The sequence below is a fragment of the Exiguobacterium artemiae 255-15 genome, from assembly GCF_000019905.1.
Lineage (GTDB): Bacteria > Bacillota > Bacilli > Exiguobacteriales > Exiguobacteriaceae > Exiguobacterium_A > Exiguobacterium_A artemiae.
In genome coordinates this window covers 2,553,609-2,611,279 of sequence record NC_010556.1, presented here as the reverse complement: position 1 = coordinate 2,611,279, position 57,671 = coordinate 2,553,609, and the positions used below count along the sequence as shown (strand labels likewise).

Here is a 57,671-nt window from a genome sequence, read left to right as displayed (position 1 = left end):
CTAAATTTCAAAAAAAAATCTACGATATATCTAAATACTTGGCATGGGATACCTTTGAAAAAAATCGGAAATACAGTAAGTGGAAGAAATGATTTTGATTTTTCTAAAATAAATTACTTTTCTTATTCAAGTGAATATGAAGAAAAAATTTATCTGAATGCGTTTAATTTAGATAAACACAGTTTAATAAAAACTGGGCTGCCTAGAAATGATATTTTATTTAAAATACAATTGCATTCTAGCGTAAAAGAGAATACAAGAAAAAATTTAAACTTAGATAGCTCTAAAAAAATAATACTATATGCGCCTACATGGAGGGATAGCGACGATAAAGGGAAACAATATTCTCTAAAACCGCCTATCGATTTCAAAAAATGGGAAGAAGAGATTGGCGATGAATATATTGTTTTACTAAGAACTCATTCGTATACAAATAAATTATTAGGAGTAAATTTTAATAAATTTATAATAGATGTGTCTGACTATCCTAATATAAACGAACTGATGATTTTATCTGACATATTAATATCTGATTATTCTGCGACGATTTTTGACTATTCTATTTTAGAAAAACCGATTTTTTGTTTCGGTTACGATTACAAAGAGTATTTAGAAAGTAGAGGATTTTATATAAATTTAAATGAAGAGTTACCAAATGGAGTGATATCAGAGGAAATAAACTTACTTAGTCAAATTAAAAATATGAACGTTCAAATTCAATCAGAAAAGACTAAAGAGTTTAAGAATAAGTATATTGATTACAACCTCAATGCTACTTTAGAATGTGTGAACACAATTTTTGGAGGTAAAAAAGTTGAAAAAAACAATCTTAATTAACTCTGGGCGTACTAGTCCATTTTTAAATACTAGAAAAGACTTAATTAATAATATTGATAAAGAAAAATACAATGTTATAGTAACAGGATCTGAATACGGTTATGAAAAAGAATTAGAAAAGATGAATGTAAGATTTATAAAAACAAATGTTTTTAGAACTAGTTTAAATCCATTTAAAGACATATTATTATTGCTATCTTATTACAATATAATCAAAAAAAATAATGTTGATATTGTTCATAGTTATACTATCAAACCTAATATATTTGGTACTTTGGCAGCAAAATTAGCTGGGGTTTCAAACATATACCCTACATTAAATGGAATAGGTTACGTTTTTACAGAAAACACGTTCAAAGCTAGAAAATTGAGATACTTGATTAAATTTTTATATAAAAGAGTTTTTAAATCAAGTAAAAAAGTAATATTTCAAAATATTGATGATGCAAATGAATTTATTAATTTAAAAATAATTCCTAGTGAGAAAGCAATAGTAGTGAATGGATCTGGTATAAACTTGGAAAAATTTCCGTATAAAGAAAACTCTTTAGTACCTTCATTTATTTTAGTTACTAGATTGCTTAAATCTAAAGGCGTAATGGAATTTTTGAAAGCTGCAGAGATTATAAAACACAAATATCCTGAGATTAAATTTTCACTTGTAGGACCACTTGATCCAAATCCTAATGGAATAAAAATAAATGATATTAATAGTTATGTCGAGAAAGGTATAGTAGATTATTTAGGTAAACGAAATGATATTAGTAATGTTTTACATAAACATTCAGTATTCGTTCTTCCTTCTTTCTATAGAGAAGGTGTGCCTCATTCGATTTTAGAAGCAATGTCAAGTGGTAAAGTAATAATTACTACTGACTCGCCTGGATGTAGAGAAACCGTTATAGATGGAAAGAATGGGTTTTTAATTCCAGTCAAAGATGAGAATAAATTAGCAGAGAAAATGGAATGGTTGATTAACAATAATTCTATATTACCTAAAATGGGTTTAGAAAGTTATAAATATGCAAAAAATAAATTTGAAGTAAATACTGTCAACGAAAGTATATATAATACTATGGAGTTATAATAATGAATAATAAAGTTAGAGTTTTACACGTTCTTGGTAGTACGAATTTAGGTGGGGCACAATCTTTCGTAATGAATTTATATAGAAAAATTGATACTACAAAAATTCAATTTGATTTTGTGATTCATACAAATGATGCTTGTTTTTATGATCAAGAAATACTGTCACGTGGTGGAAAAATTTTTAGGTGTCCAAACTATAAAGGAAATAATCATTTTGAATATCTAAGTTGGTGGAAAAAATTCCTTCGTGATAATAGTGAGAATTACGAATTTTTACATAGTCATATTAGAAGTACAGCCTGGATATATATGATGTTATGTAGAAAATACAAATTAAATACTATAGCGCATAGCCATAGTATTTCATCAGGTAAGGGTTTTAAATCTTTTGTAAAAAATTCTATGCAGCTTCCTATTAGATATATATCAAATTATCAATTCGCATGTTCAGAAAAAGCCGGGACATGGTTATTTGGACGTAGTATTATTTATAAAAAAACCTTCAAAATAGTTAAAAATTCAATAGAATTAGAGAAATATTATTTTGACTATTCCAAGAGAACCCTCTTAAAAGAGGAAATGGATTTAAAAGGAAAAAAAATTATAGGTCATATTGGAAGAATGACAACTGCTAAAAATCATTTGAAAATATTAGGTGTATTCCAAGAATTTAAAAAGAATAATTCTAATACAATACTACTTTTAATTGGAGATGGTGAGTTAAAAGAAAAAATAGTAGAAGAAGCTAATAAAATGAATATTTTAAATGATATATATTTTTTAGGTGCAGTTCATAACGTTGAAGATTATTTACAAGTAATGGATGTGTTTTTATTTCCTTCGTTATGGGAAGGATTAGGTATTTCTTTAATCGAAGCACAAGCAGCTGGATTAGAATGTGTTATATCAGATAGCATTCCTGAAGATGTTATATTATCTGATTTAATAACAATTGTACCTTTAAAAGAAAGTCACAGTTATTGGGCTAAAATTATACAAAATAAAATTACAAATACATCACATAGACAGAGTGACATAAATAATATTGCTGAACAGGGATATGATATAAATCAACTTGTTAGTTGGTTTGAAGAATTTTATCGGCAGAAGAGGAGTAGTGTTCATTGAAAATACTTTATTGTGGAGTAGATCAATATTTAGGCGGAATTGAGGCATTTGTGTTAAACACTTACGGTGAGATTCATAGTGATGAGATTCAAATAGATTTTTTAAAAATTACTGATAAAATTTATTTTGAAGAAGTGTTTATAGAAAAAAACAGTAAAATTCACAAAATAACTTCTAGAAGAAAAAATCCATTGAAGTTTGTATTTGAGCTTTATAGATTACTTAAGAATGAGAATTATGATGTTATTCATCACCATCTAAATTCTTGTAGTAGTATAGAACCTATAATATTAGGTAGGTTGTTAGGGATTAAAACTATTGCACATAGTCACAATGAGTTTAAGGGAAACAAAAGACTGACAAATATTATGCATTATTTAAACTCGAAAATATTAACATTTTTTTCAAACGAAAATTTGGCTTGCTCAAAAATCGCGGGAATATCAATGTTTGGAAATGAAAAATTCGAATTAATTAAAAATGGTATTGATAGTAGTAAGTATATTTTTAATGACATAGTAAGAAAAAGTTATCGTTCTAAAATGGATTTAGAAAATAATTATGTAATCGGACATATCGGGAATTTTAAATATCAAAAAAATCATGATTTTTTAATAGATATTTTTAATGATGTAAATAAAAAAAATAAAAACTCTAAATTACTTTTAATAGGGGATGGAGAGTTAAAAAAAGATGTAATAGATAAAGTAAAAAATTATGGCCTAGGTGATAATGTTGTATTTACAGGTGTTAGAGAAGATGTTTCGAATTTATTACAAGCAATTGATATATTTGTTTTCCCTTCAAGATATGAGGGATTAGGTATTGTAGTTATTGAAGCGCAGGCAGCTGGCTTAAAAAGTATAGTATCTGAAAATATTCCTAAAGAAGCATTTATTTCTGATTTAGTGGAATCAATATCACTCTCTACCGAAAAAAAAATATGGGTCGAAAAAGTTTTAAAACATTCAAATAATTATCAAAGAAAAGATATGAGTCAAGAAATCCAAAAAAATGGATATGATAAAAGAAATTCGAGTAAACGTTTAAGGGAAATATATTTAAATATCCATAATTAATTTTTAGGAGGAAAAATGAAATTAAATATAAATTTAAATAAAAAAAATGATGAGAAAAGTAAATCTTTACTGCTTTCAAATATTTTGATTTTTATAAGTATAGCAGTATCACTATATATATTAATTGATAAGAGAAGACCTGTTCAATATGAATATTTGCCTTTGTTACCGTTGTTTTTTGGGACATTTAGCATCTTTTTTATAAACAATATAAAAAAGTATTTTAATAATACTACATTTACATTAGTGTACTTTTCTTATTCAATAAGATGCGTGATTTTACCTTTGATATTGTGCTTAAATGGCTATAATCTTCTTCTAGGAGAATATAAAACAATTGTTGATTATTCAATATTATATAAAAATATGAACTTTTCAATAATACTTTCCATATATGAATTAATGATTGTATTTTTAGTTATGAGAGTAATGTTTTTTTTAGAAAAATTCACCTCAAATCATATTGTTATTAAAGATAAAGTTAAGTTAGAAAATGTAAATAATATGTTTGGGAAAAAAGCAAAGTATTTTATCAGTATTTCAACTTTTATTATTTTACTAAGTGTATTGTTCTCACCACAATTATTAGATTATTTTTCGTTTTTTATAGAAACTTCTGAAATTCAAAACTATACAAAAAGAATAGAACTGTTAAATTTGAGAAATCAAGTTCCACCTTTAATTTATTGGACATTTGTAACTTTTGTAAGGATACTACAAGTTTTTTTACCTATAATACTTATTTATAAAATATATGTTAAGTATGAGGAAAAAAATCAATTATTAGGATTGATTTTTTCAATATTTGTAATAACAATCGTATTTACGATTATGACTCCAGAAAAAATAAACTCTGTTGTTCTTGCACTAATATTACTTATAATTACCTCTAACATGTATGAAAAATACAAAAAATATATATTTATTTTGCTGATTTTGTTAATATCCTTTTCTATACTTGGATTATTCTATAAATCTGGATTGTATAAAGATCAACCTGATGTAAATTCTCTCTTTTCTTCAACAGTAAATGCATACTTTAGTGGAATTATTAACATTTCCGCAGCAGTAAGTATGGTTAAACCAATCAATTTAAGTATTGTTGTATCAGATTTTATTAACTCAATACCTTTTATGTCGTATTTCTTCAAGAATTATGAAACAACACCTCAAGTGTACAATGAATTTATTAAGGGATCTTATACACAAGTAACTAAAATAATTCCAATGATTGGACAAGGAAATTTTTATTTTGGATTTATTTTTTCTCCAATTTTTTCATTAGTAAGCATATTATTAGCATTTTTTTACGAAAAAAAGGTTAAACAAACTAAAAATTTTATTGAAAAGTATATTTATCTATATGCTTGTATTTCATTTGCAATCTCACCCATTATGTATAATCTCAATATAGCTATTAGTAATTTCTTTTTCATATTGATATATACATATTTAATAAGTTCAAATGATAAATATCCTCAAAATATGAAAGAAAAAAGAGTGTGATCTTTGTGAGTAGAACAAGCAAATCTTTAAAAAATATAAAATATGCAATCGTTGGTCAATGTTTAGCATTGTTAATAACTTTCTTTTCAAGAACACTTTTTGTAAAAATTCTAGGGAGCGAATATTTAGGATTAAATAGCCTTTTTACAAATCTATTAACAATGCTTTCTTTTGCAGAATTAGGAATAGGTGCTGCAATTACTTATAGTCTATATAAACCTTTGTCTTCAAATAATGTAGAACAAATAAAGTCATTAATGAATTTTTATAAGAGAGTTTACAACGTTATTGGAATAGCGATATTAAGTATTAGTTTAATAATAAGTCCATTTATTTCTATATTTCTTGAAAATTCAAAGGAAGTAGACAACCTATATTTAATTTACTTTTTGTTTGTTTTAAACTCTGTTTTCTCATATTTTTTTAGCTATAAAAGATCGTTAATAATAGCAGATCAAAATAGATATATAGCTACTCTATACAGGTACACTTTATTTTTCTTGTGCAACTTATTACAAATTATCTTTTTAATATACACTCAAAACTATATTTTATACTTGTTAATTCAAGTTTTTATGACTATAGTTGAGAATGTTTTGATTTCTAGAAAAGCAAACAAAATGTATCCATTTTTAAAAGAAAATAATATTGAAAAATTAGATAAAAACGTCTTAAAAGATATAATCAAAAATACAAAAGCAATGTTTGGACACAAAATTGGAGGAATAATTGTAAATAGTACAGATAATTTATTAATTTCAAAAATATCTGGATTATCTGTTGTAGGTATTTATTCTAACTATTTATTAATAGTAGGATCCTTAAATACAATTTACGGAATATTATTTCAATCAATTATTTCGAGTGTAGGGAATTTAGGTGTATCAAGTTCAGACTCGAAAAAAAAAGAAATATTTAATTCTGTAAATATGGCCTGTTTTTTTATTTATGGTATTAGTTCTGTGATACTTTTAAATTTTTTAAATCAATTTATTACTATTTGGATAGGAAATAAATTTGTTTTTTCAAATTCAATATTATACGTGATACTTTTAAATTTCTACATTAATGGTATGAGGAAAAGTGTTTTAACTTTTAGAGATGCATTAGGATTATTTTGGTACGATCGTTATAAACCAATATTTGAAGTAAGCATAAATATTATTTGTTCCTTATACCTTGGCTATAAATTTGGTATCATGGGAGTTCTGTATGGAACTACCATCAGTACTGTTTTAACTTGTTTATGGATTGAACCTTATATTTTGTATAAATATGGCTTTAAAAGTAGTATAAAAAGTTATATTAAATCATATGTATACCAAATATTAATTTTAGTTTTTTGTTCATTACTAACAATTTGTTTAATAAATTTGTTTCAGCCAACAAATATTTATTGGGATGCAATAAGAAATTTAGCTATTTCATTAATAGTATTTTTAGTAGTTTTTGTATCGGTATACTATAAAAATAGAGATTTTATATACTTATTGAATATACTTATTGGAAAAGTGAGGAGAAAAATTCAATGATAAATAATAAAATTTTAATTACAGGTGCTTTAGGTTTTATCGGATTTCACTTATCTAATAAACTATTGAGTATGGGGATTGAAGTTATAGGTTTAGATAACGAAAATAATTATTATGATGTTAATTTAAAAAAAAACCGTTTTGAAAAAATAAAATCAGATTATAAGGATAGTTTCTATTTTTACAAAATAGATATAACTGATAGAGAGAAATTAAATACACTTTTTGAAAAACATAATATCGAAATTGTAATCAATTTAGCAGCACAGGCAGGGGTACGCTATTCAATTGAAAATCCATACGCCTATTTAGATTCAAACTTAACTGGTTTTTTAAATATATTAGAAGCATGTCGGAATTATCCTGTAAAGCATCTTCTTTATGCATCATCTAGTTCTGTTTATGGTGGAAACAAAGTGGCACCATTCTCAACAAATCATAATGTAGATCATCCTGTCAGTCTTTATGCGGCAACGAAAAAATCGAACGAATTAATGGCTCATACATATAGCCACTTATATGATATTCCTACAACGGGATTACGTTTTTTCACTGTATATGGTCCATGGGGTCGTCCTGATATGGCCTACTTCTCGTTCACGAAGGATATCGTCGAAGGAAATCCGATTAAAGTATTTAATCATGGGAAAATGGAGCGTGATTTTACTTATATCGATGATATCGTTGAAGGAATCGTCAAATTGATTCCGCGTGCGCCCCAAAAAAATCCGGATTGGGATGAAAGTAAAGATGAACTTGGCGCAAGCTTTGCTCCATATCGTGTTTATAACATCGGAAATAACCAACCGGTCCAACTTATGAAATTTATCAATGTATTGGAAGAGAAAATTGGTAAAGAAGCAAATAAGAAATACATGGAAATGCAACCAGGTGATGTTCTTCGTACTTATGCAGATGTATCAGAGTTAGAACGGGATATAGATTTTAAACCAAGTACAAGTATTGAAGAAGGCCTTGGAAAATTCGTTGACTGGTACAAAGAGTACTACAACGTCAAATTATAAGAAAGGAGAGATTTAACATGAAAATAACAGTAGCAGGAACGGGATACGTTGGTCTTTCTATGGCGGTTTTGCTCGCACAACATAATGAAGTCACATCGATTGATATCATTAAAGAACGTGTCGAGCTCGTCAATGATCGGAAATCACCAATCGTTGATGCTGAGATTGAAAACTTTTTACAAAACAAAGAATTGAACTTGCATGCGACAACTGACAATTTTGAAGCATACAAAGATGCTGAATTCGTCATTATTGCTACTCCGACGGATTATGATCCAACACGGAACTACTTTAATACTCGTACTGTTGAAAGCGTCATTGCGACAGTTCTTGCTATCAATCCGGATGCGACGATGGTCATTAAATCGACGGTACCGGTTGGCTACACACAAGAGTTAAAAGAGAAGTTCGATACACCAAACATTATCTTCTCACCGGAGTTCTTGCGTGAAGGTCAGGCATTACATGACAACCTCTATCCATCACGTATCGTCGTCGGTGAACAGTCGGAACGCGCGCAACAATTCGCTGATCTTTTACTTGAAGGTGCCATTAAGAAAGACGTGCCGATTCTTTTGACAGATTCAACCGAAGCTGAAGCAATCAAGTTATTCTCCAATACGTATCTTGCGATGCGTGTCGCATTCTTTAATGAGCTCGATACGTATGCGGAAGTCCGTAATCTTGATACAAAACAAATCATTGAAGGTGTCGGGCTTGATAGCCGAATCGGTAACCACTACAACAATCCATCGTTTGGATACGGAGGTTACTGCTTACCGAAAGATACGAAGCAGCTGCTTGCGAACTATGATGAAGTACCAAATAACATCATCGGGGCAATTGTTGAAGCGAACCGGACACGCAAAGACTACATTGCCGATACGATCATCAAACAGAATCCGAAAGTCGTTGGGGTGTATCGTTTAACGATGAAAACAGATTCGGATAACTTCCGGGCCTCTTCGATTCAAGGAATTATGAAGAGAATCAAGGCGAAGGGAATTGAAGTAACAGTTTTTGAACCGGTCTTGACGGAAGATACATTCTATAACTCACGCGTCATTCGTGATCTTGAAGCGTTTAAGCAAGAGTCGGATATTATTCTTTCGAACCGGATGCATTCTGAGTTGAGTGATGTTGAGGATAAAGTTTATACGCGTGATCTGTACAGTCGCGACTAAAATATGTCCCCTTTTAGGGGATTTTTTGTTTCAGTAGGGAATAGATAAAGGTACGATATCTTACACGAATAGGATGGAAATGAACTATGGAAGATTACTATAAAAAAACAAAGGAAGTCATCGCAAATGAAGCCGGCAAAGCTTTAATGAAACAAAGCGGTGATGACTCATCAGAACACTATATTGAAGCATTAAAGCTTGTATCATTGTTGACTGACAAATTTTATAAGCATAATCTGTCTTCTCCTAAATATCAAAACAACCTATCGAATGCAGTGAACAGACTTTGTCATAACAAATTCAAAGAGTTTTTAGAGTTTTACAACGATCAGTTGTTTACCAGTGACCAACTGGGGCGTGGGGAAGATGCTAAATACTTAAAGGAACATATGACAAAAGCAATTAAACTTGTGGATACGTTATAAATAATAATTAGTGTATTCTAGGGCTATAAACCGTTCCGCATAAAATACACAGGAAAAATCAAAAACTCTTAATGGCTTGAAACTTAAATTCTAATGGGTTCAAACCATTTAATTGTTCTTGTGGACAGTTCTTCTTTATAGAATTGAGTGTATTGTTGAATCATATTACTGACTTCGCCGAGCTCCTAGAACTTATGTAAATCATAACTTCCACACCTCAACTCTATATCGATTTCTGATTCAGTTGAGACTGCAATAAGCTTTGTTAACTTGCAAACGATGAATGTGGTAGTCGACTGAACAAGTGTTGGGTCAGAGTTAAGAAATAACGCTTGAATGACGACACAACGGGAATCCTTCTACTACTACAACTACTGAAGGAGGACTTCCCATGACACACTACGACTATTTGGAACATTATCTTCTTACGCACGTCTCGTACAGCAAGCAAACGATTAAAGCTTATCGCAGTGATTTACGGCAGATGAAGACGAATCGTGTTGAGTGGTCGGTCAAGTCCCTTCAATTGTATTTTGATCAGTTGATTCAACAGTATAAACCAGCTACGGCGATGCGGCGGTACCATGCGTTGATGGCACTCGGACACGAACTGGTCCGAGCGAAACGCCTCAAGAATAACCCGATGAGACAAGTTCGTCCGATTGTTCACCAATACGTTCACCAACGCGAATACTATCCACTTGAAGAAGCAATTCAAACGATTCGCCAAATCAATCATTCAACGTATCGTCTCTTCTTTGAGTTAATCAGTCAAACGGGCCTCCGCTTCATGGAGGCCCGTTTGTTGTCGATCGAAGACATTCAGTTTGGGACGTTGACGTTACTTGTACGACATGGGAAAGGACGGCGCTTACGGACAGTTCCGCTTGGAGAAGGACTAGTAAGTAAGCTTCAAACGTTTTTAGCGGGACGGACGACGGGACTCATCTTTCAATCTGTCCGAGGCAAAGCCATCAATGAACAGTCGGCTCGTGATACGTTACGTAAACAGTCGCTTGCTACGTGCGGGCGACCGTTGCATCCGCATGATTTGCGTGTTGCGTTTGCGACTCATCTCTATCAGGTGGAAGATTGCAAGTTGGTTGAGATTCAGCGCTTGCTCGGTCACGGCAGCACCCGTACGACAGAAGGGTATATTCTCAGCCGGGAAACGAGACTTCAACAGATTCTGAATACGTTATCGGCGTCAGCCGGTTGATTGAAGAACGAGCGACTTCCGACGACGGTAGGATATACTGTTGTGTCGTCTTGGCGTCACTGTGTCCAAGGAGACGCATGACGGTCAGCAAATCCGCTCGATGTTCCCGGTAAATCGTCGTCGCGAACGTTACCCGTAAATCGTGCGGTCGGAGTGTTCGTTTTAAGAGCTGCTCGCTTGCAAGTCGGAGTTGTCTCCGGGTCTGATTTGGATCAAGTAAACCTCCGGCTGTATTTTGAAATAAGGGACCATTTGGTTGAAGATCGAGATAGCGTATTAGGACAGTGACCAACTCGTCATGGAGCGGAACGTAACGTGTTTTCTGTCCCTTGCCATGACGGACGAACAGTTGCCGCTCCGTCAGGTCAATATCAGTCCGACATAATTGTCGGGCTTCGTTGAATCGAAGGCCCGTATGTAAGAGCAGGAAGTAGAACGTGTACATCGTCTCGTCTTGCAGCGTCTCAATGACACTTCGCGCTTCGGTGTAACTAAAGGCAGTCCGGTGTTTCGGTAACGGACGCGTCGGTTTCTTAATTCGGGATAAGGGGTTCGAGGGAATGGATTTTTCAGCGACTAACGCGTCGAACAATGTCGCGAGCGCATGAATCCGTCGGGAAACGGTCGTCGGGGCATAGGTCTGTTTTAACAATGTGATGTAGCGATGCATGGAAGGGATGTCGATTGTTTCAGCGTGGGTACAGAAATGGCGGGCGTCGACGCGGTAAGCTTTTCTTGTCAGTGGACTGTAACTTGGAGACTGTTCGATGATTGCAAGTAACCGTTCCAAGTAAAACGTCATCATAGGAGGATGTCCTGGACTTTTCGTTTGAGTTCCGACTTAAGCGATCGGAGTCGGGCCGGGGAGTAGCCGAGGGTGTCTTCGTTGCCATGAAGGAGAGCTTGCAGGATAGTGAATTCCTTCCGGGATAGTTCCTGTTTCAGTTGATCGAGTAAGTAGGTGAACGAGACTTGCTGCTGACGGGGGAGTTCCGGTAACGTCTCGACGGCGACTTCACCGGCGAGTGTCCGGTTGCGGGTTGCTAAGTAATCAAGCATCGCGCCTTTCGCCCGGATCCGGGCGAAGGTAACGGTCATGACTTTGCCTTCTTCGATTGATTTCCAAAGACGAAGCAGGGCAGCCTGGCGGCATTCATCCTGTTCATTCGGATGAATCGAGAGGCGGGTGAGCAGAGAATTGACGAGGGGCATCCATTGTTTTAACGCTTCATTCATTATAAGAGAATCCAATCTGAGATATGCATATCTATGTATTCCGCGGTAGTTTCAGTATAAGTAGAGTTATCCTCTCTTTTCAAATCGTCTTTTTTGAATCATGCCAACGGTTTTCTAAACTTTCCGATTGCCAACTGTCGTCATTTCTTCGACTGAACACGAAAAATCAATTAAAAAACCACCTGTTTCCGTCACTCACTTCAGGATAACTCTACTTATCCTATGAAGTGTTCGGAAAAAAAGTGAATTCCGGATTGTTGGACTTATGCGGCAATTCGAAATGAAAAAACGGTCATGAACGAGGTGTCCATGACCGTGTGTGATGTATGAAAAAAGATTAACGGGTACTCAGAATCCGGTACATCTCGAGTTCGGTAAATCCTTTGGCTTTAGGCTGTCGCAGGGCAGCAAACCGTTTTGCGATATCAGGAGACGATGTATACCGGGCTTCATACTGGTATAAGCCGTTGGCCAGTTCGGTTGCCCGTTTGATACTGATCGGAATACTGTCATGCCCGTCCTCAAGCAAAATGACCAGCTTGACGGTCCCGTCGACCGGAAGGCGGATCGAGCTGTAGAAACCAAGCCCCTGAAACTTTTGATGCAGTATGAGAATTGGTGATGTCCCGACGTCGACCCGCTGACCCCGGACATGGGTAATCGTGATGGCTGCGTTGATGTAGGAAGATACACGATTAGGTTTATCGTTCAATTCCTCGACCGGATCAATCCGTCCGTTTTCAATCAGCGTCGTCATGTCATCTGCCGGAACCGGACGACTGAACAGGAAACCCTGAACGATCTTACAGTCCAGCTCCCGGATCATGAACAGTTCATCGAGAGTTTCAATGCCCTCGATGACGACACTCATCTCGAATTCCTGGGCAAGCAACAGGATGCTCCGGACAATCGCCTGGGACTTCTTATTTTGATGGATATTCGTCGCGAACTTCCGGTCGATTTTAATCGTCTGGACGTTGTACGTCTGCAGGTAGGCGAGCGACGAGTAGCCGACCCCGAAATCATCGAAGGCGACAGCAACGCCGATGCGATTTAACGACGTAAACACTTCAGCCATGAAATCCTCGTCCTCGAGAATCGTCGTCTCTGAAATCTCCAGCTCCAGTTTGTAGGGCGGGACATGATGCCGCTGAATCGCATCCGTAAACACGTTCATATATTCTTTTCTCATGAAATACTTCGGCGGAACGTTTAACGAGACAGGAATCGCGTAATCGATCGACTTGAGATAGCGGGAAACTTCATCAATCAGCCAGTCCGTCAACGGAATGTACAGACAGTTTTCTTCGGCTAGAGGAATGAATTCGCCCGGAGAAATTTCACCCCACGTCGGATGGGTCCAGCGCATCAAGGCTTCCGCACCGACCACTTGTCCGGTCCAGCTGTCGACTTTCGGTTGATAGACGAGATAAAACTCGTTGTTCTCAATCCCTTTGCTCATGTCCTGTAACAGTTCGAACTGCCGGACGGCTTCGATGTCCATGTTGGAAGCATACAGTTCCACGTGGCTGCCTTCCCGTTTTTGGGCACGGAATTTTGCCGTTCCCGAATGACGAATCAAATCGGACGATGTCGCCGCATCCTCCGGATACCGGCTGACCCCGATCGAGACACGCGGCTGGAAGACGTAGTCCTGGAGTTCGATGGGTGACTTCGACAGTTGCAGGAGACGCTGTGAAAAGTTCTGAACCTGCTCCTCCGTCATCCGTTCAGGGAAAATCACTAAAAAATCATCGCCAAACAATGCTCCGAGATAAGCTTCCTTCGGCAACAGCCGCAATATGGTATCCGTGGCGATGGCCCGCCATGCATCCCCCATCTTAAACCCGAACGTCTGATTGATGTCATTAATCCGGTTCAGACAGATGGACAACAGGGTAAACGGTTGATTTTGACGAATCAATAGCTCGACGGTCTCGGTAATCGCTTCCCGGTTCGGCATATTCGTCACCTGATCCATCATTGAAAGCTTAAAAATCTCTTCCTGCCGATTTTTGATCTCGGTTACATCTTTGATGATTGATTGATAGCCGGTCACTTGTCCGTCCGTGTCAAATAACGGATAACACGTATCTTTGATCCATTTGAGACCTTTTTTCGTGTGGATCCGGTAAAACGTGACGATGCTTTTTCCTTGTTTGACTTCTTCCATCATGTGTAAAAAGTTTGTTCCATCTTCCGGTGTGACGAGTTGTTTCCAGTAGGTCGGGTTTTGGTGAATCTGTTCCTCGGGGACATTAAAAATCTTTGAGAAGTTTGGGGTCAAAATCTGATACCGGTCTTTTTTTAAACTGTATTCGATGAGTGCCGTATCGACGACGACACACAATGTTTCGAGTTTGTCTTTTTCACGTTTTAAGTCTTGTTCCATCTTGTCTTGTTCACTTAAATCAAACATGACCCAGGTGATGATATTTTGGTCCGCTGATTTTCCGACTTGGACTAAAATGCGTAACCAGCCTTTCGTAGTATGGCGCGCCTGGACAATACTTTTATATTCAAAAAAGGACGGGTCCTGGTAAAGACGGTCGACGTTTTGAGAAAATACCGGACGATCCTCTTCATGAATCAGATTTCTGAACTCGACCCGTCCCATTTGTTGGACGGTTTTTTTAGGGAGACCAAACAATTTAGGGACCTGTTCGGAATAAAAAAATTTAGCGGTATCAATCCGGTATTCGACTAAAGCCAGTCCCGGGATCTGTTCCGTCAAAAGTTGATTGACCTTTAACCGGTTGTACTCACGGGCTAATTCTTTCTGCTCTGTCAAATCCTTGACGATACCGTACAGACCAGTCAGTAATGCTCCGGAGTATAAAGGGACGTTCGTGATCGAGAAGTGGTACCGCTTGTTATCGTTGCGAATCGATTCGATTTCATAATGGACGTTTTCTCCCTTCAAAGCCCGTTCCTGATACCGGAGCATTTCGTGGTATTCATGGGCAGGCAGCCATTTTTTAGGTTCCGTCAAAAATGATGCCGATCCTTTAAATAATAATTCGAATTTGTCATTGGTCTTGACGATGTTTTTCGTTAAATCCATGACATATAAAGCATCCGGGTAGTCATTAATGGAAATCGGATCTGCCTCGCGTGCATAGACTTCTGAAACGTCGCGAGTGATGCTGGTTTTGATTTTAGGAAGCAGTTTCCAACTGTCGAATAACTTCATGACGACCCCGTCCCTTCTCATTTTCAATGATCAAAACATTATTTCAGCATTTAAGAATTTATATTGAAAAATTAAATACTGTAAAGAAAAACTTTTCATATATACTAAATTATAGGTACAGAAGACCTTTTTTAGCAACAGCTTAAGTCTATTTACCTATAAATAGAGTTATCAAAAAAATAATATTTTATTTTTTTGTTATATTAAGCCAATTATTCTTAGTGTCATCAGCAAATGAAATGAAAAAGAATTTTGATAGCAGGAATAATGGTTTTCACTCCATGTTACGCTCGAATGAAGGGAATACTTTTGCGTTTTTTTATTGGGGTATAAAGAATGACTTTTGTTTAAGAGTAGAGGCGGAAAAGCAGAACAAACGATTTGTCTGCGGGAACAAAACACGAAACTTGAAGTGGTCAGTATCATCTTTGACAAACTGTTGTTTGAGAGAGACTTCCTTCTGCAATGGCTAAGATATTTTGGAATCCATGTCGGAGCAGCAGGGAAGTCAGCACGTATTCCGAACGCGACCGTGCCTACTTGTTTTTTGATCATATCGTGACACGGTACATCAAAGGACAAGGGACATTGACGACGATAGGACGATTTGTAACGTGACGTATATGCCGATGCTTGATCCGACTGTGCGTGAGTAGACATGATGATACCCTTCACTGTTTGACGAAGAAAAAAGAACCTTCTAAGGTACTTGCAGATAGCATGTTGAAAGGTCCTTTTTTGAGGCTGGACTGGTATTAACAAGTCAATAACGATCATCTGTGATCAGTCTCAGTTTAAGGAGGACTGAGAACATGGTTTAACGATTCGGTTGATGCTCGACATGTTCGATGCGGACATACTCAATGTTGAGCAACTGTTCGAACGGATTAAAACGAAACAAACCATGATTTCAACACGATACAAGTCCAATAAAAGAGAAAATATTTCCTTATATTTCAAAATAGATAGTCTTACTCTTTGTTTTTTCTATAACATGTAGGTTAGCCGATTTATTAATGAGAGGATGAAGAAGATGAAAAAAATGATAGCAGGGGTTATTTTAATTTCGATTCTATACCCTAATTTATCAGTGTCAGCAAGCGTCAGCTTACCGACAGTTGCTCAAATTAATGATGATGTAATTGGACAAAACTCTACAATTCGCGGCAATACATTGTATTATGCCGATCATGCAGGAACAAATTTAGTTGATTTAGAGACTGGAACACGTTTAAGAACAGAAGATACAGGTGACACATTACTTGATGTCAGTACAGATGAATCCTGGATGATTGCAAAAGAATTTTGGCACACCTATTTTACGATTTATGATGAATTTGGCGAAGAAGTCAGAACAGTCGATAACCTTAGATATCAGAATCAGGTCTATCGATTTAACAGTGGAATTAAAGCTAAGTTTTTACCCAATTCCTCTAAACTCGTTATTGCGTCAGATGATCATATTTTCGTATACGACATCAAAACTGAAAAAGTATTGTCCGCTCGAGGTATCAGTACTGATGGTACGTTGAAAGTCTCGAACGATTATATCATGATTGGAGATGACTCCTCGATTCATGTCATGAATCATGCGCTAGAAATGGTCACTGAAATTTTACCGCAGGAAAGAATTATCTCGTATGATGTGACACGATTTAATACTTTAATCCTTAATACCTATGACGGACGTATTTATCAGTACAAGAGCCCGTTTACTAAGTCCGTTCTATCATCACTAAAAACGTATGATGAAATCGATTTGGATGACAGCGGGGTGTTTCTCGGTACTTCAAAAGGAATCTTATACGATATGCAAACAGCTAAACGAATTTATACAAATATAGAAGAATCACGTATCGTATTTAATGAAAACTCGTCCAAAATAGTGACATTGGGAGATTCTGTGCGTGTCTATGATGCAAAAAATTTAAAAAAGCGAATCGTGAGCGCAAAAATCAGTACAGATTTTAATTCGTTAATTGTTCGAAACGAAACGATACCGACATTTGTTGCCATATCAAAAGATGGAACGAAAACTAAATTGACGAATCAAGCCGTTTGGCGGTCTGATAATCCACAAGTTGCTTATTTTTCGAAAGGTAAGTTAATTGGGAAGTCTCCTGGAAAAGTGACGATTAAAGGATCTTATGAAGGACATACTGCTACGCTTTCGCTGACAGTACGCAAAGAATCCAAAACAGCGAATTTAAAATGGCTGATGAGTCAAAAAAGTATATTGAATCAAAAAGGAACGTTCGTGAATGCTTCACATCAACTTTACGATTCTTATTCTAAAGTAAAAGGAACGAATGGAAAGATATATTATCAAGAAAAAGTTTACACTAACGGTATTTTTAAAGGAAACGTACTTTATGGGACGTATCGTAACAAAAAAACCATTGACGAAATTTTATTACCTTTAAGTGGCGAAAAACGAACTGATATTAGTGAAAAACAAATAATTGATGTGTTCGGAAAACCAAAGAAAACCTATAAATATGATCCGGCAGTGTCTTCAAAAGTGACACGAGGAACTAGTATCCTCGATCAACACCAAATTAAAAAAATTAGTTTATACATGGTAAAAAAGAATAATGCTCTTGAAGTCATCTATGATGAAAAAGGCTATGCGCGATACCTTCACCTTTTTGAATCAACTCCCGGAGACTGAATCATTAAAAAAATAGACTGAATCGTCCTTTTAAGAAAGGGAGAATTCAGTCTGTTTTTTTATATATAGTTCATTATATGTATAGAAAGAACAATTATTTGATCAATTCTACAGTTTTATTTTAAATATAAGTAAATAGATTTTTTTTATTACAAATTTAAGTTAAAATATATCTTTTTTGTGTTAATATCTTCTATGGATAAATTTAACTTAGTGTAGTTTGATTGTTCGTGTGAGATAAAAGGAGGTTTATGAAATGTCATGTGTGAATTGTGCGAATTCCGCGAAGCGTGGATTGAAATTTTGTCCGAGCTGTGGCGATGCTCTTGCGGGCCGCGAAGAAGAAAATAACCATATTGAAAAAGAAAGAGACGAAAAACCTATTCAATCTAAGAAAATGAATAAAAAAACAAAAGCTCTTCTGTCAGCCCTTGTACTTCTGTTAATAGCTGGTGGGGCTTACTATGGTTTATCGACACAATGGTTTACCGTTGAGGCGACTACAAATGAAGTACGTGATGCCATTCGCTCGGGTGATGCGAAGTTATTGGCTGAACATACGGAGTTTAATGGGAAGCAAATCGATCAATCAATGGCTCAGCGTTTTCTGGATGCCTTGAAGGAGACACCTGAACAAAAGAAATCATTTATGGAATATTTATTAATGGCGGGCACATCTCTTCAAGCTGAGAACGAAAGCGATGTTCCAGCACAAATTGTAGCGGACGGACGTCAGTTTGGAATCTTCAAGGACTATCGTCTGCAGCTAGAGGGAGTGCGAACGGAAGTCATCAGTAACTTTGAAGGAACAAAAGTGACGCTTGTTAATCCGGTTGGGACAGAAAGTAGTAAGGCGTCAGCAGATGGTATTCAAATGGATGGCATATACCCGGGACTGACGGATGCCAAAATTGCCTATGATGGGGAGTATGGAAAAGAGTCAAGTGAAGTTACTATCAATCCGTTAACCTTAGATGCTTCGAATCGAAAATATGAAATCACCTTAAAAGGGAATGCCGTCTCCTTAGATCAAACTTATCCAGACGCGTTTCTGATTGTCGATGGAAAAGTAACATCGAAGACGATTTCGGAACTTGATTCATACGGACCGATTCCGAAGAACGGTATTACTTTAGCTATTGAAAATCAATTTGCCTGGGGAGATGAGACTTCAGAAGAGGTACTCGTCAAACCGGATACGAAAAAAATTGATTTTGTATTTCAACCATCGGAAGCCACCCTTGATCAAATCGAGCAAGTCGTGGAAGAACATGCTTCCGATTGGGTCGATGCAGCGAACTATCAGGATACGAGTTACTTCACACTCGTCGATGATGCTTCGTATATAGCGAAGCAACAAAAAAATTACGATGACTGGAGTAGAAAAGATTTGGAATGGGATGGCGAGTTCATGAGTGCCTCGATTGATCGTTCTTCTGCAAAGTTTGTTGAATATGGTGATACGGTCGGAATCGAATTAATGGCAACGACCTATATCCGTGGCGAACTTTATTCGTATGATAGTGAATCCCCTGGGAAATCAACATCAAAATCACTCTTCCGGTACCTTTTCACGTATGGAAGCACTCCGGATTCTGATAGTTATGAAGAGAGTTTTAGAATTCAGCAAGCTACGAACATTAAGTAAAATCAGGGAGGAAACACAGATGATGGATTGGAAAATGATAAAATCACGTTTTCAAGAAATGACACCAAAAGAACTGCATGAAAATGCCGAACAAGCTCGACGCGAAAAAGGACGTCTTTTGTACGAAATCGGGGAGCGGCATTATATGAAGCTTCGAAGTGAAGGGCGTCGTGATGAAATTAAAGACATTTTGGCGCAGGAAGTGCTTGTATTTGGTGCATTATCACGAATTGAAGAAATGGAAGTTGAGGCAGCGCAAAAGCAATGTAAATCATGTCGAACTGCACTAGAACCGGGTGCGAAATTTTGCGGTAAGTGCGGTACAGCCGTTCCTAGAGAAACCGATCAGATGAAGGTGGAATGTTCTACTTGTCATACACCGCAACGTAACGATCAACAATACTGTACATGCTGTGGATCCGAAATGGGGCAACACGTATGAAGTACTGCTCGACCTGTGGAAAAGCTCATGCTCAACATGCTCAGTATTGTAGTGTAGACGGGACAGTACTCGATAAACAGCTAAGGCCGATTCGCTTTGAACAAGCAGCTCACTTTTGTGTTGGATGCGGACATCAGATGGATAGTCGTTCTTCTTATTGTCCGAGTTGTGGTCATTCACGACTTGTGGCAGCAACGTCAGAAGGTTCAATCGTAGATCGTTTACCGGGCATGGATGACATTCGTAAAAAATGGAAGACACAAAATTGGGGTACGAACTCAACATGGAAAGAGAGGGGAAGAACATTTTTGTCACGCTTTGATCTGTCGACTTCGAATCCAAGTCTAGTAGTCGGAAGCGTAGCCGCCCTGATTTGCTTCGCAGCAATAATCGTTTTACTGTTCATTATTCTGGGTCTTGTTAGTGGAGAAGCCTCCCTTGATTCATTAAAGGCCGCTCAACAGAATATCGGAAGTGATTATAGTGCAGTTGGTCTCTTTTTCTTCTTGTTATTTGTATCGCTGGCAGGTCTTCAACTGACATCAAGTGAAGACTTAAAATCGTGGTTGATCACGGAAGTATCGCGCGGAGATGCCGAATACTTATCGGAAATCCAGAAAGCAGTCAATCAGTTGGATTTTCATATTTTCTCCGGTCATCTTCTTCTTTCGTTACCCGGTCTATTCTTACTAGTTGGTAGTGCTTGGTTACTGGAACGAGGTGGAGTCGTTGGGGGGAAGGCAGTCTCATGGAACGAACGAATTGAACGAACCTTCATTTTTTCGCTGACATTATCTCTGATTGCTTTATTAGTCGGACTATTTGCGACAGACTTTGGTATTTTTGATCTTCATCTATTAAAAGGCATCTTACGGACTTTCTTCATCTCGTTTTCTGGAGTCCTATTGTTCCTCTTTATTGGACAAAAAGAATTACGCGGATCTTGGCAGGTCGGTCGGGTTGCTGCGATGACTCTGATGAGTATTTATTTAGTAGGTGTCCTTATGACATCAATCGGACAGCTCTATTATCTAAACGAACTAGATGAACTAGATGATGCAGCAGTTGGAGAGGCGACAAGTCTCGTGCTCTTAAGTGGTGCTTCACCAATCTATGTAATGTCACAAGCGGGTCAAGTTGATTTTAAAATGACGGTCTTAACAGAAGAATACCGTCTTGGCGCCGCTTTATACGGAGAAGATCGGTTAAACGACTTACAAAAACCCGTCACAGAAGCAGAAGAAGCATCGGGTCTTGGTCGGATTCAAGACATTGTAGGCAATCAAATTGAGAATGGAAATGATCCAACGCTCGATCCAAAAGTCACACGTTTTGATGAAACAGTCGATATTGGTCTTGTATCTCGTATGATTCAAATAGCAGATAGTTCATCTCCTTTTGAAGAAGAACAGCTTCTTCGAACAAGCGTTGCACCATACGGACTAATTTTCCTTCTGCTTATGTTTGCCATCCATATAGGGATAGGTTTCCGCTGGATACGAACACTACATGCTACGGTCGTCTACGGAAGTGTCTTCCTAGTTGGAGGTCTCATATTGGCATATTTCACACAGACTCGACTTGAAGTTCAGTGGGATGGAGATCTCATGGCTGGTGTCGTTATTTCAAGCCTGACACTTTGGAATGCTTTCATGCTCTTCCTCTTCCCATTCTTCGGTGGTCTAGCAGGATATGGACTACGACGTTTGAAAGGTACGAAAGCGTAATACACAAAAACGCTTGTCTCCATATGAAGACAAGCGTTTTATCATAAAGACTGATTTTTTGATTTTTCAAAGTCGACAGTAGAGTCTTTTTCAATACCGGAATCTCGGAAGGTTAAATGACCATCCTCATCAAAAGTGATTTCAAGTGATGATTCATAAAAATAAACCATTAAACTGTTTTCCGAATCAAAGCGACCTGTATATTCAAAGTCATCGAGAGGTTCACCTTCATAGTCAAGTACATCATGAATGGTTAATGTTGCTTTTCGATTAGGATACGTACTGACATCGATTGTCGCATTTGAGTAATCCTGCTCATACTCCCCTTGGTCACTCGTCGTGTAAGTATAGGTACCTTGAAAATCTTTAAATTCACGTTCGATTTTCAGTAAAGTTCGATGATATGTTGAAGCTTGATTCGCAAGTGATCGATCACCGAATGTTTGGTTCATGACACGTTCAGCAAACTTAACAGCATTTGTAGTCTGATTCATATAAATAGCGGCTTCAAGATCGTGAAATGCCTCTTGTTGCTGACTCAGAGCAATCAGATGTTTGTCGGTCGCACCTTCTAATTTTGCTTTTTCAAACCATTGCTTCTCTTGTTCGAGCTCACCTTCTAGTGTGCTTTGTGCACTTTGTTTCATGTACAAGTTAGCAGACTCATTTGTACAACCACTTAATAAAACGGCGAAGACAATCGTAAGACTTGTTCGTAACATCATGATTTGATCTCCTTCTTAAATGAGCGTTTAACTGAAGTGATTGTGTATGCTCCATCTTCGAAACTTAATTCATAGTTCGTAATCGTCTTATATAGCTGTTGGTCTTCATCTTCAAAACCTTTACGTGAATAGATTTCGGTTGTTTGAACATCGAATTGATTTTTTTTTATTAATTCGATTGAATCGAACGTCATATCTTGTAATGTCACATAACTATACGGATCATCTTCAGAAAAAGCTAAACGATTTCCAAAAGAATTAAGCTCATCATCTGTCAAATCCTTTTCACCGTAGAAAAGATCGGAATAAGGACTATAATCTTCGATGTTCGAATCGTAGTAGCTCCAGTCCCCATCTTTTTTATCAATAGAAGGAAGACGTTGGGCATAGGTGCTTAGGAAACGATAAAGCGAATCCGGTGAAGCGGAGTCAAATACGAGATAGTCTTCTAGTTCCTCATCTGCTAATTGACTACGCTGCGTGCCTGAGAACCCTTGAGGTAATACCTCATCGCGGTCAGCTTCGGAGCGAGTCAACTCGCTTGTCTGAAACAAAGGTTGTGAGGACTGATAGCTTGTATAGGCAAAAACGCCTCCTCCAACTAAAAGTAGGAATACAAGTAAAAACAACACCCAAGATTTTTTAGAAAAACGTGACCTTTTTCTAGCATTCTTTTGTCCACAAACAGGACAGAAAATCATTTGGTCATTCATAGGGGTGTGACAATTTAAACAATGTGCCATCTATGTGTGCACTCCTTTCTTACCATGGTTATTATAATGTAAAATAAAGATAAAAATAACAAAATTTTCATAAAAGGAGAAATGATTATGGATCCATACGAACGATTAGGCATATCAAGAACATCGAGTATGAAAGAGTTAGACAAAGCTTATGAAGAAAAGTTAATAGCACACCCTGAAGAATCAGAAGAACGTACAGAAATCGAACGGGCATACGTCGTTATCAAGTATGAAAAAAAACAAAAGCAAAAACGTAATAAAAGAGGTGTCGGTATTATAAGTCTCCTTTTAGTAGCAGGAATTGGTGGAAGTGCCTATTATTACTGGGGCATGGAAGAAGATGTTGTTGCTAAAAAGTCAAACGAACCCAAGTCGAATGCCACATTTGTCATAGGGGAAGAAGAAGCGAAAGAGGAAGACAAAAAAGAATCGACTTCCAAAGAAAAAGGTAAAACGAAAGAAGATACAAATTTAGAGGAATCGTATGAACAAATCAGTGATATTTCCGAGATTTTCTTTCGGGAGTTGGAAGATGCATTGACTGACCGAACGGTTAAAGGTCTTTCTGTAAGTACGAGTACGTACAATCAAGGTTTCCAAAGCAGCTTAAATGATTTAATCAACGGTGGATATGTCTTCGATGGTGAGTTGACGACGAATGCTATTCCTCAAAGCGATATCGTCATTAAAGGTGATCAAGCGACGGCGAAAGTGACAGTTGATTACTCTTCCCGTTCTTATCAGCCTTATTTTCATGAACGACCAGATTCGAGTACGATCGTCTGGCAACTAGACTTGATAAAGTCAGGACAGGATTGGTTAGTGACGAATCGGACTTCGCTTTCTGATTCAGCAAAAGGTCGCGGTATGGAAGTTAGACAATCTGTGAAGGACGACATCATCAGTACCATCAATGATCATGCCAGTGAATGGAAAAGTGCATATGAGAGCATGGATACGTCTTATTTTACGTTGTACACAGAACCTGACTATTTGGCAAGACAACAAAGTTACTATAACTCTTTAGAAAAGAGAGGCGTTTATTGGGAAGGATATTTTGACAGTATTGAATATTCACCGTCGTCCATTAAGATCAGTGAAAATGCGACCGATTTATCTGCTACGATTGAAGCGATTTCTTATTATGTAGGCGATTATTACGATGAAAACGATTCGCTCGTTGAAGAAGATCCCGGCGATAACGTACCGTTTCGCTATCATCTCAAATATGACCTGGATCAAGAACAATGGTTTATCAAGAGTACCGAACAATTAAGTTCATTTAGCGTCAATGATGCAGAACGCTATTAACCAATCGAGGAGGAAATTGAAATGAAAAAAACAGTATTATTTACAGCGGTAGGGCTATTAATCAGTCTCTTGCCTATCCAGATGGATTCGGCAGCGGCACTCAGTAAATCAGAAAACAAGATTGTGGATAAACAACTCGCTTCATTAAAGAAAAGTAAACTCTCAGGCGGATATAAGCCGATTGATGTACGGTCGGTGTATTTACTCGGAGGAAAGTATCCAGAAACGTTTGTTTTATACGAACGCTTTAATTCAAAAACGTATATGAATGATGTCATCGGAAAAGCTCAGAAATACGATGCGAAAAAGAAAAAATGGTCTACGGTCTATACATACACGGATCGAGAGACGGATTATTATGCAGTACGTGCTAAAGGAAAGATGATAGATACGAAAAAAGAACAGTTGGTGATTGGACCAAGTGGCGGAAATGCTGGCTATGTCACACCTATTCTGATTGGATCGACAGATGGAAAAAAGATCAAAAAAATCTTTGAAGCAAAAAAAACTTACACATTCGGAAAAGCGGTCATTCGTGATCAAAAGCTGTATCTGGGATCAATGACGATTGTACATGATGTCTATTCGTACAAAGGGACAAAGTTAACGCGTCGAGCAGGTAATGGTGCGGATGATCGGAAAGTTGCAGGGAAGGTATCAAAGTATATGACGCTTGACGGGTATGCGGGCTATACATATTTAACGAGTCCTCACAACATCAGTTTAAAGAAAGGACAATCGGTTGCGGTGGTTCGTGAATATAAAGATGATACGACTCCATACGTTTATCGCGCGCTTTCATCAGGTGAAGGTCGTCTCAAAATGGAAGGCTATCATTTCAAGGCAGTCAAGACTGGTGTCGAGCGGTGGACGTTCGAGCCGGATGCTTATGGAGAAGCAGATAAAGTGAAGTTTACGGTTCGTTAAGGCACTAAAAAATAAATACGGCATGTAATGGCTCCGAAAAAATTTCGGAGTCATTTTGTCGTGTCCAAAAAAAGAGTAGGCTCAGTATAAATACTAAAGAATCAATTGATATAAGAAATCAAAACAATATACATACAAAAAAATCAATAAATTAGAATTAAATGTAATATTAGATTTTTATTTTAGGTGCGTCGAGAAAGACGTCCAAAAGGAGATCGTCATGTCGAAATTGTCGTGGAAACATGTATTGGCTACAGGAATTATTGCATCACTTATCCTCCCTTCTTCTTCGGCTTTAAATTTTCTGACGGTTCAAGCAGCAACCGTTCAAGGACAAGGGGAAATCACACCGATCAACGGACTGTTTTTATCAAAATTAGGCGATTCATCTCCCACTTCTAAACGAAGTGAAAGTGGGAGATGAATCGCCAGCCTGCCTTTCGGGTATATTCCCTTTAAAGGAGGTGAAAAATGGTGTTGAAGCACAAGGCCTACAAATTCAGAATCTACCCCACGAAAGAGCAGGAAATCCTGATCGCCAAGACGATTGGATGTTCGCGTTTCGTCTTCAACCACTTCCTGGCGAAGTGGAATGAAAGGTACAAGGCCACTGGACTTTCCTACGGCTCTTGTTCCAAAGAAATTCCTTCGTTGAAGCAGGAGTTCGACTGGTTGAAGGAAGTCGATAGTACATCTGTTCAGATCAGCGTTAAACATCTTGCCGATGCGTTTGATCGCTTCTTCAAGAAGCAGAACGAACGCCCTCGTTTCAAGTCCAAGTGCAATCCCGTCCAATCGTACAAGACCAATATCCAAGGCAAAAATCAACTTCCTGAAGTCTCGATTGGATGCAACAAGCTCAAACTTCCGAAGCTGAAATGGGTTCGTTTCGCCCATTCGAAACAGGTTACAGGCCGTATCTTGAACGCAACCATCCGACGAAACGCTTCAGGAAAATACTTCGTCTCCCTGCTCGTCGAGCAGGCGATCCACGAACTGCCAAAGACCGGTTCATCCGTTGGTGTCGATGTCGGGTTGAAGAACTTCGCCATCCTGTCGGACGGCACGGTATACCAAAACGACCGTTACTTCCGTTCGCTCGAGAAAAAGCTGGCGCTTGAACAACGCAAGTTATCACGTCGTCGGATCATCGCCTTGAACAGAAAAGTGAAACTTTCCGAGGCGAGGAACTATCAGAAGCAGAAGCGAAAGGTCGCCCGTATCCATGAAAAGATTGCCAACAAGCGCACTGACTTCCTGCACAAGGTATCGACCGAGATCGTCCAAAACCACGACGTCATCGGCATCGAGACCTTGCAAGTGAAGAACATGCAGAAGAATCGTAAGTTGAGCAAGGCTATCTCCGACGTCAGTTGGTCGGAGTTCTTCCGCATGCTTGAATACAAGGCGGACTGGTATGGGAAAACCGTCGTCAAGGTCGGAAAGACCTTCGCATCGAGTCAACTGTGCTCGAGTTGCGGTCATCAACACAAAGACGTGAAACACCTTGGCTTGCGTGAATGGACATGTCCGAGTTGCGGGATCCATCACGACCGGGATGTGAACGCAGGACTGAATCTCAAACGAGAAGCTGAACGTACCTTAGCTTCTTCAACCGTCGGGACGACGGGGTTAGCCTGATCAGGTTTCGACCGTTAGGTCGGATAACTCAGGAATCCTTCACCTCTAAGCGAAGCGTAGGTGGAGGTAGTTCAATGAAAGATACGGTTCTTGAAAATCAAACGATCAAAGAAAATCTGTATATCGGACCGGATGCCCACGTCATCTTAAAAAATGTACGCACGACGGGTAATGTCTATGTGTACGGGACATTGGAAAGTAAAGGAAACGTCATGGTAGAGAACATGATTCGTGCCAAACGAGTCGTTCGTGAAGCGACTACCGTTCAACGCGAGCAAGGAACGGCTTACTTCGTGAAGGGGGACCAAGTCGAGGTCGATATCGAAACAACGACCATCATTCCGCGTATGCCACTACAGATTTACGGTAAACCGCTTATTCCAGTCGATGGGAAAGTCTCTTTTACGGGAGCGACCTTGCCGGTCCTTCAAGCAACGATTGACGGTAAACCATTAGCTTTGCAACCGGACGGGACTTTCTCTGTCCAGAATTATGATATCGTCGGAAAAAAAGGAATCGAAATCATATTGACGGATATTTTCGGGCAACAGTCACGGCAATGGCTCGGTATCATGGATCAGTCGAATCCAGAAGTCGAGGCGTCCATGCCAACGGGGTTATACTCCGGAGAGGAGGAAGTGAAGCTTGAGGCGACGAAGGAAGCCACGATCTATTACACGATGGACGGCTCTGAACCGACGGAAGATAGCTCAAAGTATTACGAACGTTATCCGATTTTATTGGACCGGACGACACAACTTCGTTATATGGCAGTCGATGCATTTGGTCTTCGCTCAGACATCTATGAACAGCAGTACTATTATTACAATGTCGACCCGGTTTCGATAGTGGATCAAAAGATAACGGGCAGTGGTCAGCCGGGCATGAAGTTGAAGTTCTATAATGATCAACTATTGCTTGGGACGGCCACTGTGTCGGATAATGGGACGTTTGAACTGCCGATTTCAGAACAAGCAACGGGAACGACGTTAAGAATCGAAGCAACGTATGAAAACTGGCAAGCTGCTTCGAAACAGCTTGAAGTGCAGGACAAGACAGCCGTTCGTCTCGATGTGCCGGCGACGATCGATGATGATGTCTTGCGGTTGGAAGGAACGACCGAGCCGTTCGCACGAGTCGAGATTATGAACAGACGAAATGATGTCTACGGCGAGGTAAGTCTTGGATCAGATGAAGCCGATGCGGACGGTCATTTTTCAATTGCATTTGAATATCCTGACGACAGTAAAGCTATTCGTGTTCAAGCTTTTGGAGACTACCGAAGAACAAGTGCTGTTAAAATCGTCCATCTGCACGATGTGACAGCACCAATCATGGATTACGTCGGGAAGTTACCGGATACTCAAACCATGTTACCGGTCGGTGGCGAAGGGAACGATACGATCATTGAAGTCTACCGGGGACAAGAACGGATTGCGATGCGTCATACAGGATCGTCGCGTTACAGTGATATGTATTACATCGATCTTCCGAAGCAATCTGCCGGAACGAAATTGATGGTGTATTTGAAAGACACATTCGGCAACCGAAGTCCGGGTCGCGAAGTAATCGTCGAAAAAGCGAAGCCGTTTTTCAAGTTTAATGTGGACCACATGACGAACGAAGCGACAAAGATTACCGGGCAGACGGAGCCCTTCATGCAAGTCACTGCGCGCATCGGGAAAAAGAATGTACAAACGATGTCTGACGCAAAAGGGATGTTTGTGTTATCGCCTGTCGCCTTACGCGGACAACAGTATATTACATTTGAAGTGAAGGATCTAAAAGGCAACCTGCATGTTACTGAGGAAAAAAGAATTGAAGATGTCATCGCTCCAAAAATCGAGGGAGCTACCGGATTGACGATTCCGGCCAGTCAATCGTTTGATGTATACAAAGGGATTCGTGTGATCGACGAGACGGATGGCGATGTGAAAGAATTACTGAGCGTGACCGGAAATCTTGATCTTAACCGACCGGGGCGCTACAGTCTGATTTATACTGCATACGATTTATCGCGTAATAAAAGCGAAGTCAAACGGATCATCACGATCAAAGATATGACACGCCCGATTATTGATGGCGCGGACGATCTGATCTTAGCGGTGAACGAACGATTCCGTCCGAAACGGAACGTGACCGCTTCCGACAACGTCGATGGAGATGTGACAGAACAGCTGAAGATTTCCGGAACGGTTTCTACCGATAAAGTCGGTGTCTATCCTGTTACGTACAGTGTCCAGGATGCGGCTGGCAATAAACGGACACTCGTCCGAAAAGTCACGGTCAAGGATACGACAGCTCCGGTCCTGAAGGGAGCGGCCTCGAAAACGATTAAGCGAAACAGTTGGTTTAACCCAAGTGCCGGTGTAACAGCATCAGATGAAATGGACGGCGTGCTAACGAATCAAATTAAAATAACGGGACGAGTCGATACGAAGCGGGAAGGTATCTATCCGTTGACGTACCGCGTAAATGATCGTTCGGGAAATGAAACGGTCGTCCAGATTAAGATTACCGTGAAGTAAGTGATTGTATAGTACAAGACATCTAAAAATATAAAATTAAAAAAGAATTCTATTCCTAAAAAAAGGGGATAGAGTTCTTTTTTGAGTGATTCATGTGCAGGGAGTAATTAAAATAGTTGGAAAATTTTCGTGAAAGCGATACCATGATAAGCTAAGAAACAAGAACAAGTAGAGAGAAGGATACTTATGCATATTTTAGTGGTTGATGATGAAGAGAGCATTCGTCATCTCGTTCGATTACAGCTGGAAATCGAACACTATCAAGTCGAGACAGCAAAAAGTGGAGAAGAAGCATTAAAGCTGCATGCAACGCAATCATTTGATCTAATCATTCTTGATTTAATGCTGCCCGATACGACCGGATTTGATTTGATTCCACAGTTACGGTCATCGCAACCTGATTTACCGATTTTAATGCTGACTGCACGTGACCAAATGAATGATAAAATCATCGGTCTGCAACTCGGAGCCGATGATTACATGACGAAGCCGTTTAACGGTACGGAACTTGTACTACGTGTAAAAAATTTGCTAAAACGTGTTGTTCAAATGACTCCAAAACCATTTACCGTAGACGATTCTTTTTTGACGATTGATTCGGCAGAGCGGACGATTTTGTTGGACGGAGAGCCGCTTCCGTTGACGTATCGCGAATATGCCTTGTTAGCACTATTTTTGCAACATCCGAAGCGTGTTTTTGAACGGGAAGAATTGCTTGAGCAAGTATGGGGCTTTGATTTTTCAGGGCAAACCCGGGCTGTTGATATTATGGTTCAACGTCTGCGAAAAAAGCTGGGACCTCAAGGGGAGCGACTTAAGACCATTTACGGAGCCGGTTATAAGTGGGTCGACGCATGAAACTTCAACAGGTTATCATCGAAAATTTTGTTCTTTTACTGGTTTCAGCCTTACTGACTTTATTTTTGATTATCTATGCATTTGTTCAATCAAATCTGTACGATAATGCGGTCGAGTCCGCGCAAAAATTGAGTCGGGAAGCACAACTATATACGATGAGTTATCTTGAAAACGAACAGGCGGATTCTTTGGCGGAGAGTGCGATACCGGTTGCCTCTTACCTTGCAAGCCGCTTTGATGTCCGTATTCAGTTATTTGGATCAAAATCCGAATTACTTGCGGATTCCGAACGCGATCAATTGCCACTTCTTGCGAGCGATATCGACCAGGCTCTGAAAGGGACACAAAGTTATCTGTTCTTAAAAGAAAACGAAGCACCTGTCTTATTTTTTTCGAGCCCGATTTACGATGAAACAGATATCGTTGGATCCATTCGTTTTTTAGTGGATTTGAAACCAGAAGCTGATTTATTAAGAAAACTTACTTACGTGTTCAGTGGTGTATTCCTTATTTTACTCGGTCTTGCCGTCGTTACAGCACGTCGGATGTCACGTACAATTATAGAACCAATCGATGATTTACGAAGTGTTTCGCATGCTTTGACGAAAGGTTACTATGCAAATAAATTGCCGGAATACCCTTATGAAGAGTTAAATCGTCTTGCAGCAGATTTTGCTTCACTGGCTGATGCGGTTCAGCATAATATTCGGCAACTTGAGCATGAACGTTCAGAACAACAGCTTTTCATTGATCAGGTTACACATGAACTTCGGACTCCGATGACGGCGATCATGGGGTATGTCGATTTAATTCCGAAGCTTGAGGCGGAAGAAGCTGCCAGGTGTTATCAGTACATTGAAACTGAGAGCCGGCGTTTATTGCGACTAGTCTCAGATAATTTAGAGAACGCTAAACAAAAAAGAATGAATGGACAAATTGCATCGACGATGTTTGATATTGAGGCGCTCATTCAAGACAGTTTATTCATCATGAAACTTCGAATGGACCAACATGGCATCAAAGTACTGTTGAATTTGTCACAATTATTCGTACTGGGACAACCGGATCAGACCAAACAAGTAGTATTGAACGTACTTGAGAATGCAGTCAAATACAGCGACGCGATGGTTTTGAATATATCAAGCTTTGTTATAGATGAGTCACTGCATCTAAGGATTGAAGATGATGGTATCGGAATTGATCCTCATGTTCTAAGAGAGTTTTCCTTAGGAGTTGACTCTCTAAAATCAGCGGGAGGAAACGGTCTTGGTCTATTACTTTGCCGCCAATTGATGAACGAGCAGGGAGGTCGGTTCTTAGTGGATAGTGACGAGAATGGTACTAAAGTGGAGATGATTTTTCGTCTTGCCGATCAAACAAAAAAATATTGAAAACGCTTTCTAAAAGATACATTTACGAAACAATTGAGTCTGATTTGCGAAACAATTGACCTGTAATCTAAGAACCAAGCAAGGAGATGAACCATGAAGATCTCGACAATCGTTTACCTTATTTTGATGGGCATCCTGTTTGTCCTCGGTCTTCTTTTACTTCAACAAAATGTTTTTGGTCGACTGCACGTCATCAAAGACAATCCGGATATCCTGAATCAATCAGACAATTCGGTTCCGACCGAGTTGACGATTCGTCACCGCGCATGGGGCGAACAGACAATTGAGGACGGAAACGAAATCCAACGTATCACTAGCCTGTTGAAGCAAATGAAGACGGCGACAAATGAAGACTGTCCAGCTGGGATGACGACGTTTACCGGAACGCTTCGTTTCTTGAATGGAACGTCATGGTCGTTTTCACTAGGGGAAGGGATGATTTTAAATGGACGCTGTATTGCGGCACAACCTCTTAGTCAGACGACAATGCTCAAAGCCCGTCTTTTAAATGCGTATCATAATCCGCAACAGCTTTCACAACAATTTAATCAAGCCGAAGAAGTGATTCTTTTCGATGCGGGACGGTCGAGGAAAATCGATTCTAGTCTTCGGAAAGCACTTGAGGAAAAAATTAAGAGAGCAGAACCGATGACGGATTATGAAGAGGTCGGACGGGCACTAAATTCAATTGATAAACCACGTGTTCTTCAAATCACCCGTTATGCCAATGAGACAGGAAAACGTGATAACCTGATGAACATCACCATTTATGATGCGTTATTCAGCGTCCAATACATGGATGATGATAACGGAAATACGTTTTACCTTAAGGGATCGCTCGCATCAGTATGGAAGGGAGCGAAACGTCGATGAGAAAAGGGATACTCTTCTTGCTGAGTATCATTTGTATCATAAGTATTTGGATCGTCCAAAACAATCAACAAACAAAACAGGGAACAGCTGCAAGAGAAATGACACCACACTTGACAGCCTATGTCTCGGCAAAAGAAGATATTGGTCGTGCCCTCTTGTCGTCCTATTGTGAGGTTAAGAAATGTACGTATGAATTCGTCCGGCTCTCAACAGAAGAACTGGTTCGCCGAGTGACTCAAGAAGCGGAGCATCCGCGTGCGGATATCATCATCGGTGGAACATGGGATGCGCATCAAACGTTAAAAAAACGTGGATTGTCCACTCCATTTCCAGCAACCTCGTCGCAGGAAGGATTACAAGACCCGGATCGGTATTGGATCGGCTATGAAGTTGAACGTCTCGCAATCGTCGTCAATACGGATTTATGGAAGGAACGAATCGGTAAAAACATTCCGTATCCTACTACGCTGAAGGATTTGACACTAGAGGTATATCGGGATGAATTGATTTTACCGGATCCTAATCATTCGGGTACAGGTGCAACGATTCTTCAAGCTATCTTTGACGGATATGGAACGTCAGGAGATACTTTGTTACGACAATTGATCCGTCAGACAAGGTTGTTCACAGCTAACGGATTCGCACCGGTATCCTATGTTGCTAGTGGAGAAGCAATGCTTGGTGTTAATTTCATTGGCGATCAACAATCGTTACGTGAAAAGTATTATCCGATTAAAAGCATTCCACTGGATACGTATTCAATTAATGCGATTTCGAAACTTAAAAATCGGAATCAGCAAGGGTTGTCAAACGACTTCATGCGTTACGTTCTGTCTGAGGACGGACAAGATATCTTACGGAAAGTGTCATTTGGGACACCGACCTATGCCGTTTCACAAGTGCAGCCAATCAAAAAAAGTGTTGGTCAGGACATTGTCTCTGATTATCAGGACTATCTCAGAAGATTTAATTTACTCTATGACAAATGATACGAAGACTCAATCCAAGATGGAGGAATAAACATGGGATTCTTCAGTATCAATAAAGTACCAAACGCTGGTATACCGATTGAGGTTCAGCGAAAACAATGGTTAAGACAATTTTTGAAAGCGTTTTTAGTCGTCTTTTTAGCTTATATGGCGATGTATCTCATTCGTAATAACTTTAAAGCAGCACAACCGTTAATGAAAGAGGAGCTAGGTTTTTCGACGACAGATCTTGGATACATTGGTTTTGCCTTCTCAATCACGTATGGAATCGGAAAGACTTTGCTCGGTTACTTTGTAGATGGAAAAAATACTAAACGTATCATTTCGTTCTTATTAATTCTTTCAGCGATGATCGTTACAGCGATGGGACTTTTAATGAGTGCCGGTGGAAGTCCAATCGGTCTTTTGATGGTATTGTGGGGATTAAGTGGATTTTTCCAGTCAGTCGGAGGACCCTCATCTTATTCGACCATCACACGCTGGACTCCATTTGAAAAACGGGGACGTTATCTAGGTTTTTGGAATGTTTCGCATAATATCGGTGGTGCGATTGCCGGGGGACTTGCACTCTGGGGAGCTAACGTCTTCTTTAATGGAAGTGTAGTCGGTATGTTTATTTTTCCGGCCATGATTGCCCTAACGATTGGAGTCATTGGGCTCTTCATTGGAAAAGATGATCCGGAAGAACTGGGTTGGAACCGAAGTGAAGAAATATTTGAAGAACCGATTGAACCAGAAAATCTGGCAGCGGAAAGCATGACGAAATGGGAAATCTTTAAGACGTATGTTATTTCGAATCCGTGGATTTGGACACTATGTATTGCCAATGTTTTCGTTTATATCGTTCGTATTGGAATTGACAACTGGGCCCCACTTTACGTGACGGAGCATCTGCATTTCAGTACAGCAAGTGCGGTCAATACGATTTTCTTCTTTGAGATCGGCGCGCTTTGCGGAAGTCTGATTTGGGGATATGTATCTGATTTACTCAAAGGACGCCGTGCACTCGTTGCGACGATTTGTTTATTGCTGACGGCTGTCGCAGTTCTCGGATACCGTTATGGAACTAGTGAGACAATGATATATGCTTCTTTATTTGCTTTGGGTGCATTGATTTATGGACCACAGCTATTGATTGGCGTATCCGTCATTAGTTTTGCTCCTAAAAAAGCAACGACAGTAACTAACGGTATGGTCGGTACATTTGGTTACCTGCTCGGTGATTCTATCGCAAAAGTAGGTCTTGCGAAAATTGCTGACCCTGAAACAAATGGTTTAACGATTGGTTCAATGACACTTCACGGTTGGAATGATACGTTTGTCGTCTTCAATGCTGCATTAGTATTGGGTGTCATCGCATTAGCTATTGTTGCTGTCGTTGAAGAGAAAAAAATCCGTCGACTTGGTTTGCTCGAGAAACAGACGAAAGAAAAATTAAGTTCATAAAAAAGTGGCTTCGATTTCGATCGAAGCTATTTTTTATCTGAAAATTTAAATGGCATAGTTTGTGAATGTTTTTAGAAAAACAAGGGTAACTGTAACTGTTAGCTATGAAAGAAAAACTGATACTTATGGAGGCGGGGAAATGAAGCAACTGGATGGATTTCCAACATCGTACTGGCGGACTTCGATTGAAGCTTCAACTTATCCAAAGCTAGACGATAACCTGACAAGTGATGTCGTCGTCATCGGGGCCGGGATTGCCGGACTCGTGACAGCCGTTCAACTGATCGAGCAGGGGTATGACGTGACCTTGATTGAGGCTGACCGGATTGCGAGCGGGACGACCGGCTATACGACAGCAAAAGTCTCGTCGCAGCACGGATTGATTTACGATGAGCTAATCCGCACGTTCGGTGAAGAGAAAGCACGGCTTTATCATGAAGCGAATGAAGAAGCGATTCGTTTCCTGCGGGATCAGACGACGCGCCTGGCGATTGAGTGTGAGCTCGAGGAACAGGATGCGTATCTGTACGTCGCGTCAACCGGGACGAAACAGAAGCAACTGACAAAGGAAGCAGATGCCTACAGCCGGCTTGGTATCAACGGCGGCGACGCAACGGATGAAGTGAAAGATAAATTACCGTATCCGGTCGAACAGGCACTTGTCATCCGTAATCAAGCCCAGTTCCATCCTGTCAAATACTTACTGGGTCTTGCCCGTCATTTCACAGAGCAGGGTGGAAAACTGTATGAACAGACGCGGGCGACATCTGTCGAGTCGAAACGGACGCCGACCGTGTTGCTTGAATCGGGTCATCAGATTGAGGCGAAAAAGGTCATCGTCGCGACACACTTTCCGTTCAACGATTTTAAGGGACTCTATTTCTCGAAACTCGAAGTGCACCGGTCGTATATCGTATCCGGACTGGTCCAGGAGGATTTCCCGGACGGCATGTTCATGAGCGCCGACAAGCCAAGCCGGTCGCTCCGTCATGTGAAGACAGCGGATGGGAAACGACTTGGACTGTTTGGCGGGGAAAATCATCTATCGGGCCATCAAACGGATACGAAAGCCAACTATCAAGCATTGGCTCATTTCGCCGAGAGTGAGTTTGGTGTAGCTGAAATTGATCAGTTTTGGTCGGCGCAGGATTTGATTTCACTCGATAAAGTGCCGTACATCGGGCAGATGACGAGTGATGATCCGAACATTTTGGTCGCGACCGGTTTCGCGAAATGGGGAATGACGAACGGGATTGCAGCAGGGTTGCTGTTATCTGATTTATTGACCGGCACGCCGAACCGTTTCCGGGGACTGTTTGATCCGAACCGGTCGAAGCTGAATAAACAGGATGCGAAGCAGTTCGCGAAGAACAATGCCGATGTTGCGATCGAATTACTGAAGGGAAAAGTAAGTCGCGCCAGTCAATCGGCGGACGATCTTGGTATCGATGAAGGTGGGCTTGTCCGGCATGCCGGTAAGACGGTCGGAGGATACCGTGATGAATCCGGTGAGTTGCATCTCGTCAAGACGACCTGTACGCATATGGGGTGTGACGTCAAATGGAACAACGGGGAACGATCGTGGGACTGTCCGTGCCACGGCTCACGGTTTGATTACGAGGGGAACGTCTTGGAAGGACCGGCAGTGAAGCCGTTGAAACAGATAAAAAAATGAGAAAGATACAAAAAGCCCCTTCAAGATGATTTCTGACATCTCTTGAAGGGGCTACTCTTGTTTTTAAAGGCAGACTGATGTAATCAGAAAGTAATTCGCCCTTGCGGATCGAGGATAATCTGCAGAAACTCCGGATTGTCCAGCTGGTGTCTGTCACTGACATCTTCTCCGGTTCGATAGTGAACTTTACGATGTTTGTGCTGTCCGGCTCGTATGCATTCGATGAGAGAAACAGGATCCGTGACAGACTGATTTTTTACAATCGAATCAAGCAATTGATCAAGCGATTGAAGACGGTAAACGGAACGAAAAACATGTCGGTCTTCCATGAAGAGGGCTCTTAATAAGGTTTCGTTGTTTGCCATTGTCAGACGCGTATAGTAGACGCCCGGTCCTTCATTGCTTAACAACGTCACGGTTTCAGCACCGTCGACCAGTAACGAACAGGCCAACAGATGAAGGATCCGTTCGCCGCAGTCTTGCCGGACGGCCCGGATTGCTGATTCCACTGCTTCTATCGTTGGCGATTGCTGTACTTGTTGTGAGAGTTCCGTATGCGAGCGGACGATTTCACGAGCCAAAAGACGAAATTGAGAGAAGGCTTGCTGACGCGTCGTTGCTCCGCGGTGGACAAAATCAAAACAATCACGAAAGGTAACATAAAACAAATCAATGTGTTCCGACAGGATTTGAAAGAACGGCTGATAGAACGTGGCATACCGTTCCGGAGTCATATCACGATTTCTGGAGCTTTCTTCAAAAATAATATCCGGAATCAGTAAAACGGCATGATGCTGACGGAAGTGATCAATAAAAAATGTGAAACAATCAGGTGTATCACGGGCTGCTTTCGATAACTTTGTCAAGAGCATGTTATCCAGAAGATAGATGGTCTGCCCGTCCTCAATGACAAAATTTAATTTAACGAAGGAGCGGATGGAGTCATACATCGGAGAATCAAAAGTGTTAGACATTCGTGTCCCTTTTTTCTTTCAAACGTTTGAGCACTGTTTTGTATTGATCGGTAAAACGCTCGTATTCGTTACTTGTCAAACGTTCCTGCATCCGAGGACTGGATAGTAACGTCTTAAGATTGTTTAACTTAATGACAAAGCTTGGATGAAAGATGGATGTGTCAAAATCATCCGGCAGATGTTCAAGATAGTCATAATCAATCAAATCGAGTGCCGCAGACGGTGAAATCAGTCCGTCTTGCAATAATTTGATGACGAGTACTTTATAGGGAACTTCAAATATGGCAATCAAATGAATGACCTTCTCTTCGATGGGACGGTCTGAGTAGCTTTTACTGATTTGTTCGAACGATTCTTTTAAGACTCTTGTATCGACGAGTAGTTCAGAAGCAAATAGATTGGCATGACGCTCTTGTGCATTTAAAACCGAGTCTTCAAAAAAAGTTTCGGTTTGCTTATCCTGGATCCGTTCTTTTTCATATCTATAATGATAGTATTCGTGAACCCAAGCGAAGTTTTCATACGTTTTGGGTTGAGCGGTATTAATATGAAGATAAAATCGTTGATTTCGATAAGTGATGAGCCCGCCATAATTTGTATCCGGAGTAGGAAACAAGATGACGCTCGTTTTCTGCATCAAATAATATTTTATGCTGTCGAGTGTTTTGTAACGAAACAAAAGACTTTGTTCCTTCGTATCGTCTACACGACTAGAAACAATGCCCAAAATTTCTTTATTTTGCTCGATGACATCGAGCAAATTGTCTCGTGTGATCATGCTTCCACCTCGTCAAACGAATGAAGGACGTCAAGCATGGTGATGATTTCTTCCAACGTTTCGAACGTTTCGTCCATAACAGGGGACGGTCCAAATGCATGATAATTTGCTGCTGCCTGTTGCTTTAAAGTAGCTGTATTTTGTAAATCATGAATAGACACCGGCACTTTAAAGTCCTGTTGATAAAAATAAGTCGGGTCTGTAATTCGGAAAACACGATTTAAGCGGGTGATGCCGCCTTTTATGTCTCCTTTACCTTTTAATAGATTATAAAACGTCGGTTTTGACATACCTGCCCGCTCATACACCCACTTGTGGGTTTTACCGATTGTTTCAAGATAGACCTGAAGATTACGGGAGACGATTTCTTCAATAGACGTACCTGTTGATGGATTCATTTCTTTCACCTCAATTATATAGTATAACAAAGAGTTAATTTAAAATTAACTATAATTAAAAAATAGGCATATAAATCACTTTATTAAGACATTTATCGTTTCTGTGTATATAAATGGTTTACCCTTTTTTAATTTACCTACACTTCTCATTGATATATTTTAGAAAAAGCTAAGTTGGTTTATGAAATCGAATTTTAAAAATTATACGAGAATTAATCCTGTATTCTTTTTCTGTGTGCTATAATTACCTGGTAATAAAAATATTCAAGCGTTTAACTATATCGGTCGGGTCGATCTTCATGTGGATGTTACGAATTCACCGTCACGAACGCCGTTTACAGGTTTCATATCAAGTTCATTTCATTGTAGCGTCGTGAACGCTGTACGAATTCGAGGAGGAAGCAACACATGAGTAAAGAAAAAATCGCCCAGCTTCGCAAGACCGTTTCGCCTTTTGAGAAGGCGGACGTCAAATCAAGCGTCCGGCAAATGATCAATACGATCCTGCCGTTTCTCGTCGCCTGGTTCCTGGCCTATCAGGCCTTACAGATTTCCGTTTGGCTCGCGGTTCCGATTGCGATTGTCGCAGCCGGTTTTGTCGTCCGGATGTTCATCATCTTCCACGACTGTACGCACGGGTCATTCTTCAAAAACAAAAAGGCCAACGCCATCGTCGGAACGATTACAGGCATTTTGACCCTGTTCCCGTACGAAAAGTGGAAACGGGAACACTCGATTCACCACGCATCCAGCGGGAACTTGGATAAACGCGGTGTCGGTGACATTTGGGTCATGACCATTGAAGAATATATCGAAGCGTCAAAATGGACGCGTCTGAAATACCGTCTCTACCGCAATCCGCTCGTCATGTTTGGTCTCGGACCACTCCTGTTGATTTTAGTCGTCAGCCGCTTTAACCGAAAAGATGCCCGGAAAAAAGAACGGATCAACACGCATGTCATCAATGCGTCACTGATCGTCTTATACGGGATCCTGATTTACTTCGTCGGATGGCAGGCGTTCTTAATCATTCAAGGAACAACGATGTTCACAGCCGGCGTCCTTGGGATTTGGTTGTTCTACGTCCAGCATACGTTTGAAGACTCGTATTTTGAGGATGAGAGCGAATGGGATTACGTCAAGGCCGCGATCGAAGGCAGCTCATATTACGAATTGCCGAAAGTCTTGCAGTGGGTGACGGGGAACATCGGTTTCCACCACGTCCACCACTTAAGTCCACGCGTACCGAACTATAACCTAGAAAAAGCGCATACGGCGACACCGCCGCTTCAAAAAGCAACGACGATCGGCTTGTTCTCGAGTCTGAAGTCGCTTCGCTATAAGTTATACGATGCGAAAAACAAAACCTTCGTGACGTTCGGTGAAATCAAGCACCTCGTGCGTGAACCAAAAACGATGGCTTCATAATCGAACATGCCTTGCTTCCGACCGGGAGCAAGGCATGTTTTTTTGTCGTGTTATCCGTCTTTTGCCGTATGTCCCGTCTTCAAAGACATGGTAAGATGGCAAGTATTGAAGGAGAGATGAAACATGCGTCGTATACCCGTAGCTTATCTTGCAGCAGGAGCCATTTTACTTTTATTATCCGGATTCAGTTCGATGACGTATCAGCAACAATCACTGATTCCGTTTCTGACGAATCATATTCCACTCGGATGGGTGTATCATTTCTCGTTCGTCTCGTTTCATTATGAGGTGCCGATCAGCGTCGCAACGCTTGGTCCAGCAGCCTTCCTTGAATTCTTCATCCGCAAAGGGATGCATGCCGGTCTGTTCTTCATTCTCGGGATAAGTATTGCCCATGTCTTGCGTCTACGCGGCTACCGTCCTGTTCCGGCCGCCTTTTTTGCCGCAACGACAGCGGTGACCGTCGGCGTCCTCGATGAATTTCATCAGCAACTGACCGGCGGACGGACACCGCTCGTCGGAGACGTCATCATCGACGGAAGTGGTGCCGTCTTCGGAATCGTCCTCTATACGGCTCTTCGCCTTTTCCTGAAAGCCGACCGGCTCGTCAAGTCGGAATACCAACAATCGAGCTGACCACAAAAATACCCGATCGTCTCAGCAAGCTTGAGGCGATCGGGTATTTCAACGATTAAAACCGTTGTACCCATTCGATTTTGTATTGTGTCCGACCAAATTGTTTGCGGAGCATCGTGTCTGCTTTTTTACGTGCAGCGGTGTGGTCACCGGCTTTAATGATTAGGCGGTCGGTGTCGACGACTTCTTCCTGTTCAAGGACGTGGTACTGAACGGTATATTCTTTGTTAAACATTCCGAGAAATCCCAAGAAATTCACTCCCATATTCTTCATTCTATTAGTTATTATATGGTATTGAAATGTGGAATGCAATTTAAATAAATGACTTTCGTCTCACCTGTGACAAAAAGGAATATGGTTCAAAAGAAGGATAGCGCTAATATTTCAAATGTTACAAGAGTTGTTGGTATAACACGATAAAAATCAGAAAAATATAATATTTCTACGTATAAGTTATATTAGAGATAGGTCTTTAGACATCCCTTAAAAAGATTCATTTCCATCTCTAAAATATATTCGGGAATAATGTTTTTATCCATTAACAAGAATTGCCTTGGAACTCTTATGGAATTATCGGTATGATAAGAGCAGTGAGAAAAAGAGGTGAACCGATGAGTGAGGAAATAAATCATGAAAGACAATCCATCCACATGCGTATAGGGAGACGGGAACACGTTCTCTTTACGCTGTTATTGATCAGTACCTTAGTGACGGTGTGCGGACTCATTGTGGCGTTGTTTACGCTCGGGATAATCGGTCTGGTCCTGTTGCTGACAGTTCTCGTTCTACTCGGCATCCTTTGGACGTGGCAGCTCGTCCGGGTAATGACGATTCGGGCAGACGGGATTGTGCTGAGCGAACAGCAACAGCCGCTCGTGTATGAACAACTTCGGCAGGATACCGAACGATTGGGATTTTGGAAAGTGCCGGAAATCATCGTGACACACCATAAGACCATCAAACGTCCGCGAACGATCGGCTTGTTTCAAAAATATCTGCTTGTCTTACCGGCTGATTATCCAATCGATGAGACGACGCGCTTCGAACTGATTCGTGAACTCGTCCATTTGAAACAAAACCATGAAGAAAAACGGATGCTGCTGTTACTTGGGAGCTGGGTGCCGTTCCTGAGAAGTGCTTACATACGGGCATGCGAGGAGACGGCAGATCGCCATGCGCTGGCTTGTCTTTCGGAAGAGGAACGTGTGCCGGTACTTGTCCGGTCCGTTGTCGGTCCTGTCTCTTGGCAGACACTAAATCTTCCGGCTTACATCGATCAAAAACGACAAACGATATCGTTTACCGCCGTACTCAGCGAACTGTTCCGAAACCAATCGTCGGTTTCCCGCCGATTGACGTTTGCTGGGCTCGACGCGCAACGAAAACAATCTGCCCGTGTCGCAAGTGCTGTCCTCGTCAGTCTGAGTTGTCTGGGACTGGCCGGTCTGGTCTTCGTTGCGACAGAGCTTAAACTGCCTAAGTGGTTGACAGACAGTGTCTCTTCCGTCGAACAACAGACAACTGCAAAAGAAGATCTTGGAGAATCGAAACTGATGGCGGCGATTCAAAAGGGGACGCTGGCAGAAATAGAAGCCTTGATTCCGAAGAGTGACATGGAAGCAGTCGATGCGGATGGGGATACGGCCCTGCATTATCTTGGATACCGCAAGTCAAGTGAGGGGCTGGAGACGGTCTTTAAAGCATTGCTCGCTGCCGGGAGCGACGTCGACGCCGTCAATGAGTTCGGCGAACGGCCGTTCATCACCGCGGTCTACAGCAACAACAAGGAATTGGTTGAGTTGTACTTAAAACAGGGCGAAAAAATCAATCAGCAGGATGATGAGAAATACACACCGCTCCATCATGCCGTTGAAGGTGAGGGCAAGCAGACCGTCAAGCTGTTGATTGAAAAGGGAGCCGACCGTTCGCTCAAGAATAGTGATGGTTATACGCCGCTGATGATGGCACAGGAGTATGAGCTCGACGATATCATCGTTTTACTGAAACAAAATCAGACGCAGACGTTATGAACACAAAAACAGGAGGGGATATCATCCACCTCCTGAATACGAAAAAAAGACCGGCTGTTAAGCCCGGTCTTTTTTTGCGGAATTATTTTGTTTCTGCTTTTGTATCAACGATCCGGCCTTCGATCGAATACTTGACTTCGCCGAGTGATTTCGTGAAGTCGCGGAGGTTTTCCCAGTCCGAAAGACCAAGATCCGTCACGCGGCCATCTTTGTACGCAACTTCGAACGGTGTAAGACCATCGCCGCCCTTAGCTGTAAAGGCATTGGTCGCGATGACATACGTTTTCGTAAGATCGAGGGGCTCAAACGTGTCGCCGTTTTTAACTTCCATTTTCGTGACACGGTCGCCTTGCGCGAGTTTGCTGCTGTATTCGAACTTCATACCGGAAACGTGAAGGAAACCACCGTTTTCTTTTGGTGCTAAACCGACACTGATTTCAAGCAAGTCTTTGATTTCCTGACCTGACAATTTCGCTGTTGCAAGCGTATTACCGAACGGAAGGGTCGTTAACACTTCACCGACTGTGAGTGGTCCGGCATTAATCGCAGCACGGATTCCACCGCCGTTTTGCATTGCGATGACAGTCTCTGAATTGTACTCTTTCGCTTTTTTAAGCATACCGTCTGTAATCAGATTTCCGAGTGCTGTTTCACTGCTTCGGACACTAGTTACGTCACCACGTGGGTTAACAAGTTCGTTGACGATATTCGCGCCAACTTCTTCGTTTTTGAGTTCTGCAATTTGATCCGCATATGGCTTGAGGATTTCAGCGGCACGTGTGTCTTCAGCAGCTTTTGCCACATCGATCAACGAACCGTTGTACTCCGTTAGCTTCCCTTTGTAGTCAAATGTCAAATCAAGATTTCCGAGGAAATCACCATATTGATACGCTTGCGCGATGATCGTCGGTTCTGCTTTACCCGGCAGGACGGTATCATCTACGACAACTGGTGTTTCAAGTTTCGTATGCGAGTGGCCACCGACGATGATATCGATACCGTCGACGTTGCGGGCGAGCAACTGATCGTTATCGACGGCCGGATTGTCATCAAAACCGATATGCGTCAAGGCGACGATTTTATTGACACCACGGTCTTCGAGTTTTTTGACAGCCGCTTTTGCGCTAGCGATATAGTTAGCGAAAGTGACAGTTCCCGGACTTGCGATATCGGTCGTCTCTTCTGTCGTCAAACCGAAGAAACCGATTTTTTGACCTTTATATTCTTTAATGATCCCTTGATAGATATTTCCACGTTCTGGTCCTGACGTAATCGTTTTCTTTTGTAGGCCGTTGAAGAGTTCATTTTTGCTGAAGTCAACGTTTGCCGTGATGAACGGGAATTTGGCTTTTGTGACGAAGTTCTTAAGTGCGATGTTGTTCTCTGTCTCCCCGAGATCAAACTCGTGGTTACCGAACGTCATCATGTCGTATTTCATATAGTTCATCAGTTCAAGGTCGGCTTGACCAAGGAACTTGTTGAAGTAAAGAGAACCGGAGAAAACATCTCCTGCGTCAAGTAAAAGTGACGGTTTGCCTTCCGCTCGATACGCGGCACGAAGTTCTTTAATGACGGTTGCGCGTTTTGGTGCTTTATCAAGGTTGGCGTGTGTATCGTTCGTGTGCATCAAACCGATTGAGAAATCATCTTTATTGATATCAAGCACGTTGATTTTAGCTTTGAGTGTGATCGTTTTGCCGAGACGTGTGTAGCTTGCAACAGCGTATTTGACGCCGGCTTCGCTCGTATCGACTTTCGACCAGCGGACCGGTTTGTCATAGACACGGCCTGTCGCATAGAGGACAGCGAGTGTTTTCGGGAGTTCCGGTTTTTCACCGACATAGATCGTCTGTTCTTTGACACTTTCGACGAACTTCACGGCATAGTTTTGAATGAGGATTTTAACTTCGATCGGTGATTTCTTCTTGCCATACGTTCCTTTGACCGTCTGATAACGGTTGAAGATATGACGATCATAACTTTTCCACGTGATTTTCTCGCCCTTGTATGTAGCAGGTAACTTGACTGGGGCACCTTTTGTGAAGACGAGTGACTTGAGTTTGACCGTTTTGACTTTGACATGCGTTGCTGCGGATACAGTAGTCTGTGCAACCGGCACGATTGCCGATGTCGTCAGGGCGACAGCGACGGCTGCCGCGTAAAGCGGTTTTGATTTATACATACGTAAAAATCCTCCTTCAAAGTGGGTGTATGAATACAAGGTCGAAATGCGATCGTTGACCTCTTCTTCTACTATAAGTTGTTCCGAGCAGATGATGCGATAAAACTTTTGTAAAATTCGTAAATTCTTAGGTCGGACGACATGACAACTAGCAGGAGACGTCCGTTTTAGTCCGTTTTTCTGGTTAATTTGACCTAAACACACAAAATGATAACGCTTTCATTATAATCTGTCTGAATGAAAAAAGAAACGGAAACATACATCAATTCGTCAAACATTTCCATTAATTGATAATCTGTTGGTGGAGTTCAGTGCATGAATTCTGTATGATGGAGAAATGAGGAAACTGCGGGAGGAGAGCAACGAGAAGATGAAAGAGACGATTCAAGGCACGATGGTACTGGTGATTTTATGTGTGATGAGTATTTTATTAATTTGGGGATTGTCATCCCCGCCGACGACAATTGAATTTCCACTTCTGTCCCATTCGGAACCAGTCAGCAGCGACGTCCTTCATACCGCTGCCGACTGGTTTTTTTGCCGGTCAGAAAGCTACAGTTTGGTGTCGGTTTGCCCAATCGATTGACATGAATTTTAACGATAGCTAGAATTGATTAAGTGTATGGCACCCGGTGCCTGCTTTTTCAATAGGAGAAGAGTGTTTTGAAAAGGGAAGGGAGGAATGGACAAACGTGCAGGCGTCTGCCTGTCCGCGGTCGGTCGTTCGTTTGAAGAATCGCGAACGGAGTCCGTTTTTTATTTTGATGTGGATGCAACGGAACTAAAATACATGTACCTTTACAGATCGGAAGGAAATTAATTATGTGGAAAGAAATGAAAAGTATCATCCGCGAACAAGTGGAGAATTTTCCTCTGATTCGCCGTCTCGCCCGGTATGAGATTAAATCGGCGCACGCGGAACAACGGCTTGGACTGTTATGGGAGCTGCTCAATCCCGGCTTACAGATCTTTATTTATTGGTTCGTCTTTGGTGTCGGTCTGAAAGGGAACAGAAACGTCGAAGGCGATACGCCGTTCATCGTCTGGCTCCTGTGCGGGATCGTCGTCTGGTTCTTCATCAATGATGCCTTGTTGCGTGGATCGAACTCGATCAACAGCCGCCTGGCGATGGTGACGAAAATGCGGTTCCCGATGAGTGCGATTCCTTCGTACGTCATCTTATCCCGGATGTATCAGCACTTCGCGATGCTTCTGATTGTCTTTATCGTCATCATCCTAAATGGTATTCCGATTACATGGAAGTTACTCCAGCTCCCGTATTATATGGCGGCGACTTATATTTTCGTCTATGCGTTCTCACTTTGTTTCTCGACATTGATTACGCTCGTCAAAGACATTCAATTGTTCCTGCAGTCAATGATGCGGATGCTCTTTTATCTGACACCGATTCTGTGGAACATCGAACGGTTCCCGGACGTCTTACATGGTGTGCTTCGTCTGAACCCGGTCTTTTACCTTGTTGAAGGATACCGTGCCAGTCTGCTTGGCGGTGCCTGGGTCTGGCAAGAGTGGCCGACGGGACTTTATTTCTGGAGCGTGACATTGCTCTTGTTCACAGCCGGAACGTTTTTACACATCAAGTTCCGTAAATCATTCACCGAGCTCGTTTAAGGAAGGAAATCGCCATGTCTATGATAAAACTCGACCATGTCACGAAACGGTTTGATATGGTCACGACGACAAAAGAAAAATTTAAGTTACTGTTTAAGAATCAAAGTAAAAACGTCAAGACGTTCACGGCGCTCCGGGATGTCTCACTCGAAATCGGATCCGGTGAAGTCGTTGGTCTTGTCGGAATCAACGGTTCCGGGAAATCGACGTTATCGAACTTGATCTCCGGCATCATCTACGCGAACGAAGGTGACGTCGAAATCAACGGGGAAGTGGCGATCATCGCCGTGTCCCAAGGATTGAAAAACGTCTTGACCGGTCGTGAGAACATCCACCTGAAATGTCTGATGCTCGGGATGGACGATGCGGAAATCGAACGCCGGATGCCGGGAATCATCGATTTCGCGGACATCGGAGATTTCATCGATCAACCGATCAAAAAATATTCAAGCGGGATGAAGTCACGACTCGGCTTTGCGATCGCCGTCAATGTCGATGCCGACATCCTGATCGTCGATGAAGCGTTGTCGGTCGGTGACCAGACGTTTTACAACCGATGTATCGATAAGATGAACGAGTTCAAGAACGAAGGCAAGACGATCATCTTCGTCAGTCACTCGTTGAACCAGATCCGGAGTTTCTGTGAGCGGGTCATCTGGCTCGAATACGGACAGGTCAAGCTCGACGGGACGACGAAGGAAGTCGTACCGGAATACAAGAAGTTCCTGACCGAATACAAGAAGCTGACGAAAGAAGAACAGCACCAGTACCGGCGGGATCGTCTGAAGGAACAGGGTGCCCAGGCGAAACCGGGCAAGAAAAACATGGATGCCGAAGATACGGTCAAACATCCGGGATGGATCTTGTCAGGGATCAGCTTACTCGTACTTGCAGCCGGCAGTCTGATGGTCATCGATGAGACACCGTCATTTGCGACATTCACGGAAGCCTTAACCAAATTATTCTGAGTGACAGACCAGGGACAGATGTCTCTGGTCTTTTTTTGGCTCAAACAGGGAACAAGAGATTAGAAAGCGAATGTTTATCTATAACCGATCCAGTGCGGAGGAGGAATAGACGTGTCGAAAGTCAGAAAAGCCATCATCCCGGCAGCCGGTCTCGGGACCCGGTTTTTACCGGCGACCAAAGCGATGCCAAAAGAAATGTTGCCGATTTTAACGAAACCGACCATCCAGTACATCGTTGAAGAGGCGGTGGCGTCCGGAATCGAACAGATCATCATCGTCTCTGGGCGGAGCAAACGGGCAATCGAAGATCATTTTGACCACGCACCGGAACTCGAGAATATCCTGCGGCAAAAAGGAAAACTTGATCTGTTGAAAGAGGTCGATGCTTCGACGACGATGGCGGAGATACATTATATCCGTCAAAAGGAACCGAAAGGACTGGGACATGCGATTTGGAGTGCCCGGCATTTCATCGGTGACGAACCGTTTGCCGTTCTGCTCGGGGACGATATCATCGTCTCGGAAGAACCAGGTCTGAAACAATTGATGGATCAGTACGAAGAACTCGATGCGTCGGTCGTCGGTGTCCGGCAGGTCCCGATAGAAGATACGCACCGGTACGGGATCATTGATCCGTTGAACCAGACGGGACGCCGTTATCAGGTCCGGCAGTTCGTCGAAAAACCGGTCCAGGGAACGGCACCGTCCAATATGGCGATCATCGGACGGTATATCCTGACGCCGGCGATTTTTGAATACTTGGCGACGCAGGAGGCGGGGACAGGCGGAGAGATTCAGTTGACGGATGCAATTGAACGGCTGAACGGACAAGAAGACGTCTACGGATACGAGGTGGAAGGGAAGCGGTTCGATGTCGGGGAGAAGATGGGGTACGTCGAGACGACGTTAGCGTTTGCGCTTGAAGACGCAGAGATTCAGGCAGATGTCCGGCAGTTACTCAAGCGGTATGTCGAGAGCTGGGAGCAGGAATGAACAACAGGAGTGGCGGGAAGAAAATCCGTCACTCCTATTGAAAGAGAACTGCTTGGTGTTACGTTTGTTTTGTGTTCATGTACGTCTTGACCTGCGGCGCATGATACGTCCGGAATCGTTCGAGCAACCGTTCCGGATCCGATTCTACAATCAGCATCGCCGCGTGTTCCGGAATCAGGAAACCTTGTGTCTCCATCTGCTGAAACAAGGCAACGAGCGGGTCATAGTAGCCGTCAATGTTTAAGATGCCACACGGCTTTTCGTGAAGACCGAGCTGTGCCCACGTAAAAACTTCAAAAAACTCTTCCATCGTTCCCGGACCACCGGGCAAGATGATGAAGCCGTCCGCAAGCTCGGCCATCTTCGCTTTCCGGTCGTGCATCGATTCGACGAGGTGAAGTTCCGTCAGGTTCGGATGGGCAATCTCCTTTTCCTGCAAGAAATGAGGCAGGACACCGACTGCATGTCCGTTGGCTGCGAGGACAGCATCCGCAACGGCGCCCATCGTCCCGACACGTGAACCGCCATAGACAAGTCCGATTTGATGCGCTGCGAGCGTCGTCCCGAGTGTTGTTGCGGCTTGCCGGAAAATGGGTGTTGCTCCATCTTTAGAACCACAAAATACTGCTAACTTTTTCATCCATAGGTCCCCCTTGTTAAAAATCGTCTTCTGTCAACATATCATAACAGGATGTTTCGAATAAGAGGGATTTTGTAAGTTTTTGACGAAGAAAAACAAATCAAGAAACGTCGAAGTGGAGGAGGAAGTAATGAGACCTAAAATCATCGTCTGGCTTGTCTTATTGATTGCGGCAATCAATCTTGCAATTGGTCTGTGGATTCCGGAATCACCTGCCCGAACGACGGTTAGCAGCATTTTGCTCGGACTGATCGTCTTACTTGGGGTAGGGTATTTCATTGCACTGCGCCGTTCATCAAAATAAATTAAACCCGTTTCGTTTGCGTGCAGCAGACGAAGCGGGTTTTTGTATACGAAAGAATCATAAAGACGAGCGTGAGTGAATATTCTAAAAAATCTATTTTCATACACTTTATCGACACAAAGGTGGATAAAATGTAAATAATATGCACGTTTCAGGACCTATGACCTAAGACGAAAGGTGTGGTAAGTGTAAATAATGTGCAAAATGTATCGAATATTCGTATTCGAATATCCGAGGGGGGTCTAAGGTTATATGATGTTGATACAGAGCTAGACAAAAAAATTAGGAGGTTATTCATTATGAACTTAAAAAAGAAATTAGGAATTCTAATAGGTGTAGCAACACTATCATTAAGTCTTGGTTTTAATGGAGCATCAAATCTCAATATTAAAACTGACGTAGCAAAAGAAATTCCATTCGAATTTTCAGTAAAGCGTGACGTAGCAAGAGAAATTCCATTCGAATTTTCAGTAAAGCGTGACGTAGCGAAAGAAATTCCATTCGAATTTTCAGTAAAGCGTGACGTAGCGAAAGAAATCCCGTTCGAGTTTTCAGTAAAGCGTGACGTAGCAAAAGAAATCCCGTTCGAGTTTTCAGTAAAGCGTGATCTTGCTTAATCAACTAATGATTCATTCTAAAGCATTTTTTATAAATTTGAATTTCGTTTCCAAAATTATTTGACGGTATTCTCTTATCTCCATTAGATCAAATAACAGGAACGCTTTAGTGTATGAATTAGAAATTTCATCAAAAGAAAAGTTTAATAACTCCTGGCACTCACCCTTTTGAGAATAGAGTTGTCCTAATAAAGACATATCTTTTTCAAATAGACTTATTTTAATTGCTTCTTCAACAACGAGCAATGCTTTCTCGACAGCATTTAACTTCATTAAAATTTTCGAGTAATTATAATGAATTCTAATTCGTTCAACTATTAATTCATCACTATCAAAGTCAAGTTCCATTAGTTCTTCGTAAACAGTTCTACTATGTTTATAACTTTTGTTTTCGAAGTGCAATATTGCGATTGCAGATTTGATTCTTAATATCATACTTGGTGAATAATGTAACGTAGAATAATATTCTGAAAGTTGTTGTAAACCAATTATACAAGTTCTATAGTCAATTTTTTTCAAACGATAAGAACTCAGATAATAAAAGTATCTCACAAGCAAATTTAATTCGCGATCGAGAGGACTAGAATTTATCATCTTTTGAGTTTCTTGATAAATAGACTGAAACTCACTATTTCGAAAGCGAACTAATAAGTTCTCATCTAATATTTTTAGGGATTCTCGATAGTTGGTATGATCCAAAAACGTGTTGATAGGAACTTGTAATCTTCGTGATAACGCATATAACAAATCAACGGTCGGAGAATGTGTTCCACTTTCAATTTTACTGATTTCCGCTTGGCTGCAAATTCCATTCGCCAAATCCTTCTGCGTCAGATTATGTTTCTTGCGAAGGCGGCGAAGGGCCAGACCAATCTGCGGTGACGTGAATTGATCCATCGGGTTCTGTCCTTTCTGTCCAGTGGATTTGAGAAAACGATACCATTTTCCATTATAAGAGGGAACGGGATCGGATACCAAACTTTTAGTTCAACAAGTCGTCAACGTGTTGTCTGCCATTTTAAACGAATGAAAGGGGTAACTCCTATGAATCTCACCTTTAAAGAATCGCGCCGGACCATGACATCTTACGGCTGGTGCTTAAATGCTGCTGCTGTCTCGGTCGCACCCTTGGCAAGTCGGGAAATGGACCGGATCAAACCGCCGGCGAAACGAGAACTGAAAACTTCATGACGTCTCTTGCTGACGTGGCTTCATTCCGTCACAGGTCTGAAGCCTTTTTTAATATTACTTGGATGAAAGGAGCATGGATATGATCGGACTAACGGTTCTTTCTGAAAGCGAAGGCTGGTTACACCAACTCGACCCGACCGATGCCCTCACGACTTTTTGTGAGCAGCACCGGTTCTCAATGGATCGTTATGATTACGATCAACATACGTTTTTGGATTTACTCGACTATATGGACTTTCAAGAATTCGAACATTATTTGTTTGTCCTGCGAGGACCGGGGGAGCGGACTTTGCGACTGGTCGCGTATTTACAACAGCGGATGTTACATGTTCAGTTTCATCTGATTAATGAGCGGGGCGACGTCTTGTTCGGAGACCCGTATTTCTTGGATAAGACGATTCCGTTAGAAGGGACGACAGGATATACACAACCGATTGAATTACAAGATGCCTTGATGTCGTTGTTCACCGGTGTCTATCCGGACACCGCGTTGCGTCAGCCGCAACCGTTGCGTCACGTCTACGTGGAAACGACGGATTTGCTCGACTCGATTACACCGACTTTGTTTGATCAAATGACAATCAACAGCTTGTTATACATCGATCAGTCGACCCGGCATGACTTGCCGGTCATCGAACTGATGAGCCGGACACCGGTCCTGCTGGCGTTTTCCGATACGTTATCCTTTAGTGTCAGAGACCGGTTGGCGACGTTTGAGCGCAGTGATCTGGATGCTGCCATCAAAAAGTGGCATGAGACAAGTGTCGTCTCCAATCCGGAACAGCGGATCGGGATTCTTGATTATGCGACGCTTACCGGCATGCCGTCCTCCCATCGTCTGTTCATTCACAGAGACGGAATCTATGCAGATTATGGAAAGCAGCTATTGCTCAGCGAGGCGTTCGACTTAAGTATCTGTCAGTTACGTCAAAATCAGTTGGCGACATGGGAAGCGCTCGCTCCGATTACTCAACTCGCCTTATATCCGATTCTGTTTCAACTGGCTTCAGCGTTTCAAGGAACAAGTCAGTTCGTGACGCCTTACAGCGTGTTCGAACTGCCGCGGACGGAAGGGAAGCTTGGTCCGTTGACGATGATCGGGATTCAAAATAACGAGGGATGTTTCGCCTTCGAACTGGGGACGAATCAGTTGTTTGAAACGGATGAGACATTCCTCGCCATTCTCGAAGCTGATCAAAAGGAACGGTTCGATATCTTACCGGAGCGGCTTGGTACAGACTATGAATCGGCGATCCAGACGTATAAGGAGTTGATCTATCATGGATGACAGACCATTATTCGGTCCATTTGCACGAAAAGGGAGTTATTCACGTGTTCAGGTTTTTGATCATCTGTTTGCTGACGACCGGTTCACGGCACTGTATCAGGAAATAGCCATCTTGCCGGAAGTCGATGAACTGATGTTGTATCGCCGTTATCTTCAAAAAGAAGACCGGGTCCTGGTGCACGGAAACTTTTCAGCAACGTTATTTAACACACTGTGTGCAGAAGGATATGATCTGTATCTCGTCGAATCGGAATTAACCCGAATTGCCGGGATTGCCGATCCATACCTGCATCGTGTCTACGGGCTCAGCAATGAGGTGGTCGATGTGATGGGAAGCCATGCGTTCAATAAAATCATTTTACCTGGTACGACGATTGCACGGTATTCACGGGGGGAACTGTTGTTGTTCTTCCGGAATATCCGTCACTTACTGGCAACGGACGGTCAATTACTGATCAGTATCCATAACGCGGATTATCTAAGACAAAACGTCCAACCGATTGCCTCGCGACGTATGGAGGACTGTACCTTGTTTTACGGTCAAAAGGTCGACCGCGACCGGTTGATTTTTAATACGTATCTGAAATCGGCTTCTGATGAGAAGGTTGGTTATGTAGTGGAACATCTGTATGAAACAGACACGTTGTTTGAGTTTGCTAAACTGTCCCGGTATCGGGGACGGACATTGTACGCCGGGAAAAGCATCAGTATTTTGGAGTTCGATAAAATCGGATGATTTCAGAATCCTTCTTATACCATCAAAAGGGACAGATTTTTTATGATCTGTCCCTTTTTGCTATCATAAAAAAATTAAAGAAGGTAGCTTGTTTGAAGATAATTAATTCCTTAAATTGGATATAAATATTTTTAATACTAGTTTAACTAGGTCTAAAGGTGGGGTAATAAACAAAAGCAGTACTTATCAATCAGTTTGATGATGCCATGCTAAAATCGGAGGATAGGTAAACGTTATGGATGAGAAGGTAGTTAAACTGAAAGCCAGTTGTTTATCCTTTATTGAGACGTTATTTCCGGAAGAGCATTTTGAGTTTGTGGAGCATACCATTCTTCCAGATGCCTTTGGCAAGAGCGGTACACATCTGACGTTTAAATCAGATGAACGCGAGCTCAAACTCAGTTTTGTCGATCAAGCACATAGTCGCTTCGAACGTGTTTTCCTAGCCGAAAAGACGCCGGAGTCCCCGTTCTTCAGTCGGATGATGGAAGCGACATATGAAGACGGTCAATTGTACATTCACCATGTCTTAAAATCTGATTGAAACGGCAAGTAAAAACACGATGAGATGTGCACAGGAAACATCCTGTCCGCTTCTCATCGTGTTTTTAGGTCAAATCTCAATCGATTGTAAGCCTTGTTGAAGTGCTTGATTGATGGTTGTCGCCATGCGATCACGGACTTCTTGCGTCAGGAGACGGCCATTGAAGTAGACTTCCGGCGAAAGTGTCAAGTGGACGAGAATATCTTCCAGGACAAGTTTAAAGTCGAGCGGTTGTGTCGGTTCGAGGGATTGAGCCATAAACTCCTGCAGCGAAGGATGTTGGACATATTGGGGATCAATCAGATCGATCACAGTCGTATTCAAAGCAAGAGCAAGCCGTTCTAATGTTTGAGTATTCGGCATCCGTTGACCACGCTCATAAGCTGAAATCGAAGTGACCGTTTCGCCGCAGCGTTCAGCCAGGTGTTTTTGGGTGTACTGGTGTTGTTTACGCAGTTGCATGATTTTTTTTCCGAGCGCACGTTTCACAGGGCTCAACTCCTATTCTTGCATCCTTGCCTAATAGTACTAAATAACCACTTTCATTATATCGCAAACCTTTGAAATGTAAAAAAAAGTGTCTTGAAAAAAATAATTGCATGATTATGTATGTAATGGGTTGAAAATTCAGAATATCGTAGGTTATTTGAAAATCTTAGGAAGGATCAGAAAAGAGAACATGCTATTCTATTAGTTAGTGAGAAGAGGAGGTCCTATATGTTGAGAAAAATACCATGGTCGGGTTATGTGACCTTGTTGATTTTGGTCGTCTTGTTTATAGCGAGTTCGATGCCGTACGAAGAACAGTCCTTAAAACCGGGTTTGTCGCGGTACTTTGATTTAGGTTTCGTCGAGCAGCTCCGGTTCATTTCGTTCGATTATCACGGGGAAGTCAGCGTCGCAGCGCTTGGTGCTTCAGGCTTCGTCGAGTTTTTCATTCGAAAGGCAGCCCATCTGTCGATCTTCATCGTTCTCGGAATCGCTTTAGTGGATTTAACATATCGCTTAATCCGTCCGTATGCCTTGGCAGGTTTGTTTGCGTATACGGTCGCGATTACGGTTGCCGTCTTTGATGAGTTTCATCAAATTTTGACTGGAGGACGGACGGGGCTGATTCAGGATGTCCTGCTGGACGGGACAGGTGCTTTGATCGGCATTCTATTGTACCGGTTATTTTGGAAGAAAAGACCAAGTGAACAGTGGATACGAAAGTGAGTCTTCGGTCCTGGTTTTTTTTACGGAAAAGCAGGGTTTTAATGACAGAAGTCGAAAAAAAGATTAATCTCATTAACAACTAAGAGGAGTGAATCGGATGCAGAAACCTCATCTATTGATTACGAGCGCCGGTCGCCGGGCCAAGCTCGTCGAGTATTTTGTCAAAGAGTTTAAGACGGGACGTGTCAGCACAGCGGATTGTAGTCCATTGGCATCGGCGTTATATATGGCAGACCAGCACTACATCGTACCAAAGATAGATGAGGTCGAGTACATCGATCATTTACTTACGCTTTGTCAGGACGAGGGAGTGACGGCTCTCCTGACATTGATTGATCCGGAACTCGGTTTGCTCGCACAAGCGACGGAACGATTTCAAGCCATCGGTGTGACAGTCATCGTCTCGCCATATGCCGCTTGTGAGCTGTGCTTCGATAAATATACGATGTATGAGTACTGTCTGCGACAAGGCATTGCCCATGCAAGAACATATGCGACGATGGCGTCGTTTGAAGAAGCTTTGGCTGCAGGCGAAGTACAGCTGCCGGTCTTCGTCAAACCGCGCAACGGAAGTGCCAGCATCGAAGTACGACGGGTCGAAACCGTCGAAGAAGTGGAGCAGTTGTTCTCAAAGAACACCGATTTAATCGTCCAGGAATTACTCGTCGGTCAAGAGCTCGGGGTCGATGCGTACGTCGACTTAATTTCCGGAAAAGTGACGTCAATCTTCATTAAGGAAAAATTGACGATGCGGGCGGGAGAGACCGATAAAAGCCGTTCTGTCCTTCGGGACGATGTCTTCGAACTGGTCGAACATGTCTTGGACGGATCGGGGCTGGTCGGACCTCTTGATTTTGATTTGTTTGATGTCGCCGGTACATTGTATCTGTCGGAAATCAATCCGCGTTTTGGCGGAGGATATCCCCATGCCTATGAATGTGGTGTCAATTTTCCGGCGCAACTGTATCGGAATCTGATGCATGAGATCAACGTTCCGCAAATCGGACAATACCTCGATGATATCTACATGCTGAAGCATGATACCGTCACCTTGATTTCGGCAGCTGAACTGCAAAAAATCAAGCGATGAGACAGATGAAGGAAACGAATAAGCCGAACTCCCTGTCGACAGACAGAGAGATCGGCTTATTTGTCTTTTGGCAGAAAAATCCGTAGTAATTAAAAGCAAAGAGGCGAACTTTTGCAGTCCGCCCCGGTACCTGATCGATGAAGGGTACAAATCAAGAAATCGAAACCCGTGATCGTTTGAGGCACTGCACGGCAGACGTCCAGCTCCCGAATAAAGCGTTGATGGTCGACGTACTCGGAACGGAGCGTCCTTCCGCCCATTTCCGGTAATGGATGATGCTGAGCGATGGAAGCTCACGTTGCGCCTGGCTCAAAGCATCGAGGACATCTTCTTCGACCCATTTCCGCCGGGGCGGAGCGATATCAAGACAGGTGAGTGCATCGACCCACGAACCATACTTTCGGGCAATCGTCGCGACCGTCGGATGTCCGTTTTCCTGTGCCCAGATTGAATACGTTTGGGTCGTCAGGCGGGGAAGGACGTCCGATGCTTCGAGGAGCGCATTGATGATCCGTTCTTCCGTCATACAGATCGAACGTGTCATCTCAATGTGAGCTTCCTCGAGGGCCCGTGACCATGACCCGAATCGTAAGTTGATCAACGTCAAGGAAGGTCCGTGTTTCGCCTTGGCCCATTCCCGGTAGCTGTTGCTGTGGAAAGGATGGAGCCGTTCCGAAGCTTCTTTGATGAACGTAAGAATTTCCTGATCGGAGTAGTACGGACGGATGGAAGACAGACCGGCCGCGTGCAAGGCTTCGCGCCAAGAACCGAACACATTGATGATCGTCGTGATTGAAGGAATCTCTTTTCCGGTCGACCAACGGGCATACGTTTTGGCGTCCAACTCAGGATAGGCGATGCTCGCCTCGATTAAGCTGTCGATGACTTGTTGTTCTGTCCATTTCTTCATGATGTCATACCCCTTTCGTGTAGGTGTTCGTCTAGGTGTGGGTACTTTCTTGTGAGGTCGTCTGACGC

55 protein-coding genes (2 of these 55 cut by a window edge) are annotated in these 57,671 nt (G+C 41.6%); 40 read left to right on the top strand and 15 right to left on the bottom strand.

Annotation, left to right across the window (positions count from 1 at the left end):
• The 10 genes from EXIG_RS13370 to EXIG_RS13325 form a co-directional block, all read left to right on the top strand.
• On the top strand, nucleotides 1–837 hold the 3' portion of the coding sequence (locus tag EXIG_RS13370; protein WP_012371495.1) for a CDP-glycerol glycerophosphotransferase family protein. It extends 345 nt beyond the left edge of the window; only the last 837 of its 1,182 coding nucleotides appear in the window; its start codon lies off the left edge, out of view; it ends in the stop codon at nucleotides 835–837.
• Nucleotides 815–1,924 carry a glycosyltransferase family 4 protein gene (locus EXIG_RS13365; protein ID WP_012371494.1) on the top strand — a complete coding sequence of 370 codons (1,110 nt, stop codon included), beginning with the start codon at nucleotides 815–817 and terminating at the stop codon, nucleotides 1,922–1,924. Before EXIG_RS13370 ends, EXIG_RS13365 begins: the two co-directional genes overlap by 23 nt.
• Before the next feature lie 2 nt (nucleotides 1,925–1,926).
• The gene (locus tag EXIG_RS13360; protein WP_012371493.1) at nucleotides 1,927–3,054 is read left to right on the top strand and encodes a glycosyltransferase family 1 protein; all 1,128 of its coding nucleotides are present in this window, start codon (nucleotides 1,927–1,929) and stop codon (nucleotides 3,052–3,054) included.
• A complete protein-coding gene (locus tag EXIG_RS13355) occupies nucleotides 3,051–4,133 on the top strand; it encodes a glycosyltransferase (RefSeq protein WP_012371492.1) in 1,083 nt (360 codons plus the stop codon). The genes EXIG_RS13360 and EXIG_RS13355 overlap by 4 nt, the downstream gene beginning before the upstream one ends.
• A 15-nt stretch (nucleotides 4,134–4,148) precedes the next feature.
• Complete coding sequence (locus EXIG_RS13350; protein ID WP_012371491.1) at nucleotides 4,149–5,639, top strand: hypothetical protein; 1,491 nt, start codon at nucleotides 4,149–4,151, stop codon at nucleotides 5,637–5,639.
• Nucleotides 5,640–5,644: 5 nt separating this feature from the next.
• Nucleotides 5,645–7,171: a lipopolysaccharide biosynthesis protein gene (locus EXIG_RS13345; RefSeq protein WP_167315856.1), complete on the top strand. Its 1,527-nt coding sequence runs from the start codon at nucleotides 5,645–5,647 to the stop codon at nucleotides 7,169–7,171.
• A complete protein-coding gene (locus EXIG_RS13340) occupies nucleotides 7,168–8,196 on the top strand; it encodes an NAD-dependent epimerase (protein ID WP_012371489.1) in 1,029 nt (342 codons plus the stop codon). The genes EXIG_RS13345 and EXIG_RS13340 overlap by 4 nt, the downstream gene beginning before the upstream one ends.
• Nucleotides 8,197–8,213: 17 nt before the next feature.
• On the top strand, nucleotides 8,214–9,380 hold the full coding sequence (locus EXIG_RS13335; protein ID WP_012371488.1) for a nucleotide sugar dehydrogenase: 1,167 nt from the start codon (nucleotides 8,214–8,216) through the stop codon (nucleotides 9,378–9,380).
• 86 nt (nucleotides 9,381–9,466) lie between these two features.
• The gene (locus EXIG_RS13330; protein ID WP_012371487.1) at nucleotides 9,467–9,805 is read left to right on the top strand and encodes a hypothetical protein; all 339 of its coding nucleotides are present in this window, start codon (nucleotides 9,467–9,469) and stop codon (nucleotides 9,803–9,805) included.
• Between the two features lie 391 nt (nucleotides 9,806–10,196).
• Nucleotides 10,197–11,024 (top strand): tyrosine-type recombinase/integrase, encoded by an 828-nt coding sequence (locus EXIG_RS13325; protein WP_012371486.1) that lies wholly within the window; start codon nucleotides 10,197–10,199, stop codon nucleotides 11,022–11,024.
• Here EXIG_RS13325 and EXIG_RS13320 read toward each other — a convergent pair.
• The 3 genes from EXIG_RS13320 to EXIG_RS13310 form a co-directional block, all read right to left on the bottom strand.
• On the bottom strand, nucleotides 10,966–11,829 hold the full coding sequence (locus EXIG_RS13320) for a tyrosine-type recombinase/integrase (protein WP_012371485.1): 864 nt from the start codon (nucleotides 11,827–11,829) through the stop codon (nucleotides 10,966–10,968). The genes EXIG_RS13325 and EXIG_RS13320 overlap by 59 nt on opposite strands.
• Nucleotides 11,826–12,260, bottom strand: coding sequence for a sigma factor (locus tag EXIG_RS13315; RefSeq protein ID WP_012371484.1), 435 nt, complete (start codon nucleotides 12,258–12,260; stop codon nucleotides 11,826–11,828). The genes EXIG_RS13320 and EXIG_RS13315 overlap by 4 nt, the downstream gene beginning before the upstream one ends.
• 337 nt (nucleotides 12,261–12,597) lie before the next feature.
• Nucleotides 12,598–15,453, bottom strand: coding sequence for an EAL domain-containing protein (locus tag EXIG_RS13310; RefSeq protein WP_012371483.1), 2,856 nt, complete (start codon nucleotides 15,451–15,453; stop codon nucleotides 12,598–12,600).
• Nucleotides 15,454–15,918: 465 nt separating this feature from the next.
• On the opposite strand from EXIG_RS13310, the gene EXIG_RS15970 reads away from it, so the two are divergent.
• The 5 genes from EXIG_RS15970 to EXIG_RS13290 all read left to right on the top strand — a co-directional run bounded on the left by EXIG_RS15970 (nucleotide 15,919) and on the right by EXIG_RS13290 (nucleotide 21,941).
• Nucleotides 15,919–16,071: a hypothetical protein gene (locus EXIG_RS15970; protein ID WP_167315855.1), complete on the top strand. Its 153-nt coding sequence runs from the start codon at nucleotides 15,919–15,921 to the stop codon at nucleotides 16,069–16,071.
• A 415-nt stretch (nucleotides 16,072–16,486) separates the two neighbouring features.
• The gene (locus tag EXIG_RS13305) at nucleotides 16,487–18,124 is read left to right on the top strand and encodes a hypothetical protein (protein ID WP_012371481.1); all 1,638 of its coding nucleotides are present in this window, start codon (nucleotides 16,487–16,489) and stop codon (nucleotides 18,122–18,124) included.
• A 295-nt stretch (nucleotides 18,125–18,419) separates the two neighbouring features.
• A complete protein-coding gene (locus tag EXIG_RS15965) occupies nucleotides 18,420–19,772 on the top strand; it encodes a TcaA 3rd/4th domain-containing protein (protein ID WP_167315854.1) in 1,353 nt (450 codons plus the stop codon).
• A 19-nt stretch (nucleotides 19,773–19,791) separates the two neighbouring features.
• Nucleotides 19,792–20,214, top strand: a complete 423-nt coding sequence (locus EXIG_RS13295; protein ID WP_012371479.1) for a zinc ribbon domain-containing protein — start codon at nucleotides 19,792–19,794, stop codon at nucleotides 20,212–20,214.
• Between the two features lie 137 nt (nucleotides 20,215–20,351).
• Nucleotides 20,352–21,941: a hypothetical protein gene (locus tag EXIG_RS13290; RefSeq protein WP_234944543.1), complete on the top strand. Its 1,590-nt coding sequence runs from the start codon at nucleotides 20,352–20,354 to the stop codon at nucleotides 21,939–21,941.
• Nucleotides 21,942–21,982: 41 nt separating this feature from the next.
• On the opposite strand, the gene EXIG_RS13285 is transcribed toward EXIG_RS13290, so the two are convergent.
• Together EXIG_RS13285 and EXIG_RS13280 are read right to left on the bottom strand one after the other, a co-directional pair.
• Complete coding sequence (locus EXIG_RS13285; protein WP_012371477.1) at nucleotides 21,983–22,666, bottom strand: hypothetical protein; 684 nt, start codon at nucleotides 22,664–22,666, stop codon at nucleotides 21,983–21,985.
• Entirely contained in the window at nucleotides 22,663–23,409 is a 747-nt protein-coding gene (locus EXIG_RS13280; protein ID WP_012371476.1) for a DUF2116 family Zn-ribbon domain-containing protein, read from the bottom strand. The genes EXIG_RS13285 and EXIG_RS13280 overlap by 4 nt, the downstream gene beginning before the upstream one ends.
• 87 nt (nucleotides 23,410–23,496) lie before the next feature.
• Between EXIG_RS13280 and EXIG_RS13275 the strand changes: the two genes are divergently transcribed.
• The 10 genes from EXIG_RS13275 (at nucleotide 23,497) to EXIG_RS13225 (ending at nucleotide 37,048) form a co-directional block, all read left to right on the top strand.
• Complete coding sequence (locus EXIG_RS13275; protein ID WP_012371475.1) at nucleotides 23,497–24,720, top strand: YvbJ-related protein; 1,224 nt, start codon at nucleotides 23,497–23,499, stop codon at nucleotides 24,718–24,720.
• Between the two features lie 21 nt (nucleotides 24,721–24,741).
• Nucleotides 24,742–25,647: a hypothetical protein gene (locus tag EXIG_RS13270; RefSeq protein ID WP_012371474.1), complete on the top strand. Its 906-nt coding sequence runs from the start codon at nucleotides 24,742–24,744 to the stop codon at nucleotides 25,645–25,647.
• A 474-nt stretch (nucleotides 25,648–26,121) separates the two neighbouring features.
• Nucleotides 26,122–27,288 (top strand): IS200/IS605 family element RNA-guided endonuclease TnpB, encoded by a 1,167-nt coding sequence (gene tnpB / locus EXIG_RS13260; protein ID WP_041262030.1) that lies wholly within the window; start codon nucleotides 26,122–26,124, stop codon nucleotides 27,286–27,288.
• A 74-nt stretch (nucleotides 27,289–27,362) separates the two neighbouring features.
• Nucleotides 27,363–29,816, top strand: a complete 2,454-nt coding sequence (locus tag EXIG_RS13255) for an immunoglobulin-like domain-containing protein (protein WP_012371471.1) — start codon at nucleotides 27,363–27,365, stop codon at nucleotides 29,814–29,816.
• 186 nt (nucleotides 29,817–30,002) lie between these two features.
• A complete protein-coding gene (locus tag EXIG_RS13250; protein WP_012371470.1) occupies nucleotides 30,003–30,674 on the top strand; it encodes a response regulator transcription factor in 672 nt (223 codons plus the stop codon).
• Complete coding sequence (locus EXIG_RS13245; protein ID WP_041261730.1) at nucleotides 30,671–32,065, top strand: sensor histidine kinase; 1,395 nt, start codon at nucleotides 30,671–30,673, stop codon at nucleotides 32,063–32,065. Before EXIG_RS13250 ends, EXIG_RS13245 begins: the two co-directional genes overlap by 4 nt.
• Nucleotides 32,066–32,158: 93 nt before the next feature.
• Nucleotides 32,159–32,938: a DUF3919 family protein gene (locus EXIG_RS13240; protein WP_012371468.1), complete on the top strand. Its 780-nt coding sequence runs from the start codon at nucleotides 32,159–32,161 to the stop codon at nucleotides 32,936–32,938.
• A 17-nt stretch (nucleotides 32,939–32,955) separates the two neighbouring features.
• Nucleotides 32,956–33,927 (top strand): ABC transporter substrate-binding protein, encoded by a 972-nt coding sequence (locus EXIG_RS13235; RefSeq protein ID WP_167315853.1) that lies wholly within the window; start codon nucleotides 32,956–32,958, stop codon nucleotides 33,925–33,927.
• A gap of 33 nt (nucleotides 33,928–33,960) precedes the next feature.
• Nucleotides 33,961–35,373, top strand: a complete 1,413-nt coding sequence (gene uhpT / locus EXIG_RS13230; protein ID WP_012371466.1) for a hexose-6-phosphate:phosphate antiporter UhpT — start codon at nucleotides 33,961–33,963, stop codon at nucleotides 35,371–35,373.
• Nucleotides 35,374–35,512: 139 nt separating this feature from the next.
• Nucleotides 35,513–37,048: an FAD-dependent oxidoreductase gene (locus EXIG_RS13225; RefSeq protein WP_012371465.1), complete on the top strand. Its 1,536-nt coding sequence runs from the start codon at nucleotides 35,513–35,515 to the stop codon at nucleotides 37,046–37,048.
• Nucleotides 37,049–37,131: 83 nt separating this feature from the next.
• Here the strand turns inward: EXIG_RS13225 and EXIG_RS13220 are convergent, their stop codons facing one another.
• Genes EXIG_RS13220 through EXIG_RS15635 form a run of 3 tightly spaced genes read right to left on the bottom strand, consistent with a single transcriptional unit; the run spans nucleotide 37,132 to nucleotide 39,198 of the window.
• Nucleotides 37,132–38,022 (bottom strand): hypothetical protein, encoded by an 891-nt coding sequence (locus EXIG_RS13220; RefSeq protein ID WP_012371464.1) that lies wholly within the window; start codon nucleotides 38,020–38,022, stop codon nucleotides 37,132–37,134.
• A complete protein-coding gene (locus EXIG_RS13215; protein ID WP_012371463.1) occupies nucleotides 38,015–38,800 on the bottom strand; it encodes an ImmA/IrrE family metallo-endopeptidase in 786 nt (261 codons plus the stop codon). Before EXIG_RS13215 ends, EXIG_RS13220 begins: the two co-directional genes overlap by 8 nt.
• Nucleotides 38,797–39,198 carry a hypothetical protein gene (locus tag EXIG_RS15635; protein WP_012371462.1) on the bottom strand — a complete coding sequence of 134 codons (402 nt, stop codon included), beginning with the start codon at nucleotides 39,196–39,198 and terminating at the stop codon, nucleotides 38,797–38,799. The genes EXIG_RS13215 and EXIG_RS15635 overlap by 4 nt, the downstream gene beginning before the upstream one ends.
• A gap of 408 nt (nucleotides 39,199–39,606) precedes the next feature.
• On the opposite strand from EXIG_RS15635, the gene desA reads away from it, so the two are divergent.
• On the top strand, nucleotides 39,607–40,626 hold the full coding sequence (desA, locus tag EXIG_RS13205) for a Delta(5) desaturase DesA (RefSeq protein WP_012371461.1): 1,020 nt from the start codon (nucleotides 39,607–39,609) through the stop codon (nucleotides 40,624–40,626).
• 123 nt (nucleotides 40,627–40,749) lie between these two features.
• Nucleotides 40,750–41,262, top strand: coding sequence for a VanZ family protein (locus EXIG_RS13200; protein WP_012371460.1), 513 nt, complete (start codon nucleotides 40,750–40,752; stop codon nucleotides 41,260–41,262).
• A gap of 55 nt (nucleotides 41,263–41,317) precedes the next feature.
• Here the strand turns inward: EXIG_RS13200 and EXIG_RS13195 are convergent, their stop codons facing one another.
• On the bottom strand, nucleotides 41,318–41,497 hold the full coding sequence (locus tag EXIG_RS13195) for a hypothetical protein (protein WP_012371459.1): 180 nt from the start codon (nucleotides 41,495–41,497) through the stop codon (nucleotides 41,318–41,320).
• Between the two features lie 416 nt (nucleotides 41,498–41,913).
• On the opposite strand from EXIG_RS13195, the gene EXIG_RS13190 reads away from it, so the two are divergent.
• Nucleotides 41,914–43,293, top strand: a complete 1,380-nt coding sequence (locus EXIG_RS13190; protein WP_234944542.1) for an ankyrin repeat domain-containing protein — start codon at nucleotides 41,914–41,916, stop codon at nucleotides 43,291–43,293.
• Nucleotides 43,294–43,375: 82 nt separating this feature from the next.
• Here EXIG_RS13190 and EXIG_RS13185 read toward each other — a convergent pair whose 3' ends face one another.
• Nucleotides 43,376–45,475 carry a 5'-nucleotidase C-terminal domain-containing protein gene (locus tag EXIG_RS13185; protein WP_012371457.1) on the bottom strand — a complete coding sequence of 700 codons (2,100 nt, stop codon included), beginning with the start codon at nucleotides 45,473–45,475 and terminating at the stop codon, nucleotides 43,376–43,378.
• A gap of 370 nt (nucleotides 45,476–45,845) precedes the next feature.
• Between EXIG_RS13185 and EXIG_RS13180 the strand changes: the two genes are divergently transcribed.
• From EXIG_RS13180 to galU, 4 genes are all read left to right on the top strand, one after another.
• Complete coding sequence (locus EXIG_RS13180; protein WP_012371456.1) at nucleotides 45,846–46,061, top strand: hypothetical protein; 216 nt, start codon at nucleotides 45,846–45,848, stop codon at nucleotides 46,059–46,061.
• Between the two features lie 248 nt (nucleotides 46,062–46,309).
• Entirely contained in the window at nucleotides 46,310–47,107 is a 798-nt protein-coding gene (locus tag EXIG_RS13175; RefSeq protein ID WP_234944541.1) for an ABC transporter permease, read from the top strand.
• A gap of 14 nt (nucleotides 47,108–47,121) precedes the next feature.
• Nucleotides 47,122–48,075: an ABC transporter ATP-binding protein gene (locus EXIG_RS13170; RefSeq protein ID WP_012371454.1), complete on the top strand. Its 954-nt coding sequence runs from the start codon at nucleotides 47,122–47,124 to the stop codon at nucleotides 48,073–48,075.
• 111 nt (nucleotides 48,076–48,186) lie between these two features.
• Nucleotides 48,187–49,068, top strand: coding sequence for a UTP--glucose-1-phosphate uridylyltransferase GalU (gene galU, locus EXIG_RS13165; protein WP_012371453.1), 882 nt, complete (start codon nucleotides 48,187–48,189; stop codon nucleotides 49,066–49,068).
• 58 nt (nucleotides 49,069–49,126) lie between these two features.
• Here galU and EXIG_RS13160 read toward each other — a convergent pair whose 3' ends face one another.
• Nucleotides 49,127–49,708 (bottom strand): LOG family protein, encoded by a 582-nt coding sequence (locus EXIG_RS13160; RefSeq protein ID WP_012371452.1) that lies wholly within the window; start codon nucleotides 49,706–49,708, stop codon nucleotides 49,127–49,129.
• Nucleotides 49,709–49,838: 130 nt separating this feature from the next.
• Between EXIG_RS13160 and EXIG_RS15960 the strand changes: the two genes are divergently transcribed.
• Nucleotides 49,839–50,012, top strand: coding sequence for a hypothetical protein (locus EXIG_RS15960; RefSeq protein WP_012371451.1), 174 nt, complete (start codon nucleotides 49,839–49,841; stop codon nucleotides 50,010–50,012).
• Between the two features lie 299 nt (nucleotides 50,013–50,311).
• Nucleotides 50,312–50,629, top strand: a complete 318-nt coding sequence (locus tag EXIG_RS13155; RefSeq protein WP_012371450.1) for a hypothetical protein — start codon at nucleotides 50,312–50,314, stop codon at nucleotides 50,627–50,629.
• Nucleotides 50,630–50,641: 12 nt separating this feature from the next.
• Here EXIG_RS13155 and EXIG_RS13150 read toward each other — a convergent pair whose 3' ends face one another.
• Nucleotides 50,642–51,526 (bottom strand): helix-turn-helix domain-containing protein, encoded by an 885-nt coding sequence (locus EXIG_RS13150; protein WP_012371449.1) that lies wholly within the window; start codon nucleotides 51,524–51,526, stop codon nucleotides 50,642–50,644.
• Nucleotides 51,527–51,673: 147 nt separating this feature from the next.
• Here EXIG_RS13150 and EXIG_RS15955 point away from each other — a divergent pair, with 147 nt between their 5' ends.
• From EXIG_RS15955 to EXIG_RS13135, 4 genes are all read left to right on the top strand, one after another.
• A complete protein-coding gene (locus EXIG_RS15955; protein WP_158537512.1) occupies nucleotides 51,674–51,820 on the top strand; it encodes a hypothetical protein in 147 nt (48 codons plus the stop codon).
• 73 nt (nucleotides 51,821–51,893) lie between these two features.
• A complete protein-coding gene (locus tag EXIG_RS13145; protein ID WP_234944540.1) occupies nucleotides 51,894–53,108 on the top strand; it encodes a hypothetical protein in 1,215 nt (404 codons plus the stop codon).
• The gene (locus tag EXIG_RS13140) at nucleotides 53,101–53,844 is read left to right on the top strand and encodes a hypothetical protein (protein ID WP_012371447.1); all 744 of its coding nucleotides are present in this window, start codon (nucleotides 53,101–53,103) and stop codon (nucleotides 53,842–53,844) included. Before EXIG_RS13145 ends, EXIG_RS13140 begins: the two co-directional genes overlap by 8 nt.
• A 235-nt stretch (nucleotides 53,845–54,079) precedes the next feature.
• On the top strand, nucleotides 54,080–54,388 hold the full coding sequence (locus EXIG_RS13135) for a hypothetical protein (RefSeq protein WP_012371446.1): 309 nt from the start codon (nucleotides 54,080–54,082) through the stop codon (nucleotides 54,386–54,388).
• Between the two features lie 69 nt (nucleotides 54,389–54,457).
• On the opposite strand, the gene EXIG_RS13130 is transcribed toward EXIG_RS13135, so the two are convergent.
• Entirely contained in the window at nucleotides 54,458–54,877 is a 420-nt protein-coding gene (locus EXIG_RS13130) for a helix-turn-helix domain-containing protein (protein WP_012371445.1), read from the bottom strand.
• 228 nt (nucleotides 54,878–55,105) lie between these two features.
• Between EXIG_RS13130 and EXIG_RS13125 the strand changes: the two genes are divergently transcribed.
• Together EXIG_RS13125 and EXIG_RS13120 are read left to right on the top strand one after the other, a co-directional pair.
• Nucleotides 55,106–55,603 (top strand): VanZ family protein, encoded by a 498-nt coding sequence (locus EXIG_RS13125; RefSeq protein ID WP_012371444.1) that lies wholly within the window; start codon nucleotides 55,106–55,108, stop codon nucleotides 55,601–55,603.
• Between the two features lie 97 nt (nucleotides 55,604–55,700).
• A complete protein-coding gene (locus EXIG_RS13120) occupies nucleotides 55,701–56,693 on the top strand; it encodes an ATP-grasp domain-containing protein (protein WP_012371443.1) in 993 nt (330 codons plus the stop codon).
• A gap of 151 nt (nucleotides 56,694–56,844) precedes the next feature.
• On the opposite strand, the gene EXIG_RS13115 is transcribed toward EXIG_RS13120, so the two are convergent.
• Together EXIG_RS13115 and EXIG_RS13110 are read right to left on the bottom strand one after the other, a co-directional pair.
• Nucleotides 56,845–57,603: a hypothetical protein gene (locus tag EXIG_RS13115; RefSeq protein ID WP_012371442.1), complete on the bottom strand. Its 759-nt coding sequence runs from the start codon at nucleotides 57,601–57,603 to the stop codon at nucleotides 56,845–56,847.
• A gap of 31 nt (nucleotides 57,604–57,634) precedes the next feature.
• On the bottom strand, nucleotides 57,635–57,671 hold the 3' portion of the coding sequence (locus tag EXIG_RS13110) for an O-antigen ligase family protein (RefSeq protein WP_012371441.1). Its footprint extends 1,253 nt past the window's final position; the window shows 37 of its 1,290 coding nt (coding positions 1,254–1,290); its start codon lies off the right edge, out of view — the gene reads right to left on this strand; its stop codon occupies nucleotides 57,635–57,637.

Coding starts and splice junctions, on each gene's coding strand:
- uhpT (WP_012371466.1), top strand. CDS start 33,961: ATGGGATTCTTCAGTATCAATAAAGTACCAAACGCTGGTATACCGATT.
- EXIG_RS13175 (WP_234944541.1), top strand. CDS start 46,310: ATGAAAAGTATCATCCGCGAACAAGTGGAGAATTTTCCTCTGATTCGC.
- EXIG_RS13140 (WP_012371447.1), top strand. CDS start 53,101: ATGGATGACAGACCATTATTCGGTCCATTTGCACGAAAAGGGAGTTAT.
- EXIG_RS13340 (WP_012371489.1), top strand. CDS start 7,168: ATGATAAATAATAAAATTTTAATTACAGGTGCTTTAGGTTTTATCGGA.
- EXIG_RS13160 (WP_012371452.1), bottom strand. CDS start 49,708: ATGAAAAAGTTAGCAGTATTTTGTGGTTCTAAAGATGGAGCAACACCC.
- EXIG_RS13275 (WP_012371475.1), top strand. CDS start 23,497: ATGGATCCATACGAACGATTAGGCATATCAAGAACATCGAGTATGAAA.
- EXIG_RS13315 (WP_012371484.1), bottom strand. CDS start 12,260: ATGAATGAAGCGTTAAAACAATGGATGCCCCTCGTCAATTCTCTGCTC.
- EXIG_RS13335 (WP_012371488.1), top strand. CDS start 8,214: ATGAAAATAACAGTAGCAGGAACGGGATACGTTGGTCTTTCTATGGCG.
- EXIG_RS15635 (WP_012371462.1), bottom strand. CDS start 39,198: ATGAATCCATCAACAGGTACGTCTATTGAAGAAATCGTCTCCCGTAAT.
- EXIG_RS13305 (WP_012371481.1), top strand. CDS start 16,487: ATGAAAAAAATGATAGCAGGGGTTATTTTAATTTCGATTCTATACCCT.
- EXIG_RS13135 (WP_012371446.1), top strand. CDS start 54,080: ATGGATGAGAAGGTAGTTAAACTGAAAGCCAGTTGTTTATCCTTTATT.
- EXIG_RS13200 (WP_012371460.1), top strand. CDS start 40,750: ATGCGTCGTATACCCGTAGCTTATCTTGCAGCAGGAGCCATTTTACTT.
- EXIG_RS13330 (WP_012371487.1), top strand. CDS start 9,467: ATGGAAGATTACTATAAAAAAACAAAGGAAGTCATCGCAAATGAAGCC.
- EXIG_RS13115 (WP_012371442.1), bottom strand. CDS start 57,603: ATGAAGAAATGGACAGAACAACAAGTCATCGACAGCTTAATCGAGGCG.
- EXIG_RS13360 (WP_012371493.1), top strand. CDS start 1,927: ATGAATAATAAAGTTAGAGTTTTACACGTTCTTGGTAGTACGAATTTA.
- EXIG_RS15970 (WP_167315855.1), top strand. CDS start 15,919: ATGGCTAAGATATTTTGGAATCCATGTCGGAGCAGCAGGGAAGTCAGC.
- EXIG_RS15960 (WP_012371451.1), top strand. CDS start 49,839: ATGAGACCTAAAATCATCGTCTGGCTTGTCTTATTGATTGCGGCAATC.
- EXIG_RS13245 (WP_041261730.1), top strand. CDS start 30,671: ATGAAACTTCAACAGGTTATCATCGAAAATTTTGTTCTTTTACTGGTT.
- EXIG_RS13180 (WP_012371456.1), top strand. CDS start 45,846: ATGAAAGAGACGATTCAAGGCACGATGGTACTGGTGATTTTATGTGTG.
- EXIG_RS13220 (WP_012371464.1), bottom strand. CDS start 38,022: ATGTCTAACACTTTTGATTCTCCGATGTATGACTCCATCCGCTCCTTC.
- EXIG_RS13145 (WP_234944540.1), top strand. CDS start 51,894: ATGGATATGATCGGACTAACGGTTCTTTCTGAAAGCGAAGGCTGGTTA.
- desA (WP_012371461.1), top strand. CDS start 39,607: ATGAGTAAAGAAAAAATCGCCCAGCTTCGCAAGACCGTTTCGCCTTTT.
- EXIG_RS13350 (WP_012371491.1), top strand. CDS start 4,149: ATGAAATTAAATATAAATTTAAATAAAAAAAATGATGAGAAAAGTAAA.
- EXIG_RS13185 (WP_012371457.1), bottom strand. CDS start 45,475: ATGTATAAATCAAAACCGCTTTACGCGGCAGCCGTCGCTGTCGCCCTG.
- EXIG_RS13290 (WP_234944543.1), top strand. CDS start 20,352: ATGGATAGTCGTTCTTCTTATTGTCCGAGTTGTGGTCATTCACGACTT.
- EXIG_RS13155 (WP_012371450.1), top strand. CDS start 50,312: ATGAACTTAAAAAAGAAATTAGGAATTCTAATAGGTGTAGCAACACTA.
- EXIG_RS13195 (WP_012371459.1), bottom strand. CDS start 41,497: ATGTTTAACAAAGAATATACCGTTCAGTACCACGTCCTTGAACAGGAA.
- EXIG_RS13310 (WP_012371483.1), bottom strand. CDS start 15,453: ATGAAGTTATTCGACAGTTGGAAACTGCTTCCTAAAATCAAAACCAGC.
- EXIG_RS13255 (WP_012371471.1), top strand. CDS start 27,363: ATGAAAGATACGGTTCTTGAAAATCAAACGATCAAAGAAAATCTGTAT.
- EXIG_RS13225 (WP_012371465.1), top strand. CDS start 35,513: ATGAAGCAACTGGATGGATTTCCAACATCGTACTGGCGGACTTCGATT.
- EXIG_RS13285 (WP_012371477.1), bottom strand. CDS start 22,666: ATGATGTTACGAACAAGTCTTACGATTGTCTTCGCCGTTTTATTAAGT.
- EXIG_RS13240 (WP_012371468.1), top strand. CDS start 32,159: ATGAAGATCTCGACAATCGTTTACCTTATTTTGATGGGCATCCTGTTT.
- EXIG_RS13125 (WP_012371444.1), top strand. CDS start 55,106: ATGTTGAGAAAAATACCATGGTCGGGTTATGTGACCTTGTTGATTTTG.
- EXIG_RS13280 (WP_012371476.1), bottom strand. CDS start 23,409: ATGGCACATTGTTTAAATTGTCACACCCCTATGAATGACCAAATGATT.
- EXIG_RS13270 (WP_012371474.1), top strand. CDS start 24,742: ATGAAAAAAACAGTATTATTTACAGCGGTAGGGCTATTAATCAGTCTC.
- EXIG_RS13250 (WP_012371470.1), top strand. CDS start 30,003: ATGCATATTTTAGTGGTTGATGATGAAGAGAGCATTCGTCATCTCGTT.
- EXIG_RS13320 (WP_012371485.1), bottom strand. CDS start 11,829: ATGATGACGTTTTACTTGGAACGGTTACTTGCAATCATCGAACAGTCT.
- EXIG_RS13170 (WP_012371454.1), top strand. CDS start 47,122: ATGTCTATGATAAAACTCGACCATGTCACGAAACGGTTTGATATGGTC.
- EXIG_RS13215 (WP_012371463.1), bottom strand. CDS start 38,800: ATGATCACACGAGACAATTTGCTCGATGTCATCGAGCAAAATAAAGAA.
- EXIG_RS13325 (WP_012371486.1), top strand. CDS start 10,197: ATGACACACTACGACTATTTGGAACATTATCTTCTTACGCACGTCTCG.
- EXIG_RS13150 (WP_012371449.1), bottom strand. CDS start 51,526: ATGGATCAATTCACGTCACCGCAGATTGGTCTGGCCCTTCGCCGCCTT.
- EXIG_RS15955 (WP_158537512.1), top strand. CDS start 51,674: ATGAATCTCACCTTTAAAGAATCGCGCCGGACCATGACATCTTACGGC.
- EXIG_RS13295 (WP_012371479.1), top strand. CDS start 19,792: ATGATGGATTGGAAAATGATAAAATCACGTTTTCAAGAAATGACACCA.
- EXIG_RS13120 (WP_012371443.1), top strand. CDS start 55,701: ATGCAGAAACCTCATCTATTGATTACGAGCGCCGGTCGCCGGGCCAAG.
- EXIG_RS13190 (WP_234944542.1), top strand. CDS start 41,914: ATGCGTATAGGGAGACGGGAACACGTTCTCTTTACGCTGTTATTGATC.